This window comes from Polaromonas sp. YR568 (assembly GCF_900116715.1).
GTDB lineage: Bacteria > Pseudomonadota > Gammaproteobacteria > Burkholderiales > Burkholderiaceae_C > Polaromonas.
Window position 1 is genome coordinate 111,858 of the sequence record NZ_FPBM01000006.1, and the last position, 54,290, is coordinate 166,147.

Annotated in this window: 59 protein-coding genes and 4 tRNA genes (2 of these 63 cut by a window edge); 28 read left to right on the plus strand and 35 right to left on the minus strand. The window is 62.6% G+C overall.

Going from position 1 to position 54,290, the window contains the following annotated elements:
• On the plus strand, positions 1 to 84 hold the end of the coding sequence (locus BM408_RS14125) for a YihY/virulence factor BrkB family protein (RefSeq protein ID WP_175541799.1). It extends 837 nt beyond the left edge of the window; 84 of the gene's 921 nt are visible here — the last part of the coding sequence; the start codon falls outside the window, past its left edge; it ends in the stop codon at positions 82 to 84.
• 2 nt (positions 85 to 86) lie between these two features.
• On the opposite strand, the gene BM408_RS14130 is transcribed toward BM408_RS14125, so the two are convergent.
• Entirely contained in the window at positions 87 to 947 is an 861-nt protein-coding gene (locus BM408_RS14130) for a symmetrical bis(5'-nucleosyl)-tetraphosphatase (protein WP_092130507.1), read from the minus strand.
• Positions 948 to 984: 37 nt separating this feature from the next.
• On the opposite strand from BM408_RS14130, the gene BM408_RS14135 reads away from it, so the two are divergent.
• Positions 985 to 2,322, plus strand: a complete 1,338-nt coding sequence (locus BM408_RS14135; RefSeq protein WP_092130508.1) for a hemolysin family protein — start codon at positions 985 to 987, stop codon at positions 2,320 to 2,322.
• Positions 2,323 to 2,509: 187 nt separating this feature from the next.
• Positions 2,510 to 3,352, plus strand: a complete 843-nt coding sequence (locus tag BM408_RS14140; RefSeq protein ID WP_092130509.1) for a DUF2726 domain-containing protein — start codon at positions 2,510 to 2,512, stop codon at positions 3,350 to 3,352.
• Between the two features lie 40 nt (positions 3,353 to 3,392).
• Here the strand turns inward: BM408_RS14140 and BM408_RS14145 are convergent, their stop codons facing one another.
• The 10 genes from BM408_RS14145 to BM408_RS14190 all read right to left on the minus strand — a co-directional run bounded on the left by BM408_RS14145 (position 3,393) and on the right by BM408_RS14190 (position 15,846).
• Entirely contained in the window at positions 3,393 to 4,313 is a 921-nt protein-coding gene (locus tag BM408_RS14145) for an amino acid ABC transporter substrate-binding protein (RefSeq protein ID WP_175541800.1), read from the minus strand.
• 220 nt (positions 4,314 to 4,533) lie between these two features.
• Positions 4,534 to 4,899, minus strand: coding sequence for a hypothetical protein (locus BM408_RS14150; RefSeq protein WP_092130511.1), 366 nt, complete (start codon positions 4,897 to 4,899; stop codon positions 4,534 to 4,536).
• A 48-nt stretch (positions 4,900 to 4,947) separates the two neighbouring features.
• Entirely contained in the window at positions 4,948 to 5,409 is a 462-nt protein-coding gene (locus tag BM408_RS14155) for a FecR family protein (protein ID WP_092130512.1), read from the minus strand.
• A gap of 11 nt (positions 5,410 to 5,420) precedes the next feature.
• Positions 5,421 to 7,778 (minus strand): two-partner secretion domain-containing protein, encoded by a 2,358-nt coding sequence (locus tag BM408_RS22950; RefSeq protein ID WP_175541801.1) that lies wholly within the window; start codon positions 7,776 to 7,778, stop codon positions 5,421 to 5,423.
• Positions 7,779 to 7,875: 97 nt separating this feature from the next.
• Entirely contained in the window at positions 7,876 to 9,537 is a 1,662-nt protein-coding gene (locus BM408_RS14165) for a ShlB/FhaC/HecB family hemolysin secretion/activation protein (protein ID WP_254774816.1), read from the minus strand.
• Between the two features lie 241 nt (positions 9,538 to 9,778).
• Positions 9,779 to 9,854, minus strand: a tRNA-Thr gene (locus BM408_RS14170).
• A gap of 23 nt (positions 9,855 to 9,877) precedes the next feature.
• Positions 9,878 to 10,885 carry a class 1 fructose-bisphosphatase gene (locus tag BM408_RS14175; protein ID WP_092130515.1) on the minus strand — a complete coding sequence of 336 codons (1,008 nt, stop codon included), beginning with the start codon at positions 10,883 to 10,885 and terminating at the stop codon, positions 9,878 to 9,880.
• 21 nt (positions 10,886 to 10,906) lie between these two features.
• Entirely contained in the window at positions 10,907 to 13,639 is a 2,733-nt protein-coding gene (gene pepN, locus BM408_RS14180) for an aminopeptidase N (protein WP_092130516.1), read from the minus strand.
• 93 nt (positions 13,640 to 13,732) lie between these two features.
• Positions 13,733 to 14,837 (minus strand): peptide chain release factor 2 gene (gene prfB, locus BM408_RS14185; RefSeq protein ID WP_139237351.1). Its coding sequence is split into 2 segments (ribosomal slippage): positions 13,733 to 14,755 and positions 14,757 to 14,837, totalling 1,104 coding nucleotides; the frame shifts between segments, so codons are not numbered across the junction.
• 73 nt (positions 14,838 to 14,910) lie between these two features.
• Entirely contained in the window at positions 14,911 to 15,846 is a 936-nt protein-coding gene (locus tag BM408_RS14190; protein WP_092130517.1) for an alpha/beta fold hydrolase, read from the minus strand.
• A gap of 8 nt (positions 15,847 to 15,854) precedes the next feature.
• Between BM408_RS14190 and BM408_RS14195 the strand changes: the two genes are divergently transcribed.
• On the plus strand, positions 15,855 to 17,651 hold the full coding sequence (locus tag BM408_RS14195) for an acyl-CoA synthetase (RefSeq protein WP_092130518.1): 1,797 nt from the start codon (positions 15,855 to 15,857) through the stop codon (positions 17,649 to 17,651).
• A 101-nt stretch (positions 17,652 to 17,752) separates the two neighbouring features.
• Here BM408_RS14195 and BM408_RS14200 read toward each other — a convergent pair whose 3' ends face one another.
• On the minus strand, positions 17,753 to 18,418 hold the full coding sequence (locus BM408_RS14200) for a YiaD family glycine zipper/OmpA-like lipoprotein (RefSeq protein ID WP_092130519.1): 666 nt from the start codon (positions 18,416 to 18,418) through the stop codon (positions 17,753 to 17,755).
• 277 nt (positions 18,419 to 18,695) lie between these two features.
• Between BM408_RS14200 and BM408_RS14205 the strand changes: the two genes are divergently transcribed.
• The 3 genes from BM408_RS14205 (at position 18,696) to plsY (ending at position 21,019) form a co-directional block, all read left to right on the plus strand.
• A complete protein-coding gene (locus tag BM408_RS14205) occupies positions 18,696 to 19,757 on the plus strand; it encodes an aldo/keto reductase (RefSeq protein WP_092130520.1) in 1,062 nt (353 codons plus the stop codon).
• Between the two features lie 45 nt (positions 19,758 to 19,802).
• Entirely contained in the window at positions 19,803 to 20,315 is a 513-nt protein-coding gene (locus BM408_RS14210) for an aminoacyl-tRNA deacylase (RefSeq protein WP_092130521.1), read from the plus strand.
• Between the two features lie 65 nt (positions 20,316 to 20,380).
• A complete protein-coding gene (gene plsY, locus BM408_RS14215) occupies positions 20,381 to 21,019 on the plus strand; it encodes a glycerol-3-phosphate 1-O-acyltransferase PlsY (RefSeq protein WP_092130522.1) in 639 nt (212 codons plus the stop codon).
• A gap of 28 nt (positions 21,020 to 21,047) precedes the next feature.
• Here plsY and BM408_RS14220 read toward each other — a convergent pair whose 3' ends face one another.
• A complete protein-coding gene (locus tag BM408_RS14220; protein WP_254774817.1) occupies positions 21,048 to 21,722 on the minus strand; it encodes a retropepsin-like aspartic protease family protein in 675 nt (224 codons plus the stop codon).
• 2 nt (positions 21,723 to 21,724) lie between these two features.
• Positions 21,725 to 22,210, minus strand: a complete 486-nt coding sequence (locus BM408_RS14225; RefSeq protein ID WP_092130523.1) for a YajQ family cyclic di-GMP-binding protein — start codon at positions 22,208 to 22,210, stop codon at positions 21,725 to 21,727.
• Positions 22,211 to 22,267: 57 nt separating this feature from the next.
• Between BM408_RS14225 and murB the strand changes: the two genes are divergently transcribed.
• Positions 22,268 to 23,332, plus strand: coding sequence for a UDP-N-acetylmuramate dehydrogenase (murB, locus tag BM408_RS14230; RefSeq protein ID WP_092130524.1), 1,065 nt, complete (start codon positions 22,268 to 22,270; stop codon positions 23,330 to 23,332).
• Between the two features lie 39 nt (positions 23,333 to 23,371).
• Positions 23,372 to 24,187: a glycine-rich domain-containing protein gene (locus tag BM408_RS14235; RefSeq protein WP_254774818.1), complete on the plus strand. Its 816-nt coding sequence runs from the start codon at positions 23,372 to 23,374 to the stop codon at positions 24,185 to 24,187.
• Between the two features lie 54 nt (positions 24,188 to 24,241).
• On the opposite strand, the gene argG is transcribed toward BM408_RS14235, so the two are convergent.
• Together argG and BM408_RS14245 are read right to left on the minus strand one after the other, a co-directional pair.
• Complete coding sequence (argG, locus tag BM408_RS14240; RefSeq protein WP_092130526.1) at positions 24,242 to 25,579, minus strand: argininosuccinate synthase; 1,338 nt, start codon at positions 25,577 to 25,579, stop codon at positions 24,242 to 24,244.
• A 36-nt stretch (positions 25,580 to 25,615) separates the two neighbouring features.
• Positions 25,616 to 25,942, minus strand: a complete 327-nt coding sequence (locus BM408_RS14245; RefSeq protein ID WP_092130527.1) for a pyrimidine/purine nucleoside phosphorylase — start codon at positions 25,940 to 25,942, stop codon at positions 25,616 to 25,618.
• A 212-nt stretch (positions 25,943 to 26,154) separates the two neighbouring features.
• Here BM408_RS14245 and BM408_RS14250 point away from each other — a divergent pair, with 212 nt between their 5' ends.
• Positions 26,155 to 26,730, plus strand: coding sequence for an RNA polymerase sigma factor (locus BM408_RS14250; protein ID WP_092130528.1), 576 nt, complete (start codon positions 26,155 to 26,157; stop codon positions 26,728 to 26,730).
• Complete coding sequence (locus BM408_RS14255) at positions 26,730 to 27,509, plus strand: anti-sigma factor (protein ID WP_092130529.1); 780 nt, start codon at positions 26,730 to 26,732, stop codon at positions 27,507 to 27,509. The genes BM408_RS14250 and BM408_RS14255 overlap by 1 nt, the downstream gene beginning before the upstream one ends.
• A 97-nt stretch (positions 27,510 to 27,606) precedes the next feature.
• On the opposite strand, the gene BM408_RS14260 is transcribed toward BM408_RS14255, so the two are convergent.
• On the minus strand, positions 27,607 to 28,326 hold the full coding sequence (locus BM408_RS14260) for a glycine zipper 2TM domain-containing protein (protein ID WP_092130530.1): 720 nt from the start codon (positions 28,324 to 28,326) through the stop codon (positions 27,607 to 27,609).
• A gap of 252 nt (positions 28,327 to 28,578) precedes the next feature.
• Entirely contained in the window at positions 28,579 to 28,923 is a 345-nt protein-coding gene (locus BM408_RS14265; protein ID WP_092130531.1) for an ArsC family reductase, read from the minus strand.
• A gap of 89 nt (positions 28,924 to 29,012) precedes the next feature.
• On the opposite strand from BM408_RS14265, the gene pip reads away from it, so the two are divergent.
• The 14 genes from pip (at position 29,013) to BM408_RS14335 (ending at position 41,186) form a co-directional block, all read left to right on the plus strand.
• Complete coding sequence (gene pip, locus BM408_RS14270; protein WP_092130532.1) at positions 29,013 to 29,996, plus strand: prolyl aminopeptidase; 984 nt, start codon at positions 29,013 to 29,015, stop codon at positions 29,994 to 29,996.
• Positions 29,997 to 30,035: 39 nt separating this feature from the next.
• Positions 30,036 to 31,343, plus strand: coding sequence for a bifunctional tetrahydrofolate synthase/dihydrofolate synthase (gene folC / locus BM408_RS14275; RefSeq protein ID WP_092130693.1), 1,308 nt, complete (start codon positions 30,036 to 30,038; stop codon positions 31,341 to 31,343).
• Between the two features lie 70 nt (positions 31,344 to 31,413).
• Entirely contained in the window at positions 31,414 to 32,232 is an 819-nt protein-coding gene (locus BM408_RS14280; protein ID WP_092130533.1) for an SPOR domain-containing protein, read from the plus strand.
• Positions 32,233 to 32,251: 19 nt separating this feature from the next.
• Complete coding sequence (locus BM408_RS14285) at positions 32,252 to 32,737, plus strand: CvpA family protein (RefSeq protein ID WP_092130534.1); 486 nt, start codon at positions 32,252 to 32,254, stop codon at positions 32,735 to 32,737.
• 34 nt (positions 32,738 to 32,771) lie between these two features.
• Complete coding sequence (gene purF / locus BM408_RS14290) at positions 32,772 to 34,292, plus strand: amidophosphoribosyltransferase (protein ID WP_092130535.1); 1,521 nt, start codon at positions 32,772 to 32,774, stop codon at positions 34,290 to 34,292.
• Positions 34,293 to 34,296: 4 nt separating this feature from the next.
• A complete protein-coding gene (locus tag BM408_RS14295; RefSeq protein WP_092130536.1) occupies positions 34,297 to 35,511 on the plus strand; it encodes an O-succinylhomoserine sulfhydrylase in 1,215 nt (404 codons plus the stop codon).
• Positions 35,512 to 35,519: 8 nt separating this feature from the next.
• The gene (gltX, locus tag BM408_RS14300; protein ID WP_092130537.1) at positions 35,520 to 36,914 is read left to right on the plus strand and encodes a glutamate--tRNA ligase; all 1,395 of its coding nucleotides are present in this window, start codon (positions 35,520 to 35,522) and stop codon (positions 36,912 to 36,914) included.
• Positions 36,915 to 36,988: 74 nt separating this feature from the next.
• Positions 36,989 to 37,064: transfer RNA gene (locus BM408_RS14305), tRNA-Ala, on the plus strand.
• Positions 37,065 to 37,140: 76 nt separating this feature from the next.
• Positions 37,141 to 37,216, plus strand: a tRNA-Glu gene (locus BM408_RS14310).
• Positions 37,217 to 37,319: 103 nt separating this feature from the next.
• A tRNA-Asp gene (locus BM408_RS14315) sits at positions 37,320 to 37,396 on the plus strand.
• 265 nt (positions 37,397 to 37,661) lie between these two features.
• Positions 37,662 to 38,183 (plus strand): thioredoxin family protein, encoded by a 522-nt coding sequence (locus BM408_RS14320; RefSeq protein WP_092130538.1) that lies wholly within the window; start codon positions 37,662 to 37,664, stop codon positions 38,181 to 38,183.
• 61 nt (positions 38,184 to 38,244) lie between these two features.
• Positions 38,245 to 38,982, plus strand: a complete 738-nt coding sequence (locus BM408_RS14325) for a response regulator (protein ID WP_092130539.1) — start codon at positions 38,245 to 38,247, stop codon at positions 38,980 to 38,982.
• A 53-nt stretch (positions 38,983 to 39,035) separates the two neighbouring features.
• Entirely contained in the window at positions 39,036 to 40,316 is a 1,281-nt protein-coding gene (locus tag BM408_RS14330; RefSeq protein ID WP_254774819.1) for an ATP-binding protein, read from the plus strand.
• A 156-nt stretch (positions 40,317 to 40,472) separates the two neighbouring features.
• The gene (locus BM408_RS14335; protein ID WP_092130541.1) at positions 40,473 to 41,186 is read left to right on the plus strand and encodes an SDR family oxidoreductase; all 714 of its coding nucleotides are present in this window, start codon (positions 40,473 to 40,475) and stop codon (positions 41,184 to 41,186) included.
• A gap of 28 nt (positions 41,187 to 41,214) precedes the next feature.
• On the opposite strand, the gene BM408_RS14340 is transcribed toward BM408_RS14335, so the two are convergent.
• Positions 41,215 to 41,685, minus strand: coding sequence for a MarR family winged helix-turn-helix transcriptional regulator (locus tag BM408_RS14340; protein WP_092130542.1), 471 nt, complete (start codon positions 41,683 to 41,685; stop codon positions 41,215 to 41,217).
• Between the two features lie 166 nt (positions 41,686 to 41,851).
• On the opposite strand from BM408_RS14340, the gene BM408_RS14345 reads away from it, so the two are divergent.
• Positions 41,852 to 42,271, plus strand: a complete 420-nt coding sequence (locus BM408_RS14345) for an organic hydroperoxide resistance protein (protein ID WP_092130543.1) — start codon at positions 41,852 to 41,854, stop codon at positions 42,269 to 42,271.
• Between the two features lie 48 nt (positions 42,272 to 42,319).
• Positions 42,320 to 43,093, plus strand: a complete 774-nt coding sequence (locus BM408_RS14350) for an alpha/beta fold hydrolase (protein ID WP_092130544.1) — start codon at positions 42,320 to 42,322, stop codon at positions 43,091 to 43,093.
• Between the two features lie 105 nt (positions 43,094 to 43,198).
• Here BM408_RS14350 and BM408_RS14355 read toward each other — a convergent pair whose 3' ends face one another.
• From BM408_RS14355 to BM408_RS14360, 3 genes are all read right to left on the minus strand, one after another.
• Complete coding sequence (locus tag BM408_RS14355; RefSeq protein WP_371327018.1) at positions 43,199 to 43,624, minus strand: organic hydroperoxide resistance protein; 426 nt, start codon at positions 43,622 to 43,624, stop codon at positions 43,199 to 43,201.
• A gap of 220 nt (positions 43,625 to 43,844) precedes the next feature.
• On the minus strand, positions 43,845 to 43,982 hold the full coding sequence (locus tag BM408_RS22955) for a hypothetical protein (protein ID WP_175541802.1): 138 nt from the start codon (positions 43,980 to 43,982) through the stop codon (positions 43,845 to 43,847).
• A gap of 39 nt (positions 43,983 to 44,021) precedes the next feature.
• Positions 44,022 to 45,806, minus strand: coding sequence for a cytochrome c biogenesis protein DipZ (locus tag BM408_RS14360; RefSeq protein WP_092130545.1), 1,785 nt, complete (start codon positions 45,804 to 45,806; stop codon positions 44,022 to 44,024).
• Between the two features lie 231 nt (positions 45,807 to 46,037).
• Here BM408_RS14360 and BM408_RS14365 point away from each other — a divergent pair, with 231 nt between their 5' ends.
• Positions 46,038 to 46,697, plus strand: a complete 660-nt coding sequence (locus BM408_RS14365) for a DUF1345 domain-containing protein (protein ID WP_092130546.1) — start codon at positions 46,038 to 46,040, stop codon at positions 46,695 to 46,697.
• Between the two features lie 64 nt (positions 46,698 to 46,761).
• On the opposite strand, the gene BM408_RS14370 is transcribed toward BM408_RS14365, so the two are convergent.
• From BM408_RS14370 to BM408_RS14425, 13 genes are all read right to left on the minus strand, one after another.
• Positions 46,762 to 47,148 carry a hypothetical protein gene (locus BM408_RS14370; protein ID WP_092130547.1) on the minus strand — a complete coding sequence of 129 codons (387 nt, stop codon included), beginning with the start codon at positions 47,146 to 47,148 and terminating at the stop codon, positions 46,762 to 46,764.
• Positions 47,138 to 47,524 (minus strand): SMI1/KNR4 family protein, encoded by a 387-nt coding sequence (locus tag BM408_RS14375; RefSeq protein ID WP_092130548.1) that lies wholly within the window; start codon positions 47,522 to 47,524, stop codon positions 47,138 to 47,140. The genes BM408_RS14370 and BM408_RS14375 overlap by 11 nt, the downstream gene beginning before the upstream one ends.
• Before the next feature lie 6 nt (positions 47,525 to 47,530).
• Positions 47,531 to 47,890, minus strand: coding sequence for a hypothetical protein (locus tag BM408_RS14380; RefSeq protein WP_092130549.1), 360 nt, complete (start codon positions 47,888 to 47,890; stop codon positions 47,531 to 47,533).
• Between the two features lie 34 nt (positions 47,891 to 47,924).
• Positions 47,925 to 48,332, minus strand: a complete 408-nt coding sequence (locus tag BM408_RS14385; protein ID WP_092130550.1) for an NADPH-dependent FMN reductase family protein — start codon at positions 48,330 to 48,332, stop codon at positions 47,925 to 47,927.
• Between the two features lie 107 nt (positions 48,333 to 48,439).
• Complete coding sequence (locus BM408_RS14390) at positions 48,440 to 48,835, minus strand: hypothetical protein (protein WP_139237352.1); 396 nt, start codon at positions 48,833 to 48,835, stop codon at positions 48,440 to 48,442.
• Between the two features lie 57 nt (positions 48,836 to 48,892).
• Positions 48,893 to 49,477, minus strand: coding sequence for a Coa1/Tim21 domain-containing protein (locus BM408_RS14395; protein WP_092130552.1), 585 nt, complete (start codon positions 49,475 to 49,477; stop codon positions 48,893 to 48,895).
• A 101-nt stretch (positions 49,478 to 49,578) separates the two neighbouring features.
• Positions 49,579 to 49,875: a hypothetical protein gene (locus BM408_RS14400; RefSeq protein WP_092130553.1), complete on the minus strand. Its 297-nt coding sequence runs from the start codon at positions 49,873 to 49,875 to the stop codon at positions 49,579 to 49,581.
• Positions 49,876 to 49,931: 56 nt separating this feature from the next.
• Positions 49,932 to 50,138 (minus strand): hypothetical protein, encoded by a 207-nt coding sequence (locus BM408_RS14405; RefSeq protein ID WP_092130554.1) that lies wholly within the window; start codon positions 50,136 to 50,138, stop codon positions 49,932 to 49,934.
• Positions 50,139 to 50,171: 33 nt separating this feature from the next.
• Positions 50,172 to 51,407, minus strand: coding sequence for a serine hydrolase domain-containing protein (locus tag BM408_RS14410; RefSeq protein WP_092130555.1), 1,236 nt, complete (start codon positions 51,405 to 51,407; stop codon positions 50,172 to 50,174).
• Positions 51,408 to 51,473: 66 nt separating this feature from the next.
• Entirely contained in the window at positions 51,474 to 51,644 is a 171-nt protein-coding gene (locus tag BM408_RS22960; protein WP_175541803.1) for a hypothetical protein, read from the minus strand.
• An 8-nt stretch (positions 51,645 to 51,652) separates the two neighbouring features.
• Positions 51,653 to 52,510 carry a DMT family transporter gene (locus BM408_RS14415; protein ID WP_371327019.1) on the minus strand — a complete coding sequence of 286 codons (858 nt, stop codon included), beginning with the start codon at positions 52,508 to 52,510 and terminating at the stop codon, positions 51,653 to 51,655.
• 71 nt (positions 52,511 to 52,581) lie between these two features.
• The gene (locus tag BM408_RS14420; protein ID WP_092130557.1) at positions 52,582 to 53,106 is read right to left on the minus strand and encodes a methylated-DNA--[protein]-cysteine S-methyltransferase; all 525 of its coding nucleotides are present in this window, start codon (positions 53,104 to 53,106) and stop codon (positions 52,582 to 52,584) included.
• Between the two features lie 281 nt (positions 53,107 to 53,387).
• Positions 53,388 to 54,290 carry the 3' portion of a DNA-3-methyladenine glycosylase 2 family protein gene (locus tag BM408_RS14425; RefSeq protein ID WP_092130695.1) on the minus strand. The gene runs 606 nt beyond the window's last position, so the window shows 903 of its 1,509 coding nt (coding positions 607-1,509); the start codon falls outside the window, past its right edge; its stop codon occupies positions 53,388 to 53,390.

Here is a 54,290-nt window from a genome sequence, read left to right on the forward strand (position 1 = left end):
TTTTCATCGGCTGTGCTGTTGCTGGCCGCCAGTGTGGCCCGGGCCTGGGCGGATGAAGCGGCGGCAGCGCGGCAATCCGCTTAGCGTTATTTTCCCGGCTTGCCAGGTTTTTGCGCCTGCTCGCATTTCACGCTGACCAGTTCAAACGTTCCCGGCGCTTCACCCAGCCTGGCCGCTGTGAGGCAGCCGCCCCACACGCAGCCGGTGTCCAGCGGCAAGGTGTTGTTGCGCAGGGTGGGCGTGCTGTTTTTGCCGGTGGCCAGTGTGGACCAGTGGCCAAACGCCACGGGCGTGCCCAGGGTCGCGCGGCCCGGCACATCAAACCAGGGCAAGTGGCCCTCGGGCGCATTGCCGGGGCCGTCGGTGCTGCTGAAGTCCATCACGCCTTCGGGTGTGCAAAAGCGCAGGCGCGTCAGCGCGTTCACGATGACCCGCAGCCGGTCGTTGCCTTGCAGGCTGTCGCTCCAGTGGTCGGGTGTGTTGCCGTACATCGCCTGCAGAAAGTCTTTCAGATGGTTGCCGCGCAGCACCTGCTCTACCTCTGAGCCCAGCGCGACGGTTTGCGCCGCTGTCCATTGCGGCAGCACGCCCGCATGCACCATCAGCCAGCCATGGCGGTGAATGGCCATGGCGCGGTGGCGCAGCCAGCCAAGCAGTGCCTGGCTGTCTTTGGCTTCCAGGATGTCCTGCACGGTGTCGCTGCGGCCCGGCTTGCGCACGCCTTGCGACACGGCCAGCAGGTGCAGGTCGTGGTTGCCCAGCAGGCATTGCGCGGCGTCGCCCAACGCAGAGAGGCTGCGCAGCACTTTTAATGAGTCGGGGCCGCGATTGACGAGGTCGCCAAGGATGTAGACGGTGTCGCGGCTGGGGGAGAAATCAATGGTGTCCAGCAGCCGCTGAAAAGGAGCGTGACAACCCTGCAAGTCGCCGATCAAGTAAAGTGACATGTGTTTATTTTGCGCCAGGAGCCCAGACTCCTAATCTATGGACTTTTTGCTGATTGCTTTCTTGACGCTGCTCAACGGCGTTTTTGCCATGTCGGAAATGGCACTGGCTTCCAGCCGCAAGGCCAGGCTCACGGCCATGGGGGAGTCGGGTGACAAGGGGGCGCAGGCGGCGCTGGGCCTGCTGGACAACCCCACGCAGTTTCTCTCGTCGGTGCAGGTGGGCATCACCTCCATCGGCATGCTCAACGGCATCATCGGCGAGGCCGCCTTCAGCAGCGGCCTGGCTGCCTGGATACAAACCTTCAACGTGCCGCCGCGCGTCGCCGAAATCTCCGCCACCGCGCTGGTGGTGACCATCATCACTTTCATCACTATTGTCTTTGGCGAGCTTGTGCCCAAGCGCATCGGGCAGCTCTACCCTGAAACCGTGGCGCGTCTGGTCGCGCGGCCCATGATGTGGATGGCCACAGGCGCCAAGCCTTTTGTGCGCCTGCTGTCCATCAGCACGCAGACGGTCCTCAAGCTGCTGCGCATCGACAACAGCGCCGGCCGCGCCGTGACGGAAGAAGAAATCGCCGCCAGCCTGGAAGAGGGCGTGGATGCCGGCCTGATCGAGGAGCACGAGCACCAGATGGTGCAAAACGTGTTCCTGCTGGACGACCGGCTGCTCACGTCGCTGATGCTGCCGCGCTCCGACATTGAGTGGCTCGACGCTTCGGACACCGTGGCCCAGGCGATTGACAAAGCCGGCGTCACCGGCCATTCGTGGTACCCGGTGTGCCGCGGCAGTCTTGACGATGTGGTGGGCGTGGTCAATGTCGCCAAGCTGCTCGCGCTGCGCGGCAAGATCCAGCCTTCGCCGTCAAGCGGCGGCGCGGATGCGGTGCCTTCGGTCACCGACCGCATAGGGGCTTATGCAGTGCCCGCCGTGTTTGTGCCGGAAACGCTGACCGGCATGGAACTGCTCGAGCAGTTCCGCGCGCGCTCTACGCGGATTGTCTTTGTGGTCGATGAATACGGTGTGGTGCAGGGGCTGATGACGCCCATGGACATGCTCGAAGCCATCACCGGCGAGCTGCAGCCCGGCGCGCAGGTCGACGCCTGGGCCACCGAGCGCGAAGACGGCAGCTGGCTGATTGACGGCGTCATGCCCGTGGCCGAACTCAAGGCGCGGCTGGACATCAAGGAGCTGCCCGACGAGGGCAAGGGCCGCTACAACACCGTGGCCGGTTTGCTGCAGAGCGTTTCGGGCCGGCTGTTGAACACGGCCGAGCGCGTTGAATGCGCAGGCTGGCGCTTTGAGGTGCTGGACCTGGACGGCAAACGCATCGACAAGGTCCTGGCCAGTCCTCTTCCTGAATCTGTTGAGTTGTAACTTTTCTGTTACCTTCCTGCGGATGTAAGGCATGCCTTGCGCATCGTGGCACATGCCCGCGTGACTTAAGTCGCGGTTTAAATTGAGGAAACCCGGTTTCTGAGACCTGGCTACAACACTTCAATTCGTAATCGGTTGTAACCTTGCGGGTGCTGTGTTTACACTCAAAGAAAAAAGCAGGGCACTCATGTTTGATGTTTTCGTGTTGGGGCTGACTGCCACGGCAGTGTCGGGGTTGGCGGCGGGAGCGGCCTGTCATCACGGCTGGCTGGCGCGCGCTGCGCGCAAGAAGCGGCGTATTCCGGCCCAATGGCATCTACAGGCGCGGCCCTTGCTGCTCGGCAGCGAGCAGGAAGTCTGGCATTGGCTGCAGCGCGCCTTTTTTGACCACCACGTGCTGGTCAAAGTCCCCGTTATCCGCTTTGTCTCACCGCGCAACGAGGTCGAAGGCCAGCGCTCCTTTGAGCTGCTCAAAAGCGTGTATTGCACCTTCACGGTATGTGCCGCGGACGGCACCGTGATCGGCTGCCTGGATGTGCCCGGCCCGCAGGGGCTGCGTGCCAGCAACCGCGACCTCAAGCGCAAGCTGTTTGACGAATGCGGTATCGCGTACGCGGTGGTGCGCGACAGCAACCTGCCCACACTGGAAGACGTGCGGGCCGCATTTCTCGGCGAAATTGATCTGTCGGACGACGAAGAGCTATCACCCGTCATGCTGGGCGAGCCGCCACTGGCCATGCCCGAGACCGACGACGACATGGCAACCGTGCCTGACACCATGCGTGCCGCCGACGGCGCTGCGCTGGCGACCGAGGCCAAGCATGTCGACATGACGGCGATGGCCGCCGCCCGCAGCAGCCTTCAGGCCAAGCTGGAGCGCAACCGCAAAATCCGCTTTACCAACTTTGACCCGCTGAGCACCGGCTCGGGCATTGTTCACGACGATGCCGAGCACCATTTCGCGGTGCAGTGGGAAGACTCCTTCATCACGCCTGAAGAGCCCCAGGCGCCCAAGGGCTCCAACGCCTGAACCCCTGACCCAGCTGCGGGGTTGCCGGCCTGAACCGGCTTCAGTTGGCTTTCGCAGCGTCAAACAAGGCCTTTGTCTCCGCAGGCATTGCGGCTGCCAGGGGCTTGCCACCGGGTTTGAGCGGCTTTAAAAACCATTGCTCGTACCAGCCCTGCGCCGCACCGCTGCGCATCGATTCCTTGATCGAGGCATTTACCAGGCTGCCCATGGCCGCATCTCCCTTGCGATAAGCGATGGCGATGGGTTCAACCGACAGGCGCTCCGGCAGAAGGCTGTAGTTGCCGGCGTCGGGCAAGTCGGCCAGTTGCGCGGCCAGCACGACGCCGTCGCGGGCATAGCCTGCCGCCCAGCCCAGCTGCAATTGCCCAAGTGCCGCATCGGCGTTGACGGCCTTGGCATGCTGCCATGTCAGTGCGCGGGGCTTCGCATAGCGGTCCAGCGCGGCAATGACGGTAGTGCCGTCAATACCGACGATGCTTTTGCCCTTCAATTGGTCCAGCGTGCTGATCATGTCCTTGGTGCGCACGGCCACCTGAATGGCGTCGATGAAGATGGGGGTGGAGAAATCCATGCGTGTGCGGCGCTCGGGCGTGTCGGTCACGTTCTCGCACAGCAAATCCACACTGCCTTCAGACAGCAAACGCATGCGGGCGTCCACATAGGTTTCGATATACCGTACCGGCAGCTTGGGGTTGCCAGCCGCCTGGCGCAGCTGCTCGATGATGGGCTTGCAGAATTCGATGCTGTAGCCCAGCGGTTTTTCCGCCGTCTGGTGAAATGAAAAGGGCGCCGCCAGTGAGCGGTAACCCACATTGATCTGGCCGCGGCTTTTGATCTTCTCCAGTGTGGCCTGAGCGTGGGCCCATTGCGGCATTGCTATCGGCATCGCCATCGCCAGCACAGCCAGGGCGCCCGGCAACAGCCGGAGCCCGCGAGCGCGAAACAAAAAGACTGTCTGCATAAGACCCTCCGCTTGTTCGGAAGATTCTTGGCGAAAAGCCCCCAATAAGCAACGGCTCAAGGGGAGGGCTTCCCCGGTACGACCAAGGTACTCATCTCGCTGTCGTCCACGCCCGTAGTAGGCAGTGGGCATTAAAAAGCCCCTGCTCTTGCGAGCCAGGGGCTTTGATGGGAGTCAGGCGATGAATCGGGTATCTGCCTTTGGCGGCGGTATCCGTGATTTAGCGTACTTCGCAATCCACCGCACCGGACTTGGCCGCGGTCGTCGTGGCGGCGACCTTGGTCGACGAAGTGAACGACGGCGGCGGCGTGAACTGGAGCGCCGGGTTTTTCGGCACGACGACGGGTGGCTGGCTTGGCGAGGCCGTATAACCAAATTGGCCTGCCGAGAAACTCTGGGCACCGCTCTTGTTGGTGACGCTGATCAGGCCATCGATCACCTGCACATACAGCCCCGGCGGCAGCGGTGGGGTGCTGCCGGGCTTGGGTGTGACGCCTGTGGGGAGCGGGACGTTGATCTGAGCCACCGTAGCGGTGGAGACCAGTGCGGCCAGCAAGGCCAGCGAGATCGAAGTGAGTTTTTTCATGGGGTTTCCTGCGATGTAGGGTGTCGGGAAGTTGCTCAGGCCGCCAGCTCAAGGCTGCCTGAGGGAAACCTCCATGCTGGCGCTGCCCTGCAGGTTGCCTGCGGGCGTGGTGATCACGGTGGCGTCGGCGCTGCGTTTGCCCAGGGCGCCAGCCGTGCTGCTGAAGCCGCCCTGCGTCAGCTCCAGCTCCACCTTGTCGAGTTCGGGTTTGCCTGCGTCGTAGCTGTAGCGCGTCAGCACCAGCAGCGACTCGGGCTGCAGCACGATTGCAGCGCCGTCCACAAACTCCAGGCGGCCGAAGGTGTTGCGGCTGGTAGTGACGGTATCGCCCTGGCGCAGCGGCGAGTTTTCGGCCAGCACCCGGCTGCGGCCTTCGGTACTTTTGGCCACCATCACGCCCGAGACTTTGGTGACGGTGCCGACCACCTGCGCTTGCGCAAGCGGAGCCAGCACCAGCAGTGCCAGCGCCCATGCGGGGAGCAGCGGTTTGAAAAATGTTGGCAGCTTCATGTCATGTGCCTTTAGTTGCAAAAGGTTTTCTTGGCCGGCTCGTTCTTGGCGACGGTCTCTTTGGATGCCACCGCCTTTTCGTCTTTTTTATCATCCGACTTGGCTGTGTTTTCGTCCGGTGTCGTGCTGGTGGCTGCCGGGCCACTGGATCCGCTGGATGTCGTGCCGCCGCCGCTGTTGCCGCCACCGCTGCTGCTGCTGCCGGCCGCCGGGATGAAGGCCGGCATGGCGGCGACCTCCTCGGGTGTGGAGCTCTGCTGCTGCGGGAGAGCCATTGGCTTGCTGGCGGTCACGGTTTTGATGATGCTGTTGGTTGCCTGCTGAATCGGCCGGACCGGTTCCGAGGCCGTCGGCGGCGACAGCACCTGGCAGAGCGCCGAGTTCGGCGCGATCGTGCAGATGTCCGCCGTAGGGGGTAGCGGAGGTGTGGTGGACGTCGTTGTCGACGCCGCCGATCCAGGTACCGGTGACGGTATCGGCGGAAGCACCGTGATGCGGGTGGTGCCTGCACTGGGGTAGCTAATGGGCAGGCTCGCCGCAAAGGCGGCGGTTGACTGCTGGGGTGCATCGATGGTGCTGAAACTGCCGCTGCTGCCCGCTGCCTGCGCGGTCACTACATTAAAAGTCGTGTCCAGGGGCGGCACAAAGCCGTTCACCGCGCGGATGCTGAGCCTGCCGTTCAGGCTGGCCGTACCGGTGACGGCCAGCTGGTCAAAGCCGTCCGTCGCCTGCAGTTCGACGTTGAGCCCGCCGCTGCTGCCTTGCGCGTAGTTGCCCTGTACGGTCAGGCGGCCTATGGCCCCGGATCCGCCGACCGTCACATTGCCGTTGTTCGACAGCGCACCCGTCAGCGTGCCATTGCCGGACAGCGTGCCGCCGGCCAGCACATTCACGGCGGCGGCGTTGATGATGGAGCCGGTCACAAGTGTGGTCGTGCCGCCCGCGATGTTGAGCGTGCCGTTGCCGTTGCCTTCGCTTTGCGACACCCTGAGCAGGCCGCCGTTCAGTGCGAGGTTGGCATTGAGCTGCACAGCGTGGTCGTCCGCCGGGTAGTCGCTCTGGTAGTTGCTGTTCAGGGTCAGGTCGAGCTTGTTCGACGTGCTGGTGATGGGCGCGTTGATGATGATGTTGTTGTTGGCCCTCAAGGTCAGCGCCGCATCGGCCCCTGCGGTCTTGCTGATGGCGGAGGACACGGTGATGTCGCCGTGCGCCAGGTCCAGGGCGGGGTTGCCCCGGCCCGTGGTGATGGTCACATTGATGCCGTTGTCCAGCGCGTTGGTGATGGTGCTTGCGCTGATGTGGGCGCCGGTCTCGTTCGACGTGATGACGTTTTCGCCCGTGACGCCGAAGTTGGGCCCGGACGCCACGATCTCGATGTTGAAGGGGTCGATGTGCCATTCGCCGCCCTGGCCGACGGCAGGCGCCTTGACCACGTCCAGAGAACGATGGCCCGAGGTGTCGACATAACCCCCGCGGCCCACACTGCCGGTGGCCGATACGTCGCCGTCTATGGAGGCCGCGTTTTCGGCAATCAGCACCACATTGCCACCGGTAGTGCCGTTGGCGCTGATGTTCGACGTGGCCGAAGTCTTGATGTCGCCGGAAGCACGCAGGAAAATCCTGCCGCCTTCGCGCACCGCACTGGAGGCGTTGATCGTGCCGCTGTTGCTCACCAGGCCCGCGGCCAGGCCTATGCGCCCGGCTTCGGCCGTGATCCGGCCCATGTTCCGCACTTCGCCCGGTGTGCCGGTGATGGCAACGGAAACGCCGGGTGTCGCTGTATCTACCAGTTGCACGGTTTGGCCCGCTGCCAGCAGCACCTTGCCCTGCGGCGCATTGAGGCTGCCGCTGTTGGTGACGTTGGCGCCCACCAGGTAGATGCTGCCGCCGCTGGCCGCGTTGACGACGCCTTCGTTGCGCACATCGCCCGGCGTGCCGATGCCCTTGAAGTTCATGCGGCCGGCCAGGAAGTCGCTGTCGCTGACGTTGAGTGAGCTTGCGATGAAACGGGCCACGTCAATCCGAGCGCCCGGGCCCACCATGATGCCGGCCTGGTTGATCAGCCACAGGGCGCCGTCGGCCCGGATCTGCCCCTGGATCTGCGAAGGGTCGCCGCCGGTGACGCGCGCCAGCAGGGCGGCGGAGCTGTTGATCTGGCGTATGTCGACCAGCGCGCCGGAGCCGACGTTAAAGCTCGCGAAGTTGGCAATCGCCTGCTGGCTGGTCTGGTTGATGTTCAGCGTGTTGCCGTTTTGTGTGATGGCCGCGCTGCCCGAGGTGACGTTCCAGCCCGTGGGCAGGGCGCCGGCCGGCAAGGCCTGGGCAAGGGTGTGCGCGCCGCATGCCAGCAGCAGGGCGCTGGTCAGCAAGGAAAGGCGGAGGGGGCGGAGGGGGCGAAGGGGGCGAAGGGGGCGAAGGGGGCGAAGGGGGCGGGAAGGCTGGTGCATGGTGTTTACCTTGTGTTCATCAGAACGCCAGCGAGGCGCTCAGGTGGGCATTCCAGTCGCCCCGCTTTTCGGTGGTCGAATTGCCCGCGTTGTTCACGCGCGCCAGGTCCACATTCAGGCTGAAGTCGCGGCTCAAGACATAACGCAGGCCGGCGCCCATGCTCGAAATCGTCACGCTGCCGGGTATGCCGCTGTTGCCCACCTTGTTGTTGCTGCCGTGGCCCGCGTCAACGAAAAACACGGCGCGCAGCTGGCCGGGAAGGCCCACGCTGCCCGAGAGTTCCGGCGTATAGAGTTCTGCGTTGACCACGACGCCGCTGTCGGCCGCCACGGCCCGCTCCTGGAAACCGCGCACCAGGGTGGATCCGGCCAGGCCGAATTGCTCGCTTGAGAGCAGTGGCATATCCGTGTATTGCGCGCTGCCGGCGAAGCGAGCCTGCCAGCCGTTGGCAAAGCCCTTGAACAGCGAGGCGCTGCCGCGCACGGCCATGAAGTCGTCGCGCGTGCTGCGATTGCCCGGCGTCAGGTAGGAGTAGCGGTCCGTGCGGCCATCGACGTTGGTGTAGCGCTCGCCACTGGGCAGGTTGCGCGACAGGCCGATGCTGTAGCCCGAAACCTGGTCCACGCCTTCGCTCTGGCTGCTGTAGGTGATGCTCAGCGGCGTGGTGGTGTAAGGCACGCAGGAGGCGATAGGCGGTGTGGGCGGTGCGATGCTCACCGCAACGCCGCCGATTTCGCAGCGCGAGTCGATCAGCTTGTGGTCCAGGCCCAGCACCAGCTTGGCCGTGCTTTCGCCGCTGCGGCCCAAAAAGTGGTTCCAGCGCAGGCCGTAGATGTCGCCCTTGCCGGTAAAGCCCAGCAGCGTGCCCAGCACCGGCGAGCTGGCCGGCGAATTGACGCTGGATTTGCCGTAAATAAAGTCGATGCTGTCACCAAAGGCATACAGCGGAATGCGGTAGCCCACCGAATAGACATTCAGGTTCACGCCCGAAGGGCTGTCCGGCGAGGTGGTGTAAGCCAGCGTGCCCACCTGGTCGCGGTTAAAGAGGTTGGCATGCTGCAGCGCGATGCCGGTGCGCCAGCGTCCGCTGGCGGGCGAACCTGTGTTGTCCAGTGTCGTGATGATGCGCAGCGGCTTGTTGTCGGTGACCAGCACCTTCGCGTCTATGGTGCCCGGCTTGTCGCCTTCGGCCAGGGTCACCCCGACCTGCTTGGCCGGGCTTTCATTGGCCAGCTGGATGGATTCGGAAATGGCACCCAGGCTGGGCGTGCGGCCCACCTGCAGCCGCACCAGGCTGGCGCGGATATTGGCTTCGTCGAAATGCTCGTTGCCGCTGACGGTGATCGAGGAGATCACGCTTTCGCTCACCAGCAGCTTGACGGCGCCGCCGGCCAGCTCCTGCTCAGGCACCGACACCAGCACCGTGGTGTAGCCGGCCTTGCGATAGGCCTCCTGCAAGGCTTCAATCGCCAGCTGGATATCGGCAAAGCCGCGCTGCGGGCCGGCCAGCGGGCCGACCAGGCGCTCCACTTGCGCCGCAGGCAGCAGCGTATTGCCTTCGACCTGGAAACGTGTGATGTCAAAACGCTCATCGGCCGCCAGTGCCGCTGTGGCCGCGATCGCAAGCGCGCCGGTCAGGCCGCAACGGCCCAGGTGTTTCATCAGACGGCTTTGTCTCATTTGTTCTTCTTCGTCCACGGGAGGCGGTGGGCTGAACAAACGACTTGGAAAACCGGGCTCTCAGAAGGCTCTGTTCAGGGCTTGATTGATCGTAACAGAACGTAAATGAAATGCATGCTTTCGGCGTAACGCATTTGTAAAGGGCGAGCGGGTGTTGCCGCGTCGCCGCAGTTTTTCCGGAACGGGAATCACCGGGGGAAATGAAAAAAGCCCCTGTTTCTTGCGAAACAGGGGCTTCAATTGGTGCCGGAGAGATGAATCGAACACCCGACCTTCTCATTACGAATGAGCTGCTCTACCGACTGAGCTACACCGGCTTTGTATCAAATACAGCCTTCGATTATAGCCCGGAGTGGTAAGAGGTCACCCGTTCGACCTCGTTCCTGGAGCCGAGCATGACACTGACGCGTTCGTGCAGCTTGGTGGGCTGCAAATCGAGGATGCGTTGTTTGCCGTTGGTGGAGGCGCCGCCGGCTTGTTCGATCAGCCAGCTCATGGGGTTGGCTTCGTACATCAGGCGCAGTTTTCCGGCCTTTTCGGGCTCGCGTTTGTCCCAGGGGTACATGAAGATGCCGCCGCGGCAGAGGATGCGGTGGACGTCGCCCACCATGGAGGCGACCCAGCGCATGTTGAAGTCCTTGCCGAGCGGGCCTTCCTCGCCTTGCAGGCATTCGTCGATGTAGCGTTTGACGGGTGCGTCCCAGTGGCGCATGTTGCTCATGTTGATGGCGAACTCTTTGGTGTCGGCCGGAATCTTCACGTCTTCCTCGACCAGGAAGAAGGAGCCTTGCTCGCGGTCCAGCGTGAACATGGCCACGCCATCGCCCACTGTCAGCACCAGGGTGGTTTGCGAGCCGTAGATGCAATAGCCCGCCGCCACTTGCTTGTTGCCGGGTTGCAGGAAGTCTTTTTCTTCCACACCGGCATGGCCTTCGGGCTTTTTGAGCACGCTGAAGATGGTGCCGATGCTGGCGTTGATGTCGATGTTGCTGGAGCCGTCGAGGGGGTCAAACAGCAGCAGGTATTCGCCCTGGGGGTAGCGATTGGGCACCACGTAAATGCTGTCCATTTCCTCCGAAGCCATGGCCGCGAGGTGGCCACCCCATTCGTTGGCCTCGATCAGTACTTCATTGGCGATGATGTCGAGCTTTTTTTGCACCTCGCCCTGCACGTTTTCGCTGCCGGCTGTGCCCAGAACGCCACCGAGCGCGCCCTTGTTGACCGCCTGGCTGATGCTCTTGCAGGCGCGGGCCACCACTTCAAGCAGCAGGCGCAGCTGCGACGGGATGTGCCCGTCCATGCGCTGCTTTTCAACGAGGTAGCGGGTGAGGGAGATTTTGGATGCCATGGTTTTTCCTTCAGTGCTTGTTCAGTCCGCCAGGGCGCGGGAGACCACTTCATGCGTGTCTTTGCTCAGATCTGTCTTGGCGGCAACACGGGCAATGGCTTCGCGGGCCGCGCTGCGGTAGGGCTCGGCCAGCTTGCTCCAGCGGTCCAGCGCGCGCGCCAGGCGGGCGGCCACTTGCGGGTTGATGGCGTCGAGCTCCATCACGCGGTCGCTCCAGAACACGTAGCCTGCGGCATCGGCGCGGTGGAAGGCGGCGGGGTTGCCCTGGCAGTAGGTGCTGATCACGCTGCGCGCGCGGTTGGGGTTGCGCAGGCTGAAGTCGCTGTGCTTCATGAGTTGCTTGACGGCGGGCAGGATGTTGCCGCCGCGGTCAGGCGCGCCGGCCTGCAGGCCGAACCATTTGTCGATGACCAGGGCTTCGTCCTTGAACATGGCGTGGAACAGGGGCAGCGCCTCGGCGGCCAGGGCGTGGCCGCTGGAGACCAGCGCCGCCAGCGCATTGAAGCGGTCGGTCATGTTGCCGGCGTCCTTGAAGCGCTGCAGGGTCTTGCCGGGCCAGACGGTATCGCCGCTGCTTTGCGCGGCCAGGCACAGGTAGGTCAACGCCATGCCCGCGAGCGCGCGGCGGCCGCTGGAGACCGGGTCGGGCGCATAGGCGCCGGTGTCGTGGTTGGCTTCGTACACGGCTTGCCAGTCTGCTGCGAGCGCCGTGGCCAGTTGCAGGCGCATGGCTTCGCGCACCGCGTGGATGCGCTGCGGGTCCACCACGTCCAGCTGCTCGGCCAGATAGGTCTCAGACGGCAGCGTCAGCACCAGTTCCTTGAACGCCGAGTCGAGCGAGGGGTGGCGCAGCACCTGACGCATCGCGTCAAGATAGGCATCGTCCAGCACTCCGACGGGTACGGGGCCTGCATGGCCAACGATGGATTTGATCGCGCGGGCCACCGCCAGGCGTTGCCCGGCCTCCCAGCGGTTGAAGGGGTCGCTGTCGTGCTCCAGCAGGTGCAGCAGCTGGGCGTCGGTGTAATTGAATTCCAGCACCACCGGCGCGGTGAAGCCGCGCAGGATGGACGGCACCGGCTCTGCATCGATGTTGACGAAGGTCATCGTCTCGCTTTGCTGCGTCAGCACCACGGTGCGCGTGCTGGCGGGGGACTGGCTTCCTTGGCTTTCACCGGCGAGCTGCAGCGGCAAATCCTGGCCGTCAGCACCCAGCAGGCCCAGGCCGATTGGGATGACAAACGGTTCCTTGACGGCCTGGCCTGCGGTCGGCATGCAGCTTTGCGACAGGGTCAGGGTGTAGGTGCGCGCGGCGGCGTCATACGCGCCTTGCGCATGCACGCGCGGCGTGCCGGCCTGGCTGTACCAGCGCTTGAACTGCGGCAAGAGGCGGGCCAGGTCCGACATTGGGTTGGCATCGGCAATGGCTTGTGCGAAGTCGTCGCAGGTCACGGCGTGGCCGTCGTGCCGTTCAAAATAAAGCGTCATGCCGCGGGCAAAGCTGTCACGGCCGACCAGGGTCTGCATCATGCGGACCACTTCGGCGCCTTTTTCGTAAATGGTGACGGTGTAGAAGTTGCTGATCTCGACATAGCTGTCGGGGCGCACCGGGTGGGCCATGGGGCCGGCGTCTTCGGGGAACTGGGCGGTGCGCAGCACGCGCACATCCTCAATGCGCTTGACGGCGCGGGCCGAGGCTTCACCGCACAGGTCTTGTGAGAACTCCTGGTCGCGGAAGACCGTGAGGCCTTCTTTCAGGCTGAGCTGGAACCAGTCGCGGCAGGTGACGCGGTTGCCCGTCCAGTTGTGGAAATACTCGTGGCCGACCACACTTTCGATGTTGGAAAAATCTACGTCGGTCGCGGTGGCCTGGTTGGCCAGCACGTACTTGGTGTTGAAGATGTTCAGGCCCTTGTTTTCCATGGCACCCATGTTGAAGTCGCTGGTGGCGACGATCATGAAGCGTTCCAGGTCCAGCGGCAGGCCGAAGCGGGCTTCGTCCCAGGCGACTGAATGCATGAGCGAAGTCATGGCGTGCTCGGTCTTGTCCAGGTCGCCCGGGCGCACGTAGACCTGCAGCGTGTGCTGTTTGCCCGCACGCGAGGTGATGCGCTGCTCTCGGCTGACCAACTGGCCGGCCACCAGGGCAAAGAGGTAGCTCGGCTTTTTGTGCGGGTCCACCCACTTGGCAAAATGCCGTGCGCCGTTGGGGCCGGGCTCCAGCGGGCCCTGGTCCACCAGGTTGCCGTTGGACAGCAGCACCGGGTACTGGGCCTTGTCGGCGCGCAGCGTCACGGTGTAGCTGGCCATCACGTCCGGGCGATCCAGGAAGTAGGTGATGCGCCGGAAGCCCTCGGCCTCGCACTGCGTGAAGAAGGAGTTGTTGCTGACGTACAGGCCCATCAGCTTGGTGTTTTTGGCCGGGCAGGTGGTGGTGAAGATTTCCAGCTCGAAGGGCTCGGCGCCTTCAGGCAGGTTTTCCAGCACCAGCTGGTTGCCTTCCATCTTGAACGAGGTGCCTTGGCCGTTGACCAGTACGCGCGCCAGGTTGAGCTCTTCGCCGTCCAGCTTTAGCGGCTGGGCCGGCACGTCCGGGTTGCGGCGCAGGCTCATCTTGTTGAGCACGCGCGTTTTCTGCGGGTCCAGGTCAAAGCACAGCTCTACCGTGTCTATCCAGTAAGCGGGCGCGACGTAGTCGGCGCGGTTGATCACCACGGCGGCCCCGGGGCCCGATCCATCAAGCATTTGCGGCATGGTTAATTCCTGAAAATCAAAATTTCACAACTTCCGGTGTGCGTTGAAAGGCGCGCATTCGCGCCCTCATACGCCATCACACGTCCTCAGTCCTCAAACGCCCTGCTTCAGCGAGGCTTCAATAAACACGTCAAGGTCCCCGTCCAGCACTTTCTGCGTGGCCGAGACTTCCACATTGGTGCGCAGGTCCTTGATGCGGCTGTTGTCCAGCACATAGCTGCGGATCTGGTGGCCCCAGCCCACATCGGTCTTGGTGTCTTCGAGCTTCTGCTGGGCTTCCTGTTGCTTGCGCAGCTCGAAGTCATACAGGCGCGAGCGCAAGCGCTTCCAGGCGACGTCGCGGTTGCTGTGCTGGCTGCGGCCGTCCTGGCACTGCACGACGATGCCGGTCGGGATGTGCGTCAGGCGCACGGCCGAGTCGGTCTTGTTGATGTGCTGGCCGCCGGCGCCGCTGGCGCGGAAGGTGTCGGTGCGCACATCGGCCGGGTTGATTTCGATCTCGATGGAGTCGTCGATTTCGGGGTAGACAAACACCGAAGCAAACGAGGTGTGGCGCCCGCCCGAGGAGTCGAACGGCGACTTGCGCACCAGGCGGTGCACGCCGGTTTCGGTGCGCAGCAGGCCGAAGGCGTATTCACCCTCGATCTTGATGGTCGCGCCCTTGATACCGGCGGTGTCGCCCGGGGATTCGTCCTCGACCGTGGTCTTGAAGCCCTTGCGCTCGGCGTACTTGAGGTACTGGCGCAGCAGCATGCTGGCCCAGTCGCAGGCTTCGGTGCCGCCGGCGCCGGCCTGGATGTCCAGGAAGCAGGGCAGGGGGTCGGCCGGGTTGTTGAACATCCGGCGGAATTCCATTTTTTCGACTTCAGTGGCGACCTTGGCGGCTTCGCCTTCAATCGTCTGCATGCCGGCTTCATCGCCTTCGGCTTTGGACATCTCGAAAAGCTCGGTGTTGTCGGCCAGCTCGGAGCTCAGGCGGTCAATGACGTGGACCACGTCTTCCAGCGACTTCTTTTCTTTACCCAGCTCTTGCGCGCGCTTGGGGTTGTCCCAGACTTTCGGGTCTTCCAGTGCGGCGTTGACTTCGTTCAGCTTGCGTTCTTTGGCAGGGTAGTCAAAGATACCCCCGAAGCTCGTTGACCCGGTTGCTGAGGTCTACGAGCTGGTTGCCGATGAGGTTGATGCGTTCTGCGTCCATGATGTTCTGTCCTGAAATGGTGATGGCCGCATTGGGCGGCGTAACCCGCTATTTTCTCATGACACAGGGGTCTTTAACCCAGAAAGCCCTCAATCAGTGTTGCCAGCTGTTCGGGCTGGTCATGGTGCAGCATGTGGCCGGCGTCCTGGATCACCGCCACCTGCGCCTGGCGCACCTGTTTGAGCCGCTCGTGGTACTCGGCCAGGGTGTACTTGCCCTGCCACCAGGTGGCCAGCGAATCGTCTGAGGCCTCAACCGCCAGGGTGGGCGCGGTAATGCAGCGGTAGATCTCCAGCGCCTCGTCGACGCGGTAGAGCTGGGCGCTGGTGATTTTGTGCGCGGCTTCGCCCAGAATTTGCCATTGGCCCGCCGCATCCGGACGCGCCCAGTGGCTGGCCAGCCAGCCGGCTTTGTCGGCCGACAGGCGCGGGTTGGTTTTCATCAGGCGGCGCGCCACCCCGGCCACATCGTCATAAGCCTTGAGCGCCAGTTCGCCGCGGTGCAGGGTTTTGAGCTCGTCTATCCATTTGGCATAGCGGCCGGGCGCCTGTTCGGGCTTGCTGGGCGGCAGGCCAAAGCCTTCCAGGTTGACCAGTTTGCGGATGCGCGCGGGCCGCACACCGGCATACAGCATGGCCACATTGCCGCCCATGCTGTGGCCGACCAGGTCGACGGGTTTGTCGCCTGCATAGTGATCAAGCAGAAAGTCCAGGTCGGCCATGTAGTCGGCAAACCAGTAGTTGTCAGCGGGGCTGCCTTCAGGGCCTGAGCCGGTGAGCCCAAAGCCGCGCCAGTCAGGCGCAATGATGGTGCGGCCTTGCGCGAAGGCGTCCGACAGGGCGTCCACCATGAACTGGTAAGAAGCCGCCACGTCCATCCAGCCATGCACCAGCACCAATGGCGGCAGCGCGGGGTTCGCACCTGTTGCGCTTTCCCATATGCGTACGTGGTAACCGAGCTTGCGAATAGGGACAAACTCGCTGCGGGAAGATCGTTTTTCTTTGTACATTGGTTGTCATGATAAAGAGACACGAAGCCAAGCGCAGTCAACACAGGGACAAGCCATCCCGCCCTGAAGCACAAGCCGATCACTACGCAGCTCTCCACGCCGGCTTTCACTGGCAGGTGGATGAACACTTCAACATCGCCGAGGCCTGCTGTAGCCGCTGGGCCCGCGCTGAGCGCGACAATCCGGGTGCTACAAAAAAAGTAGCGATCTACGCTCACCAATCGGGCGCTGCAACCGCTTTTCATACATACGAAGCGCTGCAGAAGGCCGCCGACGCGCTCAGCCATGTGCTGACGAATCTGGGCGTCAAGCGCGGCGACCGCGTGGCCATCGTGATGCCGCAGCGGCTGGAAACTGCGGTGGCTTACATGGCGGTGTTCCAGATGGGCGCGGTGGCCATGCCGCTGTCCATGCTGTTTGGGCCTGAGGCGCTGGAGTACCGGCTGCAGGACAGCGAGGCTGTGGTGGCTGTTTGCGATGAAAGCTCGATCGACAGCCTCCGTGCGATTCGCGGCAACTGCCCGGCTTTGCGCACTGTGGTGGCTGCGGGTACAGCCCGGGGCAAGGGCGATCTTGACTACGACACCGCGCTCGCGGCGCAGAAGAGCACGTTCACCGCCGTCAAAACCAAGGCCGACGAAGGCGCCATCCTGATCTACACCAGCGGCACGACCGGCCCGCCCAAAGGGGCGTTGCTGCCGCACCGGGCGTTGATCGGCAACCTGCCGGGTTTTATCTGCAGCCACAACTGGTTTGGTTTCGACGGCAAGACCAACATGAAGTCGGACGCCGTTTTCTGGTCTCCGGCAGACTGGGCGTGGACTGGGGGCTTGATGGATGCCTTGCTTCCCAGCCTCTACTTCGGCCGGCCCATCGTCGCCTTCAACGGCCGCTTCAGCCCCGAACTGGCCTTCAGCTTGATGGCGGAGCAGGGCGTGACGCACACCTTTTTGTTCCCCACGGCGCTCAAGGCCATGATGAAGGCCTATCCCAAGCCCCGTCAGCACTTCAAACTCAAACTCGAAGCCATGATGAGCGCCGGTGAAGCAGTGGGCGACGCAGTGTTTGCCTACTGCCAGGAGCAATTGGGCGTGACCGTCAACGAGATGTTCGGCCAGACGGAGATGAATTACGTCGTCGGCAACTGCAGCCGCCTCTGGCCCGCACGCCCGGGCAGCATGGGCAAGGCCTACCCGGGCCATCGCGTGGCGGTGATCGACGACGAAGGCAATGAATGCGCGGTGGGCGTGCCCGGCGATGTGTCGGTGAACCGTTATGACATCCACGGCGACCCCGACCCGATTTTCTTTTTGGGCTACTGGAAAAAAGACCAAGCCACCCGCAGCAAATTTACCGGCGACTGGTGCCGCACCGGCGACCTGGCGCGCCGCGACGCCGACGGCTACCTCTGGTACGAGGGCCGCGCCGACGATGTGTTCAAAGCCGCCGGCTACCGCATCGGCCCCGGCGAAATCGAAAACTGCCTGGTCAAACATGCCGCCGTCGCCAACGCCGCCGTCGTGCCAAAGCCGGATCGCGAGCGCGGCGCCGTCGTCAAGGCCTATGTAGTGCTTGCTCCTGATTTGGTAGCTGCCCGCGCCCGTCATCCGGGCGGCACGGCCCGATTTGATGAGGAGCTGACAGCGCAGCTGCAAGCCCACGTCAAAACCATGCTGGCGCCCTACGAGTACCCCAAGGAGATCGAATTCATCGACGCGTTGCCGATGACAACGACCGGCAAGGTGCAGCGCCGTGTACTGCGATTGCAGGAAGAAGAGCGCTTTAAAGCACAGTCAGCAACCTGACGCAGCCAATAAAAAAGCACCCGATGGGTGCTTTTTTATTTCCAGCAGGCGCCGTGGAACTGGCTTGGCCAGGTCACAAGCGCCGGCAGGGGGTGTGCAACTTATCTAGCTGCTACTTGTTCGGCCACATAGATTTCAACCCGGCGGTTCTTGTCGCGGCCTTGCTGCGTGTTGTTATCGGCCACCGGCTCGCGCGAGCCGCGGCCATCGGTAGCGATGCGGGTGCGGGCCACGCCGCGGCTGACCAGGTAGTCACGGGCGGAGTCGGCACGGTCTATCGACAGCGGGTTGTTGATCGCGTCGGAACCGGTGCTGTCGGTGTGACCGATGATGGTGACGGTGGTGACCGGGTTCTGGTTCAGGCTGGTGGCGAACTGATTCAGGATGGGCGCGAAGTTGGGCTTGATGGCCGAGCGGCCCACGTCAAACGACACATCGCTGGGAATGTCCAGCTTCAGGCGGTTGTCGGTGGTCTGGCTGACGGCCACGCCCGTGCCAACGGTCGCGCGCTCCATGGCGGCCTTTTGTTCCTGCATTTTCTTGGACCAGATATAACCGCCGCCGGCGCCGACCGCGCCGCCCAGCACCGCGCCCGTGGCCGCGCCCTTGGAGCCGCCTGTGGCCGCGCCCAGCAGCGCACCCGCTACGGCGCCAATGCCCGCGCCCTTGGCCGTGTCGGACTGGGTTTCGCTCATGTTGGCGCAACCGGAGAGGGTCAGGGCGACAAGCACCGCGCTGGTGATGGATGTGATGGTCAGTTTGTTCATGAAAATGCTCCTCGGGAAAGATTGGACGGTATCGTTTTGAAATTGTGTTGATGAATTTAGGATTCAGCCACGAGCGGATTAAATCGCTGGTGTGTGAATGCTAGGCAGGCAATTGGTGAGCAGTTGTAAGACAAGGGCCCGAATTGGGCTTCCAGCAAGCCGCGTTCAGAGCCCTTAAACTAGCCGTTTCGTGAACTCCGTCACACGGCCTTTTCATTGACGCAACAGCGGTTTTCTCCCCGCTCACCCCTCCTACTTCCTCCAAACCGGCATTCCCATGAACAAAGTCCAACTCGGCTCCAGCGACCTGCACGTGACACCCATTTGCCTGGGCACCATGACATTCGGTGAACAGGTGGACGAAAAAACCTCCCACGCCATCCTGGATCGTTCACTGGAGCGCGGCGTCAATTTCATCGACACGGCAGAGATGTATTCGGTGCCGGCGCGCGCCGAGACCTGCGGCTCGACCGAAACCATCATCGGCAACTGGTTCGCCAAAAACCCTTCTGCACGCAGCAAGCTGGTGCTCGCAACCAAGGTTGCCGGCCCTTCGCGCGGCATGCCCTGGGTGCGTGAAGGCAGCGGCATGACGGCCAAGGACATCGTGGCCTCCTGCGACGCCAGCCTGAAGCGCCTGCAGACCGATGTGATCGACCTGTACCAGATTCATTGGCCGGAGCGCCATGTGCCCGCTTTCGGCGCGCTGTATTACAACCCCGCGCAGGAACGCTCTGCCACCCCTATTCACGAGCAACTGCAGGCCCTGGGCGGGCTGGTAAAGGCCGGCAAGGTGAAAGCCATTGGCCTGTCGAATGAAACGCCTTATGGCGTGCACGAGTTTGTGCGCCTGGCCGAGCAGCACGGCCTGCCGCGCGTGGCCGCCGTGCAAAACCCGTATTGCCTGATCAACCGCACCGTCGAAAACGGCCTGGACGAAACCATGCACCGCCTAAATGTGTCGCTGCTGGCTTATTCGCCACTGGGCTTTGGCTTGCTGACAGGCAAATACGACGAATCAGGCACCGAAGGCCCGAACGCCCCCAAGGAAGCGCGCATTGCCAAGTTCGAGTCGACCCGCAAGCAGCGCTGGGGCCGCCCCGAAGCGCTGACCGCCGCTCGCCGCTACAACGCCCTGGCGCGCGACAACAAGCTGACGCCGACGCAACTGGCGCTGGCGTTTTGCTATACCAAATGGCAGGTGGCCAGCACCATCATCGGTGTGACTTCGGTTGCACAGCTGGATGAGGACCTGGATGCATGGGGCACCAAGCTGTCCGCTGAAGTGCTGGCAGAAATCGACAAAATCCGTTGGGAAACGCGCGACCCGGCACTGTGAGGCCAGGCAGTCACGCGAGGCGAGCGGTAGTGGGGGAATAGTTGGATGGGGAAAAAAGACCACGTCAGCGAAACGCCGGCCACTGCCTTGCTGAAAGCCAACAAGGTGGCTTTCACCGAACACCCCTACGAGTACCTCGAGCACGGCGGCGCCCAGCACAGCGCCGAGGTGCTGGGGTTTGATCCCTTCACCGTCGTCAAGACGCTGGTCATGCAGGACCAGGACGCCAAGCCGCTGCTGGTGCTGATGCACGGCAACCGCAAGGTGTCGACCAAAAACCTGGCGCGGCAAATCGGCGCCAAATCGGTGGAGCCCTGCAAACCCGAAGTCGCCAACCGCCACAGCGGTTACCTGGTGGGCGGCACATCGCCTTTCGGCACGCGCAAGGCCATGCCTGTCTTTATTGAAGAGAGCATCCTCGCCCTGCCCAAAATCGCCATCAACGGCGGGCGGCGTGGCTACCTGATCGGTATTGACCCGCAGGTGTGTGTCACATTGCTGGGTGCAAAATCGGTGAACTGCGCTTTAAGTTTGGACAACGCGGCAGGCTACGGCTGAAGCCGGCCACCGCTGCAACGACGCAACGACAATAACGAATAACGACGACAACGAGGAAGACTACTGTGAACTACGCCTATTCCATCGCAGCCACGCTGCTGGCCTATCTGCTCGGCTCGCTGTCATTTGCAGTGATTGTGAGCAAGGGGATGGGGCTGAAAGACCCACGCAGCTACGGCAGCAAGAACCCGGGCGCCACCAACGTGCTGCGGTCGGGCAGCAAGGCCGCCGCCATCACGACGCTGCTGCTGGACGCCCTGAAGGGCTGGCTGCCGGTGGTGCTGGTCAAGTGGTTTGGTGCTGACTACGGCCTGGGCGACGGCACGGTGGCCGCTGTAGGTTTTGCGGCCTTTCTGGGGCATCTGTATCCGGTGTTCTTCCAGTTCAAGGGCGGCAAGGGCGTCGCCACGGCGGCGGGCGTGCTGCTCGGCGTGAGCTGGGTGCTGGGCCTGGCCACGCTGCTCACCTGGGTGATCGTGGCCTTCTTTTCACGCTACTCCTCGCTCGCATCGCTGGCCGCGGCGGTGTTTGCGCCGTTTTTCTACCTGCTGGGCGACCGCGAAGCCTGGTATGTCGACAAAGCCATTCTCATCGTGATGATCGCCATCAGCGCCCTGCTGATTTACCGGCACCGCGAAAACATCAGCAAGCTGCTCAAAGGCACAGAGTCCAAACTGGGCGGCTCAAAGCAGGCGGCCAAGTAGGGCGATTGGGCGGAGCCTCAATAGCGCCTCAATAGCGCTTGTCCAGCGTCATCAGGTTGTTTTCGCGCTTCATCTGAAAACGCGATAAAAAACTGTTGCCCAGCAGCAGGAAGGGCATGGGCTGCGGGATAACCACGGCGTCCACATCGAACACCTCGACGTCACCCACACGAACCGAGTTGAGTTTGATGCGGTAGCCTGTTGTGGTGCCGTTGGCCGTCGACATGCGCACGGGTTGCCCGTCCTGGTATTTGATGCCGGCGCGCTCGGCATCTGAGGCCCCCATCGCAATGCTGGTGGCGCCGGTGTCGACCATGAACTGCACGGCTTTTCCGTTGATCTGGCCGGCCGTCATGAAATGCCCACCGCCGCTTTCGGTGATGGTGATGCGGGTGCCGCGCCCGGCTGAGGCCGTGCTGCCGCCGGAGTTCACAGGGGCGTCACCCACTCGCAGTGTGCGTCGTTTGCCGTCCTGCTCGATGACGGCCTGATCGCCGGTAATGGAGACGATTTTCACGCCCTGGTGGCTTTCACCCGGCGCGACGCTTTTGGGCGTACTGCCATTGACCACCAGCAAGGCCTTGTTGCCCATCATGCCGGCCAGCGCGACAGACTGGACGTCCGCTTGCTGGCTCAGGCCCGGCACCGGCAGCAGTGCGCACAGCAGCAGCGCTGCGCCACACAAGGCATGTGTGCGGCCCATGGTCAGTCGCGGAAGTTGTTGAAGCTGAGCGGAAAGTCGCTGATCTCGGCGCGGATCATGGCCATCGCGGTCTGCAGGTCGTCGCGCTTGGCGCCGGTCACGCGCACCGCGTCGCCCTGGATAGAGGCCTGCACCTTGACCTTGCTGCCCTTGATGAGCTGCTGGATTTTCTTGGCCTGCTCGGCTTCGATGCCGTTACGCACCTTGGAAACCTGCTTGACCTTGTCGCCGCCGATTTTTTCGGCCTTGCCGATATCCAGGAAGCGGATGTCCACGCCGGCCTTGGTGAGCTTGTTGCGCAAAATGTCGTTGATCTGGTCGAGCTGGAAGTCACTGTCGCCGATCAGCGTGATGTCTTTTTCCTTCAGCTCGATCGATGCGGAGGTGCCCTTGAAATCGAAGCGCGTGGCGATTTCCTTGCCGGTGTTTTCCACGGCGTTTTTGACCTTGACCAGATCGGCTTCAAGAACGGTGTCGAAAGAGGGCATGGTGCAGGTCTTTGCTAGGGGTGTAAGGGCGGGCGCCGGGGTGAGACAATCCTTCGGATGTTAGTCGAGAAAAACGTTCCGCTCCAGCATTCCAACAGCTTTGGCATCGTGGCCAAGGCCCTGAACCTGGTCCGGGTGGCCGATGAGGGCAGCATTGCCGCCGTCCTGCAGGATCCGGCCCTCAACGCCGCGCCCAAGTTTGTGCTGGGTGGCGGCAGCAACATTGTGCTGACCGGCGACGTCAAGCCCTTGGTGCTCAAGGTCGAAATCATGGGCAAGCGCTTGCTCCGCGAAGACGCCAAGGCCTGGGTCATCGAGGCCGGCGCCGGTGAAAACTGGCACGATCTGGTGACCTGGACGCTGCAAAACGGCTACCCCGGGCTGGAAAACCTGGCCTTGATCCCCGGCACGGTGGGCGCGTCGCCGGTGCAAAACATCGGCGCCTATGGGGTGGAGCTGCAAGACCGCTTTGAGTCGCTGGACGCCGTCGACCTGACCACCGGCCAGACTTTCACCCTCAATGCCGCGCAATGCGCCTTCGGCTACCGTGATTCGGTGTTCAAACATAGCAGTTCAGTGCCCGGCCCGGGCGGCCATGGCTTCGGGCTGGAAGGCAAGGCGCTGATCACCCGGGTGCGTTTTGCCTTGCCCAAGGCCTGGAAGGCGGTGCTCGGCTATGCCGACATCGAGAAAAAAATGCAGCAAATGGGTGTGCAGGCGCCTGATGCCATGCAGATTTATGAATGGATCTGCGAGATCCGCAAAGCCAAGCTGCCCGACCCGCAGGTGATAGGCAACGCCGGCAGTTTTTTCAAAAACCCCACGGTATCGCCCGAGCAATGCGCCGACATCATCCAGCGCGAGCCCAAAATCGTTCATTACCACCTGGCCGACGGCTCGGTGAAGCTGGCCGCGGGCTGGCTGATCGACGCCTGCGGCTGGAAAGGAAAATCCATAGGCAACGCCGGCGTGTACGAAAAGCAGGCGCTGGTGCTGGTCAACCGGGGCGGTTCGGCCGACCCCGTCACCGGCGGCGAGGTCATGACGCTGGCCAAGTCGATCCAGACCAGTGTGTACGAACGCTTCGGCATCCTGCTGGAGCCAGAGCCGGTGGTGGTCTGAGGCATGGCGCGGCTGGGCGATACCTATAGAGGGCCGCGTATGCCGCTTTGGCGCCGGTTGGTGCTGCGGTATTCGGCTTCCACCGCCGCCAAGTTGGCCTTCACCGCCGTCTGCATCGTGCTAGCCGTGTTTTTTGCAGGCTGGCGCCCGCCGGCCGTGGTCATTGTTACGGCGGTGGGCTTGTTCGCCGTCATGGGCATGGCCGGTATTTGGGCGAGCCGCGAACGCAGCCGCCTCGTGCGTGAAGCGCCGCTGCCCAACTTTTTGAAGCACAAGCTGGTAGCCGCCTACCCGCACCTCACCCTGCGGGACGCCGAACTGGTCGAACGCGGCCTGCGCCAGTTCTTCATCGCCTGCCAGCGCAGCAAAGGGCGCTTTGTTGCCATGCCGTCCCAGGTGGTCGACAGCATGTGGCATGAATTCATCCTGCACACCTCGGCCTACCGCGAATGGTGCCATCTGGTGGTCGGACGCTTTATCGACCATGTGCCGGCCGAAGTGCTGGGCCGCAAGGCATCGACCAACGACGGCCTGCGCCGCACCTGGTTCTGGGCTTGCCGTGAGGAGTCGATCAATCCCAAAAAGCCGAGCCGCCTGCCCTTGCTGTTTGCCCTGGACGCCAAGTTTGCGATACCCGGCGGGTTTGTGTACCTGGCCGATTGCAAGGGCGTGCGCCGCGACGGCGCACAGGCACAGGCCTATTGCGGGGAAAGCTTTTCAGACGGCAGCTACAGTGGCGACGGCGACGGGTTTGGCGGCAGTCATTCCTCCTCTCCAAGCGGCGGCTGCGGTAGCAGCGGGGATGCAGACGGCAGCAGCGGATGCGGCTCCGGTTGCGGCGGAGGCGGTGATTGAGTCTTCCAGGAAAAAAGCCGCCCAAGGGCGGCTTTTTTTGCGGGGCGGACTGGCTTATTCGCCGGTTTTACCCAGTTGCGGAATGGCCGCGCCGGGCTCCAGCGATAGCAGGCCCGAACGCGTGTAAATCCCCAGCTTGTCACGCGTATCCACGATGTCCAGGTTGCGCATGGTCAGCTGGCCGATGCGGTCGGCCGGCGAGAAGGGCGCGTCCTCGACTTTTTCCATGCTCAGGCGCTCGGGCTTGTAGGTCAGGTTGCTTGAGACGGTGTTGAGGATGGAATAGTCGTTGCCGCGGCGCAGCTCGACTGTGACCTCGCCGGTGACGGCGCTGGCCACCCAGCGCTGGGCGGTTTCGCGCAGCATGATGGCTTGCGGGTCGAACCAGCGGCCCTGGTACAGCAGGCGGCCAAGCTTGCGGCCGTTGTCGCGGTACTGCTCGATGGTGTCTTCGTTGTGGATGCCGGTGACCAGGCGCTCGTAGGCGATGAACAGCAGCGCCAGGCCCGGGGCTTCGTAGATGCCGCGGCTCTTGGCTTCGATGATGCGGTTTTCGATCTGGTCGCTCATGCCCAGGCCGTGGCGCCCGCCTATGCGGTTGGCTTCCAGGATCAGCTCGACCATGCTGCTGAAGGTTTTGCCGTTCAGCGCCACAGGCCGGCCTTCTTCAAAGCGCACGGTGACTTCCTCGCGCTTGACTTCGACTTCGTCCTTCCAGAAGGCCACGCCCATGATGGGGTTGACGATCTTCATGCCGGTGGAGAGTTCTTCCAGGTCTTTGGCCTCGTGCGTGGCGCCCAGCATGTTGGAGTCGGTGGAGTAGGCTTTTTCGGCCGACATCTTGTAGCCGAAGCCGGCCTTGGTCATGAAGGCCGACATCTCGGAGCGGCCGCCCAGCTCGTCAATGAAGAGCTGGTCCAGCCAGGGTTTGTAGATTTTCAGGTCAGGGTTGGTCAGCAGGCCGTAGCGATAAAAGCGCTCGATGTCGTTGCCCTTGAAGGTGCTGCCGTCGCCCCAGATGTTGACGTTGTCGTCTTTCATCGCCGACACCAGCATGGTGCCCGTCACCGCACGGCCCAGCGGCGTGGTGTTGAAGTAGGTCACGCCGGCGGTGGTGATGTGGAAGGCGCCGCTTTGCAGCGCGGCAATGCCTTCGGCGGCGAGCTGGCTGCGGCAGTCGATCAGGCGGGCTTTTTCGGCGCCGTACTGCATGGCCTTGCGCGGGATTTCGTCGTAATCAGGCTCGTCGGGCTGGCCCAGGTTGGCGGTGTAGGCGTAAGGGATCGCGCCCTTGAGCTTCATCCAGTGCAGCGCGGCGCTGGTGTCTAGGCCGCCCGAAAAGGCGATGCCGACTTTCTGGCCGGCGGGAAGGTTCTGGAGGATGGTGGCCATGGAATTTGTCCTGGGAATGAATGCGTAATGAGGGGATCAGCCGAAGTGGCAGATGTAGTGGTAGGCGGCTTCGCCGGCGGCTACCCGGATGTCGAATTTGGCGTTGCCCGGCACGCTGAATTTTTCACCCGCCGAAGACTTGACCCAGCTATCGCTGCCGGCGAGCTTGTATTCGCAGGCGCCGGCCACGCATTCCATGATTTCGGGCGCGCCGGTGTTGAAGGTCAGGGTGGCGGGGAGGATCACGCCCACCGACTTTTTGGTGCCGTCGGCGAAGGTGATGCCGTGGCTCACGCATTTGCCGTCAAAGTACACATTGGCCTGGGTGCTGACGCTGACGTTGTCGATTTTTTCGGTAGGCATGAAGGTGCTGAGGGTGAAAAAAGGTGAAGAGGGCTTGTTTCGCAGGGGCCTGCGGGGCGCCCAAACCGCTGATTTTAGGTCACCGGGGCCTTCTGCCGCGCCCCCTGTGAATCCGTTTGGGCGTGCGCGGCGTATTTGCTGCATACCTTGCCGCGTTTTGGCTGTGTTTTCGCAATGTTTTCGATTAGCGGCCGATAGCTCACAATGTCTCCATGAAACCAGAAAGCCCGGATATTCAATTGATAGCCCTTATTGACCGAGTGGCCCAAGCCGATGAATCGGCCCTGCGCGAGCTGTACGAGCTGACCTCGTCCAAGCTTTACGGCGTCGCGGTGCGTGTGGTGACCAACCGCGAATGGGCTGAAGACGTGCTGCAAGAGGCTTTTCTCAATATCTGGCGCATTGCCGGCGACTACAAATCCACACTCTCGCCGCCCATGGCCTGGATGGGGTTGGTGGTGCGCAGCCGCGGCCTTGATTTTTTACGGCGCCGGGCCTCTGACCGCGCCGACCTGATGCAGGAACTTGACGACGTGATCTCCGACACCGTGGCGGGTGACTCGCCCAATCCGATGGACACCACGCAGGCCAGCGAGCAGGCCTGGGCCCTGCACCAGTGCCTGGGCCAGCTGGAGCACAAACAGCGCGAGGTGGTGAGCCTGGCGTATCTGCGAGATTTGAGCCATGGTGAGCTGGCTGAGCAGTTGAAGCTGCCACTGGGTACGGTCAAAACCTGGATCAGGCGCGGACTTGAACAGCTACGCGGCTGCATGGCGAGGTTCGCGTAATGAATCTCCAGAACAACCCCTCCCTGATGGATCAGCTGGCGGCCAGCTACGCGCTAGGCACGTTGCGCGGTGGCGCGCGCCGCCGCTTTGAGGCGCTGGCACGCGACAACGCCCCCCTGCGCGCTGCGGCGCTGGTCTGGCAAGGCCGCCTGGCATCGGTGGCTGAGCTGCAGCCGCAGGAGGCGCCCAGCCCGGTGGTCTGGAAACGCATTGAAAACCTCGTCAAGGCTGATAAAGAAGCGCGGGCCATGCAGGCCGCGCGGGCTGCTTCGGCGCCGGCTGCCGCAGGCGGCTGGTGGTCCAGCCTGGGCCTGTGGCGCGGCGGTGCCGCGGCGGGCGCAGTGGCTACAGTGGCGGCAGTTATCGTCGGGCTGAATGTGAACGGCCGGTTGAGCGGGCAGGTCAGTGAGCTGACGGCCAAGCTCACAGCCACGCCCGAGATCGAATACGTCGCCGTGCTGACAGACGACAAGGCGTCGGCCTCGCTGCTGGTGACTTTTGATCCCAAAAACAAGACGCTGGCGCTCAAGCGTGTCGGCAACTTCCGCGAGCAGCCTGACAAGTCGCTGGAGCTGTGGGCCTTACCGCCAGGCGTGGCGCCCAAATCGCTGGGTGTGATGAGCGCAGACCCGGTGATGCGCCTGACCGCCGCCGGCACCGACATGCGGCAGGTTCCGACACTGGCGATCACGCTGGAGCCCAAGGGCGGCGTGCCGCCGGGCAGCGGGCCGACCGGGCCTGTCCTGTTCAAGGGCGCGCTCATCGAGACGCCGAAGTAAGGACCGTCTATTCGCCACCATCGTGGCGGACAGCAAAAAGGGGCGTTACCAACGCCCCTTTTTTATGGATCAACCGGATCCGTGCACTCAGGTGGATTTAGCGCCAGTGACGGTGGCCATAACCCCGGCTGTAGCCAAAGTTCAGCGACAGGCCGATAGGGGCGTAATAGGGCTGGTAGTAGGGGCGGGGGTAGTAGGCCGGGTACACCACCGCAGGCTGCACATAGGTGGGCTGGACATACGTGGGTTGCACATAGGTTTGCGGCTGCTCATAAGGCTGCACGTAAGTTTGCGGCTGGGGCTGGGGCGCCGACTGGAAGGTTTGCGGCGCAGGCGCCATGGCACCAACCGGCGTGACCTGCAGGCGCACATACTGGCCTGGGTCATTGGCCATCTGGGTGTTGTACTGCGTGCCCTGGTATTCGTAGACCACGTTGTAGTGGCTGGGGCGGTTTTCGTAATAGGTCTGAGTCGTGCATTGCTGCATGTTCTGGACCTGGGTGTTGCTGCCCTCGATGCGGTCGCCAATCATGGCGCCACCGACCAAGCCGATCACGGTAGCCACTGCGCGGCCGCCACCGTTGCCGATGGCGTTACCGGCTGCGCCGCCGGCCAAGGCGCCCATCAGCGCACCGGCGCCTGAGTTGGGGGACTGCGTGATGACGGGCTGGTTGCTGCACACCTGGCGCGGCACCGCCACTTGCTGGACCACCGGCGTGCTGGAGATCACGCGCGCCAGGATGTCCATGGCGGAGGCGGGCACGGCCGCAAAACCGGCTGCTGCGGCGAGTGTGGAGAGGACAAGTGCTTTTTTCATGATTCAAACCCTTTTCAGCAAATGGCTGAAGTTGCGCCGCCGGATGAGCGAAACCGTGGTGCGGATGGCACTTCGGCGGCAAACCCAATTTTAATAAGTCAGACTCATTTTGGGGCGTGGAGTTCGGTAAATCGGCGGTAAAGCTGCCCAGAGGGGGATACAGGGGAGAAAAACCACGAAATCCGGGTGAAAGTAGGCCTCAAACGTGACAAAAGGCACATGGCCGGTCGCTCAGGCGTTTCTGCTCGTTTCTCAAACGCGCGCAGCCCAGGCCTCGGCGTTAAACCCGACCGTGATGCCATTGCCCCAATCCACCACCGGGCGCTTGATGACGCTGGGGTTGGCCAGCATCAGTGCCTGCGCGCTGGCGCTGTCATGCACGCCGGCCTGCGCGGCCGCGTCGAGCTTGCGCCAGGTCGTGCCCTGGCGGTTGAGCACCTTCTCCCAGCCGGCTGCCTGCGCCCATCGCGCGAGCTGCTCAGGTGGAACGCCTTGTTTTTTGAAATCGTGAAACTGGTAGTCCACGCCGTGGTCGCCAAGCCAGGTACGGGCCTTTTTGACTGTGTCGCAATTGGGGATGCCGTAAAGAATGATCATGCGATGATTCTGGCAGATGCCGGGCGCCCGCGCCCTGTTTGTCCCCTGTTCGCCACCTGTTCGCGCCAACACTTCACGGATTGCCTTTCATGACCGCTGCTTCGGCCCCGCTTGCGCCCACCGATTCCTCGCAAACTGTCCTCTATCCGCCCATCGAGCCCTTTCGCACCGGCGTTCTTGAAACCGGTGACGGCCATTCGGTGTACTGGGAGCTCTGCGGCAATCCCGAGGGCAAGCCGGCGGTGTTTTTGCACGGCGGGCCCGGCGCGGGCTGCTCGCCGGAGCACCGCCGCCTGTTCGACCCCGAGCGGTATTGCGTGCTGCTCTTCGACCAGCGCGGCTGCGGCCGTTCACAGCCCAGCGCCTCACTGGAGAACAACACCACCTGGCACCTGGTGGACGACATCGAGCGCCTGCGCACCTTGCTGGGCGTGGAGCGCTGGCTGGTGTTTGGCGGCTCCTGGGGCAGCACGCTGGCGCTGGCCTATGCCCAGGCCCATGCTGCGCGGGTATCCGGACTCATCTTGCGCGGCATCTTCGCGCTGCGGCGCGCCGAGGTGCTGTGGTACTACCAGGAAGGGGCCTCCTGGCTGTTTCCTGATTTGTGGGAGAGCTTTCTGGCGCCCATTCCAGAAGCCGAACGCGGTGACCTGATGGCCGCCTACCGCAAGCGCCTGGTGGGCACCGACCGCGCGGCGCAACTGGCCGCCGCCCGCGCCTGGAGCCTCTGGGAGGGCCAGACCATTACGCTGCTGCCTGACCCGGCTTTCACTGCGCTGCACGGCGGCGATGATTTCGCGCTGGCCTTTGCCCGCATCGAAAACCATTACTTCGTGCACGAAGGCTGGCTTGAAGAAGGCCAACTGATCCGCGACGCGCACAAGCTGGCCGGGATTCCGGGCGTCATCGTGCAAGGCCGCTACGACGTGGCCACGCCGGCCAAAACCGCCTGGGACCTGCACCGCGCCTGGCCCGAAGCGGATTTCCAGCTGGTTGCCGATGCCGGCCATGCGTTTAACGAGCCCGGCATCCTGCGCCGCCTGGTTGCAGCCACAGACCGCTTCGCCCGCTAAGCCCAGGGTTTTGGGCCCTGCGCGACAATGTTCGGCTCTATGCAAAATTTGAAAACTCTTGACGACTGGCTCGCCTACTGCGAGCACCTGCACCCCGTCGGCATCGACATGGGCCTGGCCCGTATCAGCGCTGTGGCCAAACGCATGGGCCTGGCTTTTGACTGCCCCATCATCACCGTCGCCGGCACCAACGGCAAAGGCTCGACCTGCGCGATGCTGGAAGCCATCTTGCTGCAGGCTGGCTACCGCACCGGCGTGTTTACCTCGCCGCATCTGGTGCATTTTGAAGAGCGTTGCCGGGTGCGCGGCGATATCGTCAAGGCACCCGACCTGGTCACCCAGCTCGCGCGTGTCGAGGTGGCCCGCACGCAGGGCGAGGCCATCTCGCTCACCTACTTTGAATTCACCACCCTGGCCATCCTGCAACTGCTGGCTGATGCCAAGCTGGACGTCGTCATCCTGGAAGTCGGCCTGGGCGGGCGGCTGGACGCCGTCAACATGCTGGATGCCGATTGCGCGGTGATCACCAGCATCGACCTGGACCACATGGAATACCTGGGGCCTGACCGCGAAAGCATAGGCCGTGAAAAAGCCGGCATCATGCGCGCCGGCAAGCCGGTCATCGTGAGCGACCCGGTGCCACCGCAAAGCATCATTGACCACGCTGCGGCGGTGGGCGCCGACTTGTGGCGCTTTGGCGCCGATTTCAACTTCTCGGGCGACAAGCAGCAATGGGGCTGGGCAGGGCGCGGGCGGCGTTATGCAGGGCTGGCCTATCCGGCACTGCGCGGCGCCAACCAGCTGGTCAATGCCTCGGGCGTGCTGGCGGCGCTGACGGCCCTGCGTGAGCGCCTGCCGGTGACGGCCCAGGCGGTGCGCAACGGCCTGTCGATGGTCGAGCTGCCGGGGCGCTTCCAGATCGTGCCCGGCCAGCCCACGCTGGTGCTGGACGTGGCGCACAACCCGCATTCGGTGGCCGCACTGGCCGCCAACCTGGACGCCATGGGCTTCTACCCCTGCACCCACGCGGTGTTTGGCGCCATGGCCGACAAAGACCTTGCCCCCATGCTGGCGCGGATGGGGCCGCTGATCGACAAGTGGTATTTCACCGATTTGCCGACGCCCCGGGCCGCATCGGCAGCCGATTTGCAGGCGAGGTGGACGGCCGCAAATACCCGGCCTGACGCGGCGGCCGGCACCTACCCATCCCCCGAAGCGGCGCTGGAAGCGGCGGTCAAGGCCGCGACCCCCGCTGATAGAATTGTCGTGTTCGGCTCGTTCTACACGGTGGGCGGCATTTTGAAGGACGGCGTGCCGCGTCTTTCGGCCCCGCACCTCGCCCCCTGAAGCGTTTTTTTGGGGGGCTTTCAGCCCACGTTCACCGTTAACGTCACCCTTATCGGATTCAAGCCACACCATGCCGTTTTTCAACTTCCGCCGGGGCGGCTCCAACACTGCCCCCGCTGCCGGGTCAGCCGCTCAAACGGAAAGCGTGGAAGTGATGCGCAAGCGCGCCAAGCACCGCCTGATCGGCTCGGCCGTGCTGGTGCTGATCGGCGTGGTGGGCTTTCCGCTGGTGTTTGACACCCAGCCCCGGCCGATTCCGGTCGACATCCCGATTGAAATTCCGGGCAAGGCCACGGTCAAACCGCTGGTGGCGCCCGCCCCGGCCGCTGCAACAGCGCCCGCGACAGCACCTGCAGCCACGCCAAAGCCCGCCGAAAAAGTGGCCGCCAACGCCAGTTTGGCGCCCAAGGAAGAAATTCTTCCTTCCAATCCGGCGCCTGCCCAGGCTGCGTCTGCGCCAGCCGCTATCAAAAACGAAGCAAAACCCGCGCCCAAGCCGGAGGCCAAGCCTGAGCCGAAGCCAGAAGCCAAGCCCGCAGCCAAGCCAGAGCCCAAACCGGCCGCCAAGCCCGCCGCAACAGGCGATGACGCCGCGCGCGCCGCCGCTTTGCTCAACGGCACGCAGCCGCCAGCCGCCAAGCCAGCCGCTGCCGAAGCCGACGGCCGGTTCGTGGTGCAGGTGGGGGCGTTCTCCGACGTCACCAAGGCGCGCGAAGCACGCCTTAAAGTCGAAAAAGCCGGCCTCAAAACCTATACACAAGTGGCTGAAACCAAAGACGGCAAGCGCATCCGGGTCCGTGTGGGGCCGTTTGCCAGCAAGGCCGAGGCCGAAAAAGCCGCCAGCAAGATCAAGACCCTTGATTTGCCGGCCGCCATCCTGACCTTGTAATCAGTACCTCTGGTTTTTCGTGACGGCTGTTGACTGGATTTTGATCGGGGTGCTGGTGTTTTCCATGCTGCTGGGTGCATGGCGCGGGTTGATGTACGAAGTGTTGTCGGTGTTGGGCTGGGCGGTGTCGTTTTATGTGGCGCAATGGTTTGCGCCTGACCTGGCCACTCGATTGCCTGTGCAGTCCGCTTCTGACCCGGTGCGCTATGCGGCGGCTTTTGTGCTGATTTTTATTGCCGCGGTGTTCGCGGCGGGGTTGCTGGCGTTTCTGGTGAAGAAGCTGGTGGCCGCCATCGGCCTGGCGCCGGTGGACAGGGTGCTGGGGGCTGCTTTCGGCATCGTGCGAGGAATTATTTTGCTGCTGGCCGCGACTGTCGTGATCAACATGACGGCGCTCAAATCCGGCAGCTGGTGGCAGGAATCAAAGGGCGCGCCGCTGTTGACGGCCACCTTGCATGCGCTCAAGCCCCTGTTGCCCGAACAGTTTGCCAAGTATTTAATTTAACTTTCAAGAGTCAACTCTTCATGATCGGAACACCATGTGCGGGATAGTCGGCGTCGTCAGCAAAGCCCCGGTTAACCAGCTGATCTATGACGGCCTGCTGCTGCTGCAGCATCGCGGCCAGGATGCCGCTGGCATCGTCACGCAGCAGGGGCGCAAGTTTTACATGCACAAGGCCAAGGGCATGGTGCGTGACGTGTTCCGCACCCGCAACATGCGTGCGCTGCCGGGCACAGTGGGCCTGGGCCAGGTGCGCTACCCCACGGCCGGCAATGCCTACAGCGAAGATGAAGCCCAGCCGTTTTACGTCAACGCGCCCTTCGGCCTGGTGCTGTCGCACAACGGCAACCTGACCAATGCTGCCGAGCTCAAGGCAGAGCTCTTCAACACCGACCACCGCCACATCAACACCGACAGCGACTCCGAAGTGCTGCTCAACGTGCTGGCCCACGAGCTGGAAAAAACCACGCGCGGCCTGCCGCTCAAGCCGATTGACGTGTTTGCCGCCGTGCGCGGCGTGCATAAGCGTGTGAAGGGCTCTTACGCCGTCGTCGCGCTCATCGCCGGCCACGGCCTGCTGGCTTTTCGTGACCCCTTCGGCATCCGCCCGCTGTGCATAGGCCGCGGCGAGAATGAAAACGGCACCACCGTCATGGTGGCCAGCGAGTCTGTGGCGCTGGAAGGCACCTCGCACCAGTTTGAGCGCGACATCGCCCCGGGCGAAGCCGTCTATGTGGACCTGGAAGGTGTGGTGCACGCCGAGCAGTGCGCGCCCAATGCCAAGCTCAATCCCTGCATCTTCGAATTTGTCTACCTGGCCCGTCCCGACTCGGTACTGGACGGCATTTCGGTCTACCAGGCCCGCCTGAACCTGGGCGAAACGCTGGCCAAGCGCGTGGTCTCCACCGTGCCACCCAGCGAGATCGACGTGATCATCCCCATTCCCGAATCCAGCCGCCCCAGCGCCACGCAACTGGCGCACCTGCTGGGCATTCCCTACCGCGAGGGTTTCGTCAAGAACCGCTACGTGGGCCGCACCTTCATCATGCCGGGGCAGGGCGTGCGCAAGAAGTCAGTGCGCCAGAAGCTCAACGTCATCGGCAGCGAGTTCAAAGGCCGCAATGTGCTGCTGGTCGACGACTCCATCGTGCGCGGCACTACCAGCCGCGAGATCGTGCAGATGGCGCGTGACGCCGGTGCGCGCAAGGTCTACCTTGCCAGCGCCGCGCCGCCTGTGCGTTATCCCAACGTCTACGGCATCGACATGCCCACACCGGACGAACTGGTGGCCCATGGCCGCACGGTTGAGGAAATCCGCGAAGTGATTGGCTGCGACGCGTTGATCTACCAGGACGTGGACGGCATGAAACGCGCCGTCGGCAAGCTCAACGGCAAGCTTGACGGCTTTGATGCCTCCTGCTTTGACGGTGTTTACATCACGGGTGACGTGACGGCCGAAACCATCGCCGCGATGAACTCCCAGCGCGCCGACGCCCCCGGCGAAGAGGGCGACGTGGACGTCTCCCGCCTGGCGCTGCCCAACCCGCAAGAAGCCTGAGCCCATGACAAAAAGACAACTGCCCGGCAACCTGCACCGCGATACGCTGGCCGTTCGTGTGGCGCTGGAGCCCAGCCAGCACGGCGAAAACTCCGAAGCGCTGTACCTGACCAGTGGTTTTGTGCAGCCGGATGCCGAGACCTCGGCGCGGCGCTTTGCCGACCCGACAGAGGGTTACACCTACGCCCGTACCTCCAACCCCACAGTCACCAGCTTTGAACGCCGCCTCGCCGCCATGGAAGGTACCGAAGCCGCCATAGGCGCATCGACCGGCATGGGCGCCATCCTGATGATGTGCATGGGCTTGCTGAAGTCCGGCGACCACGTGATCTGCTCGCGCTCAATGTTCGGCTCGACGATTGCGTTGATCGGCCGCGAGTTCGGCAAGTTTGGCGTTGAAACGACTTTTGTGTCGCAAACCGATGTGGCTGAATGGAAAGCCGCGCTGCGCCCGACCACCAAGCTGCTGTTTGCCGAAACACCGACCAATCCGCTGACCGAGGTGTGTGACATCGCCGCCTTGGCTGATCTGGCGCACAGCGTCGGCGCATTGCTCGCGGTGGACAACTGCTTTTGCTCGCCGGCCCTGCAGCGGCCGGTGGAGTTCGGCGCCGACCTCATCATGCATTCGGGCACCAAGTACCTGGACGGCCAGGGCCGCGTGATGGCGGGTGCGCTCTGCGGCCCCTCCAAATTGATCGTCGACGTGTTCGGCCCCATCGTGCGTACCGCCGGCATGACGCTTGCGCCCTTCAATGCCTGGGTCGTGCTCAAGGGCCTGGAGACGCTGAACATCCGCATGCAGGCCCAGAGCGCCAACGCCCTTGCCGTGGCCAAGTGGCTTGAAACGCAGCCTGCGGTGTCGCGTGTTTATTACCCCGGCCTTCCGTCGCACCCGCAGCACGAGCTGGCCATGCGCCAGCAGTCGGGGCTGGGCGGCGCGGTGTTGTCGTTTGATGTGCGCGGCGCCACGCCGGAAGCGGCGCGCGCCAACGCTTTCAAGGTGATTAACAGTACGCAGGTGCTGAGCATTGCGACCAACCTGGGCGACACTAAAACCATCATCAGCCACTCGGCCACCACCTCGCACGGGCGCCTCAGTGAAGAGCAGCGCCAGGCTGCCGGTATAGGCCAGAGCCTGGTTCGCCTGGCCGTCGGGCTGGACCACGTGGACGACATCAAGGCCGATCTGTGCCGCGGCCTGAGCCTCATCGCATGACTGCAGTAATGACCCAAAAAACAAGAACCCGTTTTGCCCCTTCACCGACCGGATTTATCCACCTCGGCAACATCCGCTCGGCGCTATATCCCTGGGCGTTTGCCCGCGCCACCGGCGGCGATTTCATCCTGCGCATTGAAGACACCGATGTCGAGCGCTCCAGCCAGGAAGCCGTAGACGTCATCATCGAAGGCATGCGCTGGCTGGGCCTGAACCATGACGAAGGCCCGTTCTTCCAGATGCAGCGCATGGACCGCTACAAGGCCATGCTCGCGCAGATGCAAAAAGATGGCCTGGTCTATCCCTGCTACATGAGCGTGGCCGAGCTCGACGCCCTGCGCGAAAAGCAGATGGCCGCCAAAGAAAAACCACGCTATGACGGCACCTGGCGCCCCGCGCCGGGCAAGACCCTGCCGCCCGTGCCCGAAGGCGTGCAGCCCGTGCTGCGCTTCATGAATCCGCAAGGCGGCAGCGTGGTGTGGGACGACAAGGTCAAGGGCCGCATCGAGATCAGCAACGACGAACTCGACGACCTGGTGATCGCCCGGCCCGACGGTACGCCGACCTATAACTTCTGCGTGGTGGTCGACGACATCGACATGGGCATGACCCACGTGATCCGCGGCGACGACCATGTGAACAACACGCCGCGCCAGATCAACATCTTCAAGGCCCTGGGCAAAGAGCCGCCGGTGTACGCCCACCTGCCGACCGTGCTCAATGAGCAGGGCGAAAAGCTCAGCAAACGCAATGGCGCCAAGCCGGTGACGCAGTACGCCGCCGAGGGCTATCTGCCCGATGCCATGGTCAACTACCTGGCCCGCTTGGGCTGGAGCCACGGCGACGACGAAATCTTCAGCCGCGAGCAGTTCATTGGCTGGTTCAACCTTGACCACCTGGGCAAGAGCGCCGCGCAGTTTGACGAAGCCAAGCTGCGCTGGGTCAACGCCCAGCACCTGAAGGCCATGGCTGATGACAAGCTCGCAGAAGTGGTTGCCCCGTTTTTGCAAGCGCAGGGCGTGACGGGCCTGGATGCCGCGCGCATTGTGCGTGGTTGCGGCCTGTTCAAGGATCGCTGCAGCACGCTGGTCGAACTGGCCGGCTGGCTCAAGCTGCTGGTGACCGGCGGCGAGCCCAGTGCGCAAGACATGGCGACGCATGTCACCGATGCCGTGCGCCCCGCTATCGCCAAACTCGCAGAGGCACTGGGCGGCGCCGAGTGGAGCAAAGCCGCGATTTCTGCTGCCATCAAGCAGGTATTGACCGACACGGGCCTGAAGATGCCGCAACTGGCCATGCCGGTGCGTGTACTGGTTATGGGCACCCCGCAAACCCCCTCACTCGACGCGATTCTGGAGCTGATGAAACGCGAAGATGTGGTCGCCCGGCTCAAGCTTGTTTGAGGATTTGAAAAAGGGCGAATTTTCGGGCTATAATTCAAGGCTCGACAATTGCAGGGAAACCTCAATGACTTGACGGGGGTATAGCTCAGCTGGGAGAGCGCTTGCATGGCATGCAAGAGGTCAGCGGTTCGATCCCGCTTACCTCCACCAAAAGTCAGTCGTGAAGAATTTGAAGTTTTGTGGGTCCGTGTGAAAGCAGGGGCCCATCCGGAAGTTCCAAGGTTTTGACCCCATCGTCTAGAGGCCTAGGACATCACCCTTTCACGGTGAGTACCGGGGTTCGAATCCCCGTGGGGTCGCCAGCATTCATCACGCCCAGTGCGTGATGCCCAAGGCGCAAGTTGACAACCGCCGGCCCGCAAGGGTCAGCGACTTGGCTCGAAAGAGCGAATGTTGTCACTACCAGGAGTGGTAGTTCAGTTGGTTAGAATACCGGCCTGTCACGCCGGGGGTCGCGGGTTCGAGTCCCGTCCACTCCGCCAAATCCGAAAGGGCTTGCAAGTTTTCTTGCAGGCCCTTTTTCTTTTTTGGCTCCTACGCCTCAGCCCCTTTGCTTTTTGTATTCCTCTGTATCCGTGCGTCTGCGTGATACCCCGGATTACGCATCGGCCGTTGCAGGACACACGGGCGATACCCGGCCGTCTTCCAATACGTCCATCAGGTTCTCTGGCTCCCGTGCCATTTCCTGTATCCCGGCGGTCCGTGTCTTTGCATGCCGCTGCGTATTCATCTTCTGAAGGACTGACCATGACCTCTCGCCGTCAATTTGTGGCCGCAGCCGCCGCAGCATGTGCAACGCCTTATGCTTCGGCATTCTTCTCGACGGGCCGCGCGCCCTCTGTGGCGCCGGAGTTCACAGGCATTGACCAGTGGCTGAACTCCGCAGCCCTGCGCATGGCCGACCAGCAGGGCAAGGTGGTGTTGATTGATTTCTGGACCTACACCTGCATCAACTGCCTGAACCACCTGCCGGCGGTGAAGTCCTGGCATGAAAAGTACAAAGACAAGGGCCTGGTCACGGTTGGCGTTCACACGCCTGAATTCGCCTACGAGAAGTCGACCAAAAACGTGCAGTCGGCGATCGAGCGCCTGGGCATCAAGCACGCGGTGGCCCAGGACAACAGCTACGCGACGTGGCGCGCCTTTAACAACAACTACTGGCCGGCGATCTATCTGATCGATAAAAAGGGCGTGGTCGTCTACAGCCACTTCGGCGAGGGGCGTTACCAGGAAACCGAAAAAACCATCCAGGCTTTGCTGGCCCAGTAAGGCAGCTTTGCCATAGCCGAAGCGCAAAATGCCGGAATCACGCGTTTTCCAGGACCCTTCCATGCAGCCAGACCACATCCTTATCGTCGACGACGACCGCGAAATCCGCGAGCTGCTGGGCAGCTACCTGGAGAAGAACGGCCTGCGCGTGACCAAGGTGGAATCCGGCCGCCACATGCGCGCGGCCCTGGAGAACGTCGCCGTCGACCTGATCGTGCTCGACCTGATGCTGCCCGGCGAGGACGGTCTGACCCTGTGCAGGGATTTGCGTGCCGGCAAGTTCAAGGCCATTCCCATCCTGATGCTCACCGCGCGCAACGAAGAAGCAGACCGCATCCTTGGCCTGGAAATGGGCGCCGACGACTACCTGGCCAAGCCTTTTGCAGCGCGCGAGCTGCTGGCGCGCATCCGCTCGGTGCTGCGCCGCACACGCATGCTGCCGCCTAATCTGCAGGTGGAAGAGCCCTCGAACCTGATCTCCTTCGGCGACTGGCAGCTCGACACCACCGGGCGCCATCTGGTGGACGCCAGCGGCACACTGGTGCCCCTGAGCGGCGCCGAATACCGCCTGCTGCGCGTCTTTCTGGACCACCCGCAGCGTGTCCTCAACCGCGACCAGCTGCTCAACCTCACGCAAGGACGCGATGCCGAGCTTTTCGAGCGCTCCATCGACCTGCTGGTAAGCCGCCTGCGCCAGCGCCTGCAGGACGAAGCGCGCGAGCCGCGTTACATCAAGACAGTCCGCAGCGAAGGCTATGTGTTCTCAGTCGCGGTGCAGGCCCGGCCGGAGGCCGCATGACCGTGCAATCGCAAGCCTGGCTGCACTGGCCGAGAAGCCTTTTTGCGCGCCTCATGTTGATCCTGTTGCTCGGCATCCTGGCCGCCCAGGCCATGTCGTATTTGCTGGTGATGTACGAGCGGGGCCTGGTGGGCCGCGACCTGATGCTGGACAACCTGGAGAAAGACATCACCAGCTCCGTCGCCATCCTGGACAGGGTGCCGGCGGCCGAACGCGCCACCTGGCTGCCCTTGATTGATCGCAAGAACTACCGCTACCAGCTGGACGGGGGCATCACGGAGCAGGGCGCAGACAATGAGATCGCCGAGCGGGTCAGCGCCTCCATCGCCAATGCGGTGGACAAGCGCTACAACGTGACAGTCAATGCGATTCCCGGTGACCCGAAACGCGTGCACATTCACCTGCGCCTTAGCGATGGCGCGCCCGTCACCATCAACCTCTGGGCCGCGGCCATGCCGATCTCGCCGTGGTTGCCTGCGTTGCTGCTGCTGCAACTGTCGCTGCTGGCGGTCTGCGCCTTCTTTGCGGTGCGCATCGCCACGCAGCCCTTGCGGCGGCTCGCCAATGCGGCCGATGCGCTGGGCCCCGACCTCAAAGGCACAGCATTGCCCGAAAACGGCCCAACCGAAGTCGCGCGCGCTTCCACCGCGTTCAACGCCATGCAGCAGCGCATCGCCGGCTACCTGACGGAGCGCACGCAAATCCTGGCCGCCATCTCGCACGACCTGCAGACGCCCATCACGCGCATGCGGTTGCGCACCGATTTGATGGATGACGAAGAGCAGCGCGGCAAGCTGCAGCACGACCTGGACGAGATGGTGGCGCTGGTGCGCGAGGCATTGACCTATGCGCGCAGCCTGCACGGCGCCGACGAAAACCCGCGCCGGGTGGACCTCGATGCCCTGCTGGATACCTTGCGCTGCGACTACGAGGATGCTGGCAAACCTGTGCGCGTGAGCGGGCAGGTCGGCCAGCCGGTGATGAGCCGGCCGCTGGCGATGCGGCGCATCCTGACCAACCTGAGCGACAACGCGCTCAAGTTTGGGCAAGAGGTCGAGCTGACGGTGCAGGTCAATCCGCCGGGCGAGATCGAGATCTGCGTGCTGGACCGCGGGCCCGGCATTCCTGAATCCGAACTGCAGGCGGTGCTGCAACCTTTCTACCGCGTAGAGAACTCCAGAAACCGCGAGACAGGCGGCACCGGCCTGGGCCTGGCCATCGCGCAGCAACTGGCGTCATCCATCGGTGCACGGCTCAGCCTGGCGAACCGGCCCGGCGGCGGGCTGGCCGCGCGGCTGGTGATGCCGTTCTCTTCGGGCCCAGCGCCGGAATAGGCTGCGACAGGCCGCAACACCGGGGCTGCAGGATGGCCCAAAACGCGGCTTATTCGACATTCCGAACGCTGCCCGCCGCCCTAATCTTCCGAGAGGCCAACCTTGTTGGCCATCACGCTATTTCCTGCGCTCCATGCGCTCACCAGAAAGCATCACATGAAGATTGAAAATTCCATCGTATTTATCTCCGGCGCCAATCGCGGCCTGGGCCTGGCCTTTGCGCAAGAAGCCCTGAAGCGGGGCGCGAAGAAGGTCTATGCGGGCGTGCGAAACCCCACGGCCGACAGCATGCCAGGCATCGTTCAGGTCAAACTCGACGTCACCGACGCAGCATCGGTTGCCGCGGCAGCAAAACAATGCGGCGACGTCACCTTGCTGGTCAACAACGCAGGCATTGCGCGCCTGAACAGCAGCGTTCTTGACGCCTCCATGGTTGATTTCAGCCGCGAGATTTTTGAGACCAACTACTACGGCACCATCCTGCTCAGTCAGGCCTTTGCGCCCGTACTGGCCAAAAACGGCGGTGGGGCCATCCTCAATGTGCTGTCGGACGCGACCTGGTTCTCTCGCCCCATGCTGGCGTCTTACTCGGCTTCGAAGTCCGCCGTGTGGAGCTTCACCAACGCCCTGCGTATTGAACTGCGCGGCCAGAACACCTTTGTGCAGGGCCTGCATGTCAGCTTCCTAGATACCGACATGACCAAGGGCTTCGACATGAAGAAGACCAGCCCGCAGCAGGTGGCCGAGGCCGCTTTCACCGGCATTGAAACCGGCAAGGAAGAAGTGCTTGTCGACAGCTTCACCCGGCAAATGAAGCAGAGCCTCTCCGGCGAGCAGGCTCTTTACCTGAACCCGCCCGAGATCGCCTGACGAAGAAGCGCGCGGAAATTCGCGGAAGTTACTTCCGCGCCTGTGACGCCTTGATCAGGTTGTCGCGCAGCGTCGCCACGGCGTTGAGCAGGCGCGGAAACTCTTCCGGCGTCAACCCCGAGGCCTCCGCCAGGTTCATGCCCAGCCCTTTTTCACGCAGGCGCCTACCGGCATCTGTCAGGCTGACCAGCACCTGGCGCTCATCCACGGAGCCGCGCTGCCTGCTCAGGTAGCCCATGCCCTCCAGCTTTTTCAGGATGGGCGTGAGCGTGTTCGATTCGAGAAACAGCTTTTCGCCCAGGCCGCTCACGGTCTGGTTGTCTTGCTCCCACAGCGCGATCACGGTGATGTACTGGGTGTAGGTGAGTCCCAGCTCTTCCAGAATCGGTTTGTAGGCTTTGCCAAAGGCGAGGTTGGCTGAATAGATCGCAAAGCAGAGGTAGTCGGAGAGCTTGCGGTCTTGCGGCTCGGCGCTAACAGGCGTGGGAGTGGGGTTCATAACGATGTCCTGGTGGCCATGGTGACGTCCATATGGCTTTAATTATATCGTATGCGATTTGATCGCAAGCGTTGACATTTGGGTTTTTGGCGGTATTATTAATCGCATCCGATCTATTCGGATGCGATTTAAAACCACTCAATACCCATTTCGACAAGGAATCACCATGACGCAGATCGAAAAAGTGCTCTACACCGGCAAAACCCACACCAGCTCCGGCGGCCGTGACGGCGAATCCCGCAGCTCCGACGGCCGGCTGGACATCAAGCTGTCGCGCCCCGGCAGCGCCGGCAACGGCACCAACCCCGAGCAACTGTTTGCCGCCGGCTGGTCAGCCTGCTTTATCGGCGCCATGGGCCGCGCTGCGGCCAGCCAGAAGATCACTTTGCCGGCCGACCTGTCGGTGGATGCCGAAGTCGACCTGGGCAGCACCGGTGACGCCTTCTTCCTGCAAGCCCGCCTGAACGTCAGCCTGCCCGGCATGGACCGTGAAGCAGCCCGCAAGATCACCGACGCCGCCCACCAGATCTGCCCGTACTCCAAAGCCACGCGCGGCAACATCGGCGTCGAAATCAACCTGGTCTGACGCTGCTTGCGCCCGGCAAACACCTAACTTTTAAAGAACGTACATCACATGAAAAAACTCATCGCAGGCTTCGCACTGGCCGCCACCGCCCTGGCAAGCGCCACCGCCTTTGCCCAAACCAAACCCACCATCGTGCTGGTGCACGGTGCGTTCGCCGAGTCATCGAGCTGGAATAACGTCGTCAGGATTCTCAAGAAAGACGGCTACCCCGTTGTGGCCGCCGCCAATCCCCTGCGCAGCGTCAAGGGTGACGCTGACTATGTCTCCAACCTGGTGGCGAGTATTCCAACGCCCGTGGTGCTGGTCGGCCACTCCTATGGCGGCTCCGTCATCAGCGAGGCAGCCAACGGCAATGCCAACGTCAAGGCCCTGGTGTACGTGGCGGCCTTTGCACCTGAAGCGGGTGAGAACGCGCTCGGCCTTTCGGGCAAGTTCCCGGGTAGCACCCTGGGGCCCACGCTGGCTGCGCCGGTGGCGCTGTCGGGCGGCGGCAAGGACCTCTACATCCAGCAAGACAAATTCCATGACCAGTTCGCCTCGGATGTTTCAAGGGCAGATGCCGGGCTGATGGCGGCCACCCAGCGGCCCGTCACCGAGGCTGCGGTGCATGAAGCCTCTGGCACGCCCGCGTGGAAGACGCTTCCTTCCTGGTTCATCTACGGCGACCAGGACAAGAACATTCCGCCGCAAGCCCTGGCCTTCATGGCCGAGCGCGCACATTCGAAGCAGACTGTCGTCGTCAAAGGCGCTTCGCATGTGGTGATGGTGTCCCGGCCTGAGCCCGTTGCCAAGCTGATCGAACGCGCAGCCGAAGCGAAGTAAGTGTGAAAACCGATGGCAGCACTGAAGCTGCCATCACCGCAAATCCGGAAACAAAAAAGCCGGCCTGCCCAGTCAAACGGGCAGGCCGGCTTTTTACGTAGGGGCTCAAACCAGGTTGATCACCACATTGATATTGCCGCGCGTCAGTTTGGAATACGGGCAGGTCTGGTGTGCGGTATCCACCAGGGCGCGGGCCACTTCACGCTCCACACCTGGCAGGCTGACATTCAGGCGCGCTTGCAAAAAGTAGGCGCCGTCGGTGGTGCCCAGATCCACCTCAGTATCGACAGCCAGATCGTCGGGCAGCTTGACCTTCATCTTGCCGGCTGCCAGCCCCATCGCGCCGATAAAACAGGCTGACCAGCCAGCAGCAAACAGCTGCTCGGGGTTGGTGCCCTTGCCGGTGCTGCCGGGCGAAGACAGCTTGATGTCCAGGCGTCCGTCGGAGCTTTGGGATTGGCCTTCGCGCCCGCCGGTGGTGTGGGTCTTGGCGGTGTACAGGACTTTTTCGATGGTGATGATGGAGCTCATGGTGTTTCCTTTGTGAAAAGTTGAAGAAAAAAGCAGAAAAATGCGCCGTGGATGCAATCTGAAAAAGGGTCTTCTGTATCCCGAAGCACAAGATGAATTACAAAGGGCCGGCGTGTCCCAGGTGTCTCGGCAACGCAATGTTCTGTACTCAGAGAGAAGCCCGACACACTGCGGTACAAATCTCTTTTCAGGGCGTTTGCGCCGCAGTGAAGCGGCGCGCCTAGCCGGCCTTTTTCCGCCCACCCAGCCGCCAGACAACCGCTGCCCGCGAGTTGATGCATTGGCAGCTGACCGGGTTGCGCAGCTCGTGCGCAAAGCCGCCCAGAAAGAAGGTCAAGGCGAACCAGAGTTTTTTCATGGTGTGTTGGTGGAGTTGTGTGCTTGTGCCTGAAGCGGATCAGCCGAAAGTGAAGGCATACACATGGGCGCCTGGGTCGAGAAACTCGATCTCAAACAGGTGGTCACCCGCCGCAGCCGGCAGCCTGACGAGCTGGTACAGCCGGTGGGCGTCAATCAAGCCGCTGCCGTCCGCGGCCACGTCCGTGCCGTGGCTGTTCAAGGGTGGCTTGCCGTCAATCAGAATGCGAAAGCGCACGGCGCTTACGCCGGCTTTTCGTCCCAGCACTAAGTGCAAGTCTCGCGCACGGAAGCGATAGGCCAGACGCGCGCCGCCCGCAGCGACAGCGCGTTCGCCTTCCACCGTCCACTCGCCGCCCAGCGTCCAGCGGTTCAACGGCAGGCTGGCTACGGGCTCATAGCGGTGCGAGACATCCGCCTGAAGCCCGCCCGCAGGCACAAAGCCCGCTGCGCGCTCGTGGCCGACATAGGTTTCCCCCGACAGCACGCGGTTGCCCGGCGCGGCCTGCACGCCTTCACCCTGGACTGCAACGAGCCCGCTGGGGTGGGTGGTCTTGCCCGCTTCCGCCAGCAGCTTCTGGATCAATCGCTCCGACTCTTCATACTGACCTTCACCCAGCACCTGGTGACGCAGCTTGCCCTGCGCATCCACAAAATGCAGCGCCGGCCAGGCCTGGTTCTCGAATCCGCGCCAGATCGCATGCCGGCTGTCGACAGCAACGGGATAGGTGATGCCCAGGTCCTTCACCGCCCGGCGCACGTTGTCCTCGTTTTTCTCAAACGCGAACTCCGGCGAGTGCACGCCCAGCACGACCAGGCCGGCGTCTTTGTACTTGTCGGCCCAGGCCCGGATAAAGGGCAGGGTGCGCAGGCAGTTGATGCATGAATAGGTCCAGAAGTCCACCAGCACCACCTTGCCGCGCAGGTCTGCGCTGTTCAGGGCTGGTGAATTGATCCATCCGGTGGCGCCTGCCAGCGGCGCAAGGGTGGCTTCGTTCCATGCTGGAGCGGTGTTCGGAATGTCGAGCTTCGCGGCGACAAGAGGCGTGGCTTGCGGCGCGGGCGCTTCGGCTTCAACAACGGCCGGACTCATCGCTTGCGGCCTCAGCGTGTCGATGAGCGACTGTTCAATCTTCGAGGTGCTGCTGAGCGAAAGCTGGCTGAGCAGCCCGGTGTCCAGGCCCGTCGCAATCAGCGCCACACCGGTCAGCACCGCAGCCCCCATGCCGCGCCGCACCCACTGGCTGACGCCCAGCGAGCGCCGCAGCAGCGCGTACACCCGACCACCCACCAGCAACGAAAGCGCCAGCGACGTGGCCGCGCCGCCCGCATAGGCAAACAGCAGCAGCGAGCTGCCGACGTTGGCGCCCTGAATCGCCGCACCCGTGAAGATCAAGCCCAACACCGGCCCCGCGCAAGGCGCCCACAGCAAGCCGGTGGCCGCACCCAGCACCAGCGACGAAGCAAAAGCATGGCCTTTGAGCGCTCCGCCGTCGCTGGAGGCGGCGATCCGTGCGCCCAGCGCCACCAGCGGGCGCGCCAGGCGATCGGCCAGCCCGGGAAACATCAGCGTCAAGGCAAACACCGCAAGCAACGCCAGCGCGGCGAAGCGCCCGTATTCGTTGGCCTGCACGGCCCAGCCGCCACCTACAGCCGCCAGCGTCGCCACCCCAGTGAAGGCCAGCGCCATGCCAAGCAACATCGGCAAACCATTCTTCAAAAAAGGCCGGTCGGCACGCGCCAGCACAAAAGGCAGCACAGGAAGAATGCAGGGGCTGACGATGGTGAGAACACCGCCCAGGAAGGCAAGGATCAGGAGGGTCATGGTCTGTCTCGGGTAAAGCTCGCCAAGGGTTAGCGATGGCTTCAGTGATTGAACCGCCCCTTCGTATCGGCGCTGTGTCGCGGGCGCGGCCTCTTCGCATGCGGCTGTATCCGCGGGAGGGCCGGATACAAAGCCATACAAAACGCCCCGCAAAGATTGGCGGGATGTTGGCCGTGGCGGGCCCCAAGTCACAGCCTTGAAGCTGAGGCCTTACTGGCCTCACAATGCGCCATGCGCAAACATGTTTCCGAAACCAGCGCCCCGCAGCGCCTCATCGCCGGCCTGGTGGCCGGGCTTGCCGCCGCGGCGGTGCCGTTGCCCACCGTGTGGCAATTCCGCGGCCTGCTGGGCTGGTGTGTGGGTGTGGCGATTTATCTGGGGCTGGCCTGGTGGTTGTGCGTGCGCTTTGACGCCAAACGTACCCGCGAACGCGCCCAGGCGCAAGACGAACCCAGTGTGGTGCTGTTTTTGCTGATGCTGCTGGCCACCATGGCCTGCGTCGCCGCCATCACGGTCATGATGCAGCAGTCACGCAGCCTCACGGGCATTGAGCGCACCCTGCACATCGCGCTGGCCATCGCGGCGCTGGCAGCCTCATGGCTCTTTATCCAGACCATCTTTGCCTTCCGCTACGCGCACCGCTATTACTTTGAAGAAAAGCAGAAAGAGCCCGATGGCCCGGGCCTGCAGTTTCCCGGTGGGCTGGACCCGGACTACTTTGACTTTCTTTACTACGCCCACGTTGTGGGCATGACGTCGCAGGTGTCTGACGTACAAGTCACCTCACGCGAAATGCGCCGCCTCACGCTGATCCACAGCGTGCTGTCCTTCGGTTTCAACATGCTGATTCTGGCGCTCAGCATCAATGTGGTGGCGGGGTCGTTGCAGTAACGTGAGCCGCCGTATTTCTTATCTGTCCAGCCTCAGGCGAGGAGGAAGTCTTTGAGCTGCATGTTTAGTGCGATTTGTAATTGCAGGCCTGGTTTCTGGCTGCTTCTGAAAAAAGCTTCCAGGGACACGACCCGGCGAATGACTGCAGCGTTGCGACTGCGCTTTGCCATGCCTGTTCCTTGTAGAGATCGTCGGCCCGGATCAACGCTGACATCAGGGCCTGGTTCCATCCGCTTTCATTTTTTCGCAACTCCAAAACGTTGCACGCAAACTCTTCCGGCGATTGGCCTTCTGGCGGATCGTGACCAGGCAAGCAGGCAATAACGTACTGTTTAAACAGAGCGCGATTCTCTTCGGTCGCCTGCGCTGCCAGCTGGCCGGCAGACTGTTCGGCGAACTGATGGAACCATTCGACCTGCCGGGTAAGTTTGCTTTCAGGATCAATTGTCATAACGAAGCGGGCTGGGCGTGCATTTGCGCGTTTCATGATTCCAGACTTGCACTTGACAGTCCAACTGGCCGGAAAGTGCTTTTGGCATAAGGACCAGGTAGTCGCCCGAGCCGTTTGAGGCGATCGCGACGGCGCCGGCGGGAAAACCTTCCCAGGCTCGGGCGCTCATGGTTTCGAGGACTACATGCCCTGCCGAGCGCCCCGCGGTCTTGCGGCTGGTTGAATCGAATACCGGGAAGACTTGCCAATCGTCGCCGGCTGTGGAGATTTCACCGCCATTGCGCGCCAGGAGCCGCTCCCTGTATTCGCGTGGGAATTTCACGTCGAGCTCTCGCTCGGCTGCTTCGACTTTCGGTTCGGTTGTAGGAAAGGCCATGGATTTTCAGGCGCGCTCGCTACTCTCATTCTTCGCGCGCGCAAGCCAGCCTGAAACCATGCAAACGGCCAGTACCGCACCCGCGACCAGGGCCCAGCGCCAGTCGCTACGACCTTCCGTCCACAGGGCGATGAGCAGCAGAGCGGCCAGGAGCAGGGTGGGAAGGGCGACTGCAACCGCAAGCAGCTTCCATTTCCTGGGGGCTAGCCGGGCCAAAGCAAAGGATGCCGCGGCCGCGAGGGCCAGCGGGAACAAGACCTTCGGAAAAGCCTGCGTCACAGGCGTAGTGAATAGCACCGCGAACATCCAGAAGGTGACCGCTCCGCCAAGCAGGCTGCCACATAGCGGGAGCAGATATGTTTTCATGGCGTGGTTTGATCGATGACGGAGGCCACAGGCCTCACATCACGAGACAAAAATGGAACTGATCTGCCTCTTTCTCGGCCTCGGATACTTTGACCAGGCAGTCTTCAAGTTCCTCAATAAGACCGGCTCGCAGCTTTTCCTTGATACCTTTCACTTCGCCCGCTTTCAAACGCTCGATGAGCTTCGTGAGCGAGGGCAACGCATCGGCAGGTGCAAACCACTTTTCGTTTTCGGCGATCCACGACTCAGGCAGGTCTTCCTCGGAAAAGTTGTACTGCATGTCCGTGGTGTCGATGAAGTCTGAAAGCACACGCACTCCCAGGGTTTTGGCGAGTTCGTCCAGTTGTTCAGAAGCCTTGCAAAAAAGCGAGTGGTCGTAGTCGTCGCCTGAATCATCAGTGCCGACTCGAGACTTTCTGCGTACCCAAATTGTGTCGCTCATGCCATCCTCCGTGGTGTGTAGGTATCGGGTCCCGGAAATATATCCTTGAAATGGCCGGGCGGGGCCGCAGGCCTTCGACCTGGACGGCTAGTTAGGAGGCACACGTTTCATAAGGTGCATTTCGGCTCCGTCCAGAAGTTTTGTTGCGGCTTGAAGGTCTTCAATTGCTCCAGGATCGCCGGATCTCTTTTAGCGAGGTCGTCCATGACCCAGGTGCCTTTGTGCTCCTGATAGAACGAAGCCAGGACATCAAGCTGGATCTGAATGTCGATCCGCAACTTTGCGAGTGTCTCCTTCGCGCAACCACGAGAAAGTTCGCTTTCAAACTCACGCAGGCGTTGCAATTTTGTGAAGCCTTGATCAGTTTGGACTGATGCAAGCACCTGACCAAATGCTTCCCTGTCCTGGCCTCTGCCGACCTGAATGCCGGCCACATACGCTCCGGCAATAGCTGTGACAACCAGGATCGTCACGGCGGTAGTGAAGAAATAGCGGCGCGTCATTGTCATTCCTACTCAGTTGCGCCCTCCCGATTGGGTGGGCCCGTGTCGATTGTCACCTTAGCCTGCGCGGCCACATCCTCTCACTTTCTCTCCTTCAAAGACGAGCGGCTCATTCCGACCTTCGAGTGTGAGATGAATGCTCTGAATAGGCCAGAGCCGACCTTCCTTCACGGCCTCGACCCGGACGCTGCCACTCGCGGCCGAGCCGCGAACCTGGTAGGACACTTCAGCAGGAGAGCCAGGGCCAGTGTCGTTGAAATTACCCGCAGCCGCGTACCAACCAATGATCCTGTCTCCCAGTTGCGCTTTCGCAAAATTGCGCAAGTAGTTCAGGGATGACTCGAAGAGAAACTCCAGCGCAATGGCTGGATTGAGTCCCTCGACGGGGCGCGGCCACCACCACTGTTTATCAGGTAGCGGTGTCCAGGGATGATCAGCATTCTGCGGACCTTTCTTTTTCCAGAGAATTACTTCGTCGAGCGTCAGCTTTCGCACACCACAACGGACGATGTCACAAGACCGCGGCGATGACCCGTCGATCAGGGAAATTCCGGTGAGTCCGCCCTCACCATCTACTGCAACGCAGAGACAAGGATGGAAGAAACAGTCTTCGTAGTAGTCCCCGGGCTGAAATGTGTTCATGTGCTGGCTAAGGTAAAGATGGCTGGCGAAGGCCAGCTGCGATCAACGGAAGTCGATGCGCTTTTGCATATGCGTCAATTATCCGGTCGGGTCTGCGCTTCTCAGTCATCCGCGATATCGTCCAAATTGGTAGATGGCGCGACCCGTCCAATTTTCTCACCGGCGTGATCAATGACAACAAGCCACTCTTGAAGTGGATCGCCGTCCGTGACGACTTTTCGCAAAATAGCCGCAATTTCACGCCGGAAATACAACAGCGTCAAACCCGAAATCGGCTTGTGCAGATGGAGCTGAATGAGAACGTCGTTTTCCTTCCAGTCGTAACGCATGCGCTGGACATCGACTTCACCCGCGTCGGCGACAAATTCCACCAGCGCCAGGCGAATCGATTCCTCCATGGGCTGCCGGCCAATATGACGTTGACGTTGCTTCGACATCTGAGACCTAACGCGATTTATTCCGCGAGCACAACTCTGGTCGTGACCCGGGAGCCCTCCACCAGAGTGGGCAATATCTTCGATAAAACCCACCCATTCGTTCTGGCGTAACTCTTGCCGTTGACGTTCATGCTCCAGGGCAAAGCTGGGTTTCCGGTCGGCGTGAAGGAACGGACCAGCTTGTTGCCGCGGTACTGCTCAATGATGAACTCTGAGTTTTTCATGCCTGTAGTTTCAGTGGTTCGCCCCAGGCTTTCTTACTTCACTGTTTTCACATACCGCCCATAAAGCTTCCCGGCCAGCTTTTGCATCACATCGTCCGTATTCGGCGTTGCCACATTGGTCATGACCACGATGGACGCATCGCGTTCGGTGTCGACCCAGATGTAGGCCTTGTTCATGTTGTTGGAGCCGCCGTGAAAGGCGACCGGGTAATCCGTCCAGGCCATCTTGGTGGAGGCCCAGCCCAGGGCGTATTGGGCTGCGCCCGCCACGGTGGTGGATGAGGTCGAGGCTGCCGACATGGAGATCACCGGTGTCACGAGCTTTTTCATCGTGTCGGGTTTGACGAGGAAGGGCGCGCGTTTGCCTTGCCCTGCCATCCAGCCGCCCCAGGTGGCGAAGTCGATCACTGACATATGCGCGGTGCCTGCCGGGCTGATGACGAGCGGGTTGTCCGCTTCGGGGCCGCCAATCATGGCCTTGAGTTTGCCGTCGACCACGACGTGCCCCAAAGGTGCGTCGAGGCGGCCCAGTGTGGCTTGTGGGCCTATGCCGGCAGTGCTGAGTTTGAGTGGTGTGAACACGCGGTCATAGATCAGCTCTTCCCACGATTTTTCGCCCACGCGTTCTATCATGGCGCCGGCCATGGTGTAGCCGAGGTTGGAATAGGCAAAAGACGCGCCGGGCTCACGGGCCAGCGGCTTTGTCACGGTTTGCTTGACCATCCAGTAGCGCTGCTCGTTGAGGTTGCCGGACTGGAAGACCACCTTGGCCAGCAGTGCGTCAAAGTCCGCGTCGTCCGAGGGCAGGCCGCTGGTGTGCGAGAGCAACTGGGCAAGCGTGACGCGTTTCACCCCGGCATCCATGCCGGTGGCCAGTTCGGGGAAGACCTGCTCGAAGGTGCTGTCCCAGCGCAGCTTGCCGGCCTCTACCATCATGGCCGTCATCAGCGAGGTCATGGCCTTGGTGTCGGAGCCGATGTGAAAGCGGTCCTTATGGGTCACCGGTGCGACGGTGCCGACGCGGCGTGTGCCGCCCGTGCCCACGGCCAGCAGCTTGCCTTTGACCACCACCGCGGCAGCCATTGCCGGAAAGCCCGCCTGCTCAGCCTCGGCCTTGACCATCGTGTCCAGCGAGGCTTGCGCGCGGGCGCTGCCCAAGGTAGCAAGCGAGCCGGCTACGGCCAGCGCGGTGAGCAGGGCGCTCGCCGCAAGACGACGGCCAGGTGAACGGAGTGGAGTCGAAGATACGGAAGCGGAAGCCAGCAGCATGTTGAATCGCCCTTGTGTGAATGAATCAAGAGCCCTGATTCTCACCCAGCCGCGGCGACCCGCGTATTACAGCTGAAACAGCTGCTTCTTCAACGCCATCTTTTCTTTCTTGCGGATACTCGCTTCAGATTTGCGGTGCGAGCCGGCCTTGCGTTGCGCCGCAGCCGCCACCAAGGGGTTGCGCGGCTTGGGCCCAGCCAGTTTGATCTTCAGCTTGATCTTGCGGGCCGACCTCATCGCCGCATTCAGCCCTTGCGGCCCAGTTTGAGCAGCCCGGTCGACAGCGCCGTGCCAATCACAATCACCACCGCGCAGATGATCATCCAGGCCGTGACGTGCTCGCCCAGAAAGAGCACGCCATACAGCACGGCAAACACCGGCACCAGGAAGGTGACAGACAGCGCGCGCGGCGGGCCGGCGTTTTCAATCAAGCGGAAAAAGAGGATGTAGGCCAGGCCGGTGCAAAGCACACCCACTGCCAGCAGCGCCAGCCAGGCATGGGCGCCCGGCATCTGCGCCGGCCACAGCCAGGCGGCCGGCAATGCCAGGCCCAGCGTTGCGCCGATCTGGCTGCCGGCGGCGGTCACCAGCGGCGGCATGCCGGTGAGGTAGCGCTTGGTGTAGCTGGCCGAGATGCCGTAGCACAGGCAGGCCAAAAGACAGGCCAGCACGGCCCAGCCGGGCGCGATGCCCGAGGCGTCGGGTTTGAAGGTGGCTTTGTCCCAGGCCAGCATGGCCACGCCGGCAAAGCCGACGATGAGGCCCAGGATGCGCGAGCCATTGGGCTTGTCTTTGAGCCACAGCCAGGCGATCAGCGCGCCGAACATGGGCACCGTCGCGTTGAGGATGGCCGACAGCCCGGTGGTGATGGACAGCAGCGCAAACGAAAAGCAGGCAAACGGGATGCCCGAATTGAGGATGCCGATAAAGAAAATCTTCTTCCAGTTTTGCCTCAGGTGCGGCAGCAGGCCGCGCAGCCAAACGATGGGCAGCAGAAAGAGCGCCGCGATAGCCACGCGCACGGCGGCGGTCGGCAGCGGGCCAAACTCCACCGTGCTGATGCGCATGAAAAGAAAGGACGAACCCCAGATCGCTGCCAGCATGATGAAGTCGGCGATCCAGCTTTTGGGGGCCGATGCGGCGGCGGGCGTGGCCAGCCCGGTGGTAGTTGAGCTCAAAACAAAGTCTCCTTCATCTGTGCGCCCTCAAGTTTGAGCAGCGCTGTTTTTTTATCAAGGCCACCGGCATAACCGGTGAGTGAGCCATCGGAACCTAACACACGGTGGCAGGGCACGATGACGCTGACGGGGTTGCGCCCGACGGCCGCGCCCACTGCGCGCACGGCGGCTGGTTTGCCGATGCGGTGGCTGAGTTCACCATAGCTGGTGGTGTCGCCCTGCGGAATGGCCAGCAGCGCCTGCCACACCGATTGCTGGAAGGCCGTTCCATAGGCCAGATCCAGCGGCAAATCAAAGTAGGTGCGTGTGCCGGCGAAGTATTCGGTGAGCTGCGCAATTGCTTGTTTGATCACCGGATGGTCGGGGTCTTCGCGCCACACATAAGGCTCCACGAGTTGTGGCGGCAGGTGGCGCTGCCCGGCAAACCAGGTGCCTGCCAGGCCCTTGTCGGTCGCGGCAATGATCATCTTGCCCAGCGGGCTTTGAAATGTGGTTTGAACAATGGAGTTGTCGAATTTCATCTTGGTCACCTTTTGAGTGGTTAAGCCTTGCCTGATCTCTCAGGCCTTCATGTCATTCAGGGCTGTAGCCCTTTAAAAACAGGCGCCGGCAGCTATTGGTTTGCTGGCAATGCCGCCCGCCGCCTTTTGACGCCCCGGGCCGGTGAAGCCTGGCTTTGGCCACTCGACGGCGATGGTCGCCCGAAGGCGCCATTCCGTCCAATGAAATCGAAGCCCTGCATTCATTCCGTAAATGCATAAATCACCGGGGGTCGCGGAATCAATTAACCGAAGCCGCGCCGTCAGCCGGGGCGCTCCAGCGTGCCGCTCCAGGCGCGGATCACTGCATAGCTGCGCCAGGGTTTCCAGGCGGCGGAGGCTTCCTCAGCTTCCCGTGCCGGGTTCTTTTTGCCTTGCACGCCCAAGGCTTTGTGCAAGGCCACATCACCTGCCGGAAAGGCGTCGGGCCAGCGCAGGGCGCGCATCGCGATGTACTGCGCCGTCCAGTCGCCTATGCCTGGCAATTCTTTCAGCGTGGCCATCGTGGCGTTCACGTCGGCGCCGCTATGCAACTGCAGCCGTTTGCTGGCGACCGCCTCGGCAATGCCCACAATGGCCGCCTGCCGCTGCTTCACGATGCCCAGTTGCCCCAGCGCATCGCCACTGGCGGCAGCCAGCACGGCCGGTGAGGGGAAGAGGCGCGTGAGCTGCGGCCACGGTGTCTCGACCGGCTCGCCAAAGCGGTCCACCATGCGCTGCGCCAGGGTGCGCGCCGCGGCCACGGTGATCTGCTGGCCCAGCACGGCGCGCACGGCCAGCTCGTAGCCGCACAACGCACCCGGCACACGCAGGCCGTCGCCGTCAGGAAAGCTCTCGTGCAGCACGCTGTTGATGGTGACGGGGTCGGCATCCAGGTCAAAGGTGGTGCGCACGCGGCGTATCACCAGCGGCAGCACTTCGCGCAGCGAATCACTCACGCGCAGCACCAGTTGCGAGCGGCTCTCGTCAAAGCTGGCCAGCAGCCAGCCGGCATGCAGCTTGCCATTGGCCTCGACGCTGAAGGTGCGGCCCAGCGCGGGTTGTGCGGCGTCGGGCGTGACGAATTCAATGGCGTTGATGCAGCGCTTGGTGAAAAAAGCCAGCATGGCCTGCACGTCATAGGGCGGGCGGTAGCCCAGCCGCACGGTCACGCCTTCGCCCACCTC

Excerpts from the sequence above, each read along its gene's own strand:
- BM408_RS14130 (WP_092130507.1), bottom strand. The coding sequence starts at position 947 with ATGTCACTTTACTTGATCGGCGACTTGCAGGGTTGTCACGCTCCTTTT.
- BM408_RS14135 (WP_092130508.1), top strand. The coding sequence starts at position 985 with ATGGACTTTTTGCTGATTGCTTTCTTGACGCTGCTCAACGGCGTTTTT.
- BM408_RS14140 (WP_092130509.1), top strand. The coding sequence starts at position 2,510 with ATGTTTGATGTTTTCGTGTTGGGGCTGACTGCCACGGCAGTGTCGGGG.
- BM408_RS14145 (WP_175541800.1), bottom strand. The coding sequence starts at position 4,313 with ATGCAGACAGTCTTTTTGTTTCGCGCTCGCGGGCTCCGGCTGTTGCCG.
- BM408_RS14150 (WP_092130511.1), bottom strand. The coding sequence starts at position 4,899 with ATGAAAAAACTCACTTCGATCTCGCTGGCCTTGCTGGCCGCACTGGTC.
- BM408_RS14155 (WP_092130512.1), bottom strand. The coding sequence starts at position 5,409 with ATGAAGCTGCCAACATTTTTCAAACCGCTGCTCCCCGCATGGGCGCTG.
- BM408_RS14165 (WP_254774816.1), bottom strand. The coding sequence starts at position 9,537 with ATGAGACAAAGCCGTCTGATGAAACACCTGGGCCGTTGCGGCCTGACC.
- BM408_RS14175 (WP_092130515.1), bottom strand. The coding sequence starts at position 10,885 with ATGGCATCCAAAATCTCCCTCACCCGCTACCTCGTTGAAAAGCAGCGC.
- pepN (WP_092130516.1), bottom strand. The coding sequence starts at position 13,639 with ATGCCGCAAATGCTTGATGGATCGGGCCCCGGGGCCGCCGTGGTGATC.
- BM408_RS14190 (WP_092130517.1), bottom strand. The coding sequence starts at position 15,846 with ATGTACAAAGAAAAACGATCTTCCCGCAGCGAGTTTGTCCCTATTCGC.
- BM408_RS14195 (WP_092130518.1), top strand. The coding sequence starts at position 15,855 with ATGATAAAGAGACACGAAGCCAAGCGCAGTCAACACAGGGACAAGCCA.
- BM408_RS14200 (WP_092130519.1), bottom strand. The coding sequence starts at position 18,418 with ATGAACAAACTGACCATCACATCCATCACCAGCGCGGTGCTTGTCGCC.
- BM408_RS14205 (WP_092130520.1), top strand. The coding sequence starts at position 18,696 with ATGAACAAAGTCCAACTCGGCTCCAGCGACCTGCACGTGACACCCATT.
- BM408_RS14210 (WP_092130521.1), top strand. The coding sequence starts at position 19,803 with ATGGGGAAAAAAGACCACGTCAGCGAAACGCCGGCCACTGCCTTGCTG.
- BM408_RS14220 (WP_254774817.1), bottom strand. The coding sequence starts at position 21,722 with ATGGGCCGCACACATGCCTTGTGTGGCGCAGCGCTGCTGCTGTGCGCA.
- BM408_RS14225 (WP_092130523.1), bottom strand. The coding sequence starts at position 22,210 with ATGCCCTCTTTCGACACCGTTCTTGAAGCCGATCTGGTCAAGGTCAAA.
- murB (WP_092130524.1), top strand. The coding sequence starts at position 22,268 with ATGTTAGTCGAGAAAAACGTTCCGCTCCAGCATTCCAACAGCTTTGGC.
- BM408_RS14235 (WP_254774818.1), top strand. The coding sequence starts at position 23,372 with ATGCCGCTTTGGCGCCGGTTGGTGCTGCGGTATTCGGCTTCCACCGCC.
- argG (WP_092130526.1), bottom strand. The coding sequence starts at position 25,579 with ATGGCCACCATCCTCCAGAACCTTCCCGCCGGCCAGAAAGTCGGCATC.
- BM408_RS14245 (WP_092130527.1), bottom strand. The coding sequence starts at position 25,942 with ATGCCTACCGAAAAAATCGACAACGTCAGCGTCAGCACCCAGGCCAAT.
- BM408_RS14250 (WP_092130528.1), top strand. The coding sequence starts at position 26,155 with ATGAAACCAGAAAGCCCGGATATTCAATTGATAGCCCTTATTGACCGA.
- BM408_RS14255 (WP_092130529.1), top strand. The coding sequence starts at position 26,730 with ATGAATCTCCAGAACAACCCCTCCCTGATGGATCAGCTGGCGGCCAGC.
- BM408_RS14260 (WP_092130530.1), bottom strand. The coding sequence starts at position 28,326 with ATGAAAAAAGCACTTGTCCTCTCCACACTCGCCGCAGCAGCCGGTTTT.
- BM408_RS14265 (WP_092130531.1), bottom strand. The coding sequence starts at position 28,923 with ATGATCATTCTTTACGGCATCCCCAATTGCGACACAGTCAAAAAGGCC.
- pip (WP_092130532.1), top strand. The coding sequence starts at position 29,013 with ATGACCGCTGCTTCGGCCCCGCTTGCGCCCACCGATTCCTCGCAAACT.
- folC (WP_092130693.1), top strand. The coding sequence starts at position 30,036 with ATGCAAAATTTGAAAACTCTTGACGACTGGCTCGCCTACTGCGAGCAC.
- BM408_RS14280 (WP_092130533.1), top strand. The coding sequence starts at position 31,414 with ATGCCGTTTTTCAACTTCCGCCGGGGCGGCTCCAACACTGCCCCCGCT.
- purF (WP_092130535.1), top strand. The coding sequence starts at position 32,772 with ATGTGCGGGATAGTCGGCGTCGTCAGCAAAGCCCCGGTTAACCAGCTG.
- BM408_RS14295 (WP_092130536.1), top strand. The coding sequence starts at position 34,297 with ATGACAAAAAGACAACTGCCCGGCAACCTGCACCGCGATACGCTGGCC.
- gltX (WP_092130537.1), top strand. The coding sequence starts at position 35,520 with ATGACCCAAAAAACAAGAACCCGTTTTGCCCCTTCACCGACCGGATTT.
- BM408_RS14320 (WP_092130538.1), top strand. The coding sequence starts at position 37,662 with ATGACCTCTCGCCGTCAATTTGTGGCCGCAGCCGCCGCAGCATGTGCA.
- BM408_RS14325 (WP_092130539.1), top strand. The coding sequence starts at position 38,245 with ATGCAGCCAGACCACATCCTTATCGTCGACGACGACCGCGAAATCCGC.
- BM408_RS14330 (WP_254774819.1), top strand. The coding sequence starts at position 39,036 with ATGTTGATCCTGTTGCTCGGCATCCTGGCCGCCCAGGCCATGTCGTAT.
- BM408_RS14335 (WP_092130541.1), top strand. The coding sequence starts at position 40,473 with ATGAAGATTGAAAATTCCATCGTATTTATCTCCGGCGCCAATCGCGGC.
- BM408_RS14340 (WP_092130542.1), bottom strand. The coding sequence starts at position 41,685 with ATGAACCCCACTCCCACGCCTGTTAGCGCCGAGCCGCAAGACCGCAAG.
- BM408_RS14345 (WP_092130543.1), top strand. The coding sequence starts at position 41,852 with ATGACGCAGATCGAAAAAGTGCTCTACACCGGCAAAACCCACACCAGC.
- BM408_RS14350 (WP_092130544.1), top strand. The coding sequence starts at position 42,320 with ATGAAAAAACTCATCGCAGGCTTCGCACTGGCCGCCACCGCCCTGGCA.
- BM408_RS14355 (WP_371327018.1), bottom strand. The coding sequence starts at position 43,624 with ATGAGCTCCATCATCACCATCGAAAAAGTCCTGTACACCGCCAAGACC.
- BM408_RS22955 (WP_175541802.1), bottom strand. The coding sequence starts at position 43,982 with ATGAAAAAACTCTGGTTCGCCTTGACCTTCTTTCTGGGCGGCTTTGCG.
- BM408_RS14360 (WP_092130545.1), bottom strand. The coding sequence starts at position 45,806 with ATGACCCTCCTGATCCTTGCCTTCCTGGGCGGTGTTCTCACCATCGTC.
- BM408_RS14365 (WP_092130546.1), top strand. The coding sequence starts at position 46,038 with ATGCGCAAACATGTTTCCGAAACCAGCGCCCCGCAGCGCCTCATCGCC.
- BM408_RS14370 (WP_092130547.1), bottom strand. The coding sequence starts at position 47,148 with ATGACAATTGATCCTGAAAGCAAACTTACCCGGCAGGTCGAATGGTTC.
- BM408_RS14375 (WP_092130548.1), bottom strand. The coding sequence starts at position 47,524 with ATGGCCTTTCCTACAACCGAACCGAAAGTCGAAGCAGCCGAGCGAGAG.
- BM408_RS14380 (WP_092130549.1), bottom strand. The coding sequence starts at position 47,890 with ATGAAAACATATCTGCTCCCGCTATGTGGCAGCCTGCTTGGCGGAGCG.
- BM408_RS14385 (WP_092130550.1), bottom strand. The coding sequence starts at position 48,332 with ATGAGCGACACAATTTGGGTACGCAGAAAGTCTCGAGTCGGCACTGAT.
- BM408_RS14390 (WP_139237352.1), bottom strand. The coding sequence starts at position 48,835 with ATGACGCGCCGCTATTTCTTCACTACCGCCGTGACGATCCTGGTTGTC.
- BM408_RS14395 (WP_092130552.1), bottom strand. The coding sequence starts at position 49,477 with ATGAACACATTTCAGCCCGGGGACTACTACGAAGACTGTTTCTTCCAT.
- BM408_RS14400 (WP_092130553.1), bottom strand. The coding sequence starts at position 49,875 with ATGGAGGAATCGATTCGCCTGGCGCTGGTGGAATTTGTCGCCGACGCG.
- BM408_RS14405 (WP_092130554.1), bottom strand. The coding sequence starts at position 50,138 with ATGAAAAACTCAGAGTTCATCATTGAGCAGTACCGCGGCAACAAGCTG.
- BM408_RS14410 (WP_092130555.1), bottom strand. The coding sequence starts at position 51,407 with ATGCTGCTGGCTTCCGCTTCCGTATCTTCGACTCCACTCCGTTCACCT.
- BM408_RS22960 (WP_175541803.1), bottom strand. The coding sequence starts at position 51,644 with ATGAGGTCGGCCCGCAAGATCAAGCTGAAGATCAAACTGGCTGGGCCC.
- BM408_RS14415 (WP_371327019.1), bottom strand. The coding sequence starts at position 52,510 with ATGCTGGCAGCGATCTGGGGTTCGTCCTTTCTTTTCATGCGCATCAGC.
- BM408_RS14420 (WP_092130557.1), bottom strand. The coding sequence starts at position 53,106 with ATGAAATTCGACAACTCCATTGTTCAAACCACATTTCAAAGCCCGCTG.